40 protein-coding genes are annotated in these 42,424 nt (G+C 72.6%); 13 read left to right on the top strand and 27 right to left on the bottom strand.

Going from position 1 to position 42,424, the window contains the following annotated elements; translation table 11 throughout:
* Nucleotides 1-122: 122 nt before the first annotated feature.
* A complete protein-coding gene (locus ACFY3L_RS53375; RefSeq protein WP_389343287.1) occupies nucleotides 123-359 on the bottom strand; it encodes a hypothetical protein in 237 nt (78 codons plus the stop codon).
* 23 nt (nucleotides 360-382) lie between these two features.
* Nucleotides 383-580, bottom strand: a complete 198-nt coding sequence (locus ACFY3L_RS53370; RefSeq protein WP_389343293.1) for a hypothetical protein — start codon at nucleotides 578-580, stop codon at nucleotides 383-385.
* Nucleotides 581-718: 138 nt separating this feature from the next.
* Between ACFY3L_RS53370 and ACFY3L_RS53365 the strand changes: the two genes are divergently transcribed.
* Nucleotides 719-859, top strand: a complete 141-nt coding sequence (locus tag ACFY3L_RS53365) for a hypothetical protein (protein ID WP_389343290.1) — start codon at nucleotides 719-721, stop codon at nucleotides 857-859.
* Nucleotides 860-911: 52 nt separating this feature from the next.
* On the opposite strand, the gene ACFY3L_RS53360 is transcribed toward ACFY3L_RS53365, so the two are convergent.
* A complete protein-coding gene (locus ACFY3L_RS53360; protein WP_389343284.1) occupies nucleotides 912-2,306 on the bottom strand; it encodes a sugar porter family MFS transporter in 1,395 nt (464 codons plus the stop codon).
* 137 nt (nucleotides 2,307-2,443) lie between these two features.
* A complete protein-coding gene (locus ACFY3L_RS53355) occupies nucleotides 2,444-3,817 on the bottom strand; it encodes a discoidin domain-containing protein (protein ID WP_389343281.1) in 1,374 nt (457 codons plus the stop codon).
* 179 nt (nucleotides 3,818-3,996) lie between these two features.
* Between ACFY3L_RS53355 and ACFY3L_RS53350 the strand changes: the two genes are divergently transcribed.
* Complete coding sequence (locus tag ACFY3L_RS53350) at nucleotides 3,997-6,609, top strand: LuxR C-terminal-related transcriptional regulator (RefSeq protein ID WP_389343278.1); 2,613 nt, start codon at nucleotides 3,997-3,999, stop codon at nucleotides 6,607-6,609.
* Nucleotides 6,610-6,635: 26 nt separating this feature from the next.
* Here ACFY3L_RS53350 and ACFY3L_RS53345 read toward each other — a convergent pair whose 3' ends face one another.
* Nucleotides 6,636-7,979, bottom strand: a complete 1,344-nt coding sequence (locus ACFY3L_RS53345; RefSeq protein WP_389343275.1) for a discoidin domain-containing protein — start codon at nucleotides 7,977-7,979, stop codon at nucleotides 6,636-6,638.
* 134 nt (nucleotides 7,980-8,113) lie between these two features.
* Here ACFY3L_RS53345 and ACFY3L_RS53340 point away from each other — a divergent pair, with 134 nt between their 5' ends.
* Nucleotides 8,114-10,699 carry a LuxR C-terminal-related transcriptional regulator gene (locus ACFY3L_RS53340; protein WP_389343272.1) on the top strand — a complete coding sequence of 862 codons (2,586 nt, stop codon included), beginning with the start codon at nucleotides 8,114-8,116 and terminating at the stop codon, nucleotides 10,697-10,699.
* A 22-nt stretch (nucleotides 10,700-10,721) separates the two neighbouring features.
* Here the strand turns inward: ACFY3L_RS53340 and ACFY3L_RS53335 are convergent, their stop codons facing one another.
* The 3 genes from ACFY3L_RS53335 to ACFY3L_RS53325 form a co-directional block, all read right to left on the bottom strand.
* The gene (locus ACFY3L_RS53335; protein WP_389343269.1) at nucleotides 10,722-11,939 is read right to left on the bottom strand and encodes a heparin lyase I family protein; all 1,218 of its coding nucleotides are present in this window, start codon (nucleotides 11,937-11,939) and stop codon (nucleotides 10,722-10,724) included.
* 49 nt (nucleotides 11,940-11,988) lie between these two features.
* Nucleotides 11,989-13,308: a discoidin domain-containing protein gene (locus ACFY3L_RS53330; RefSeq protein WP_389343266.1), complete on the bottom strand. Its 1,320-nt coding sequence runs from the start codon at nucleotides 13,306-13,308 to the stop codon at nucleotides 11,989-11,991.
* A 206-nt stretch (nucleotides 13,309-13,514) separates the two neighbouring features.
* Nucleotides 13,515-14,855, bottom strand: a complete 1,341-nt coding sequence (locus ACFY3L_RS53325) for an amidohydrolase (RefSeq protein WP_389343263.1) — start codon at nucleotides 14,853-14,855, stop codon at nucleotides 13,515-13,517.
* A gap of 57 nt (nucleotides 14,856-14,912) precedes the next feature.
* Between ACFY3L_RS53325 and ACFY3L_RS53320 the strand changes: the two genes are divergently transcribed.
* A complete protein-coding gene (locus ACFY3L_RS53320) occupies nucleotides 14,913-16,118 on the top strand; it encodes a PucR family transcriptional regulator (RefSeq protein ID WP_389343260.1) in 1,206 nt (401 codons plus the stop codon).
* A gap of 14 nt (nucleotides 16,119-16,132) precedes the next feature.
* Here the strand turns inward: ACFY3L_RS53320 and ACFY3L_RS53315 are convergent, their stop codons facing one another.
* The 10 genes from ACFY3L_RS53315 to ACFY3L_RS53270 form a co-directional block, all read right to left on the bottom strand.
* Complete coding sequence (locus ACFY3L_RS53315) at nucleotides 16,133-17,143, bottom strand: LLM class flavin-dependent oxidoreductase (RefSeq protein ID WP_389343257.1); 1,011 nt, start codon at nucleotides 17,141-17,143, stop codon at nucleotides 16,133-16,135.
* Between the two features lie 82 nt (nucleotides 17,144-17,225).
* Nucleotides 17,226-18,467, bottom strand: coding sequence for a pyridoxal-phosphate dependent enzyme (locus ACFY3L_RS53310; RefSeq protein WP_389343254.1), 1,242 nt, complete (start codon nucleotides 18,465-18,467; stop codon nucleotides 17,226-17,228).
* A 64-nt stretch (nucleotides 18,468-18,531) separates the two neighbouring features.
* A complete protein-coding gene (locus ACFY3L_RS53305; protein ID WP_389343251.1) occupies nucleotides 18,532-19,707 on the bottom strand; it encodes a M24 family metallopeptidase in 1,176 nt (391 codons plus the stop codon).
* A 22-nt stretch (nucleotides 19,708-19,729) separates the two neighbouring features.
* Complete coding sequence (locus tag ACFY3L_RS53300) at nucleotides 19,730-20,737, bottom strand: LLM class flavin-dependent oxidoreductase (RefSeq protein WP_389343248.1); 1,008 nt, start codon at nucleotides 20,735-20,737, stop codon at nucleotides 19,730-19,732.
* A gap of 1 nt (nucleotide 20,738) precedes the next feature.
* Nucleotides 20,739-21,977: an amidohydrolase family protein gene (locus ACFY3L_RS53295; protein WP_389343245.1), complete on the bottom strand. Its 1,239-nt coding sequence runs from the start codon at nucleotides 21,975-21,977 to the stop codon at nucleotides 20,739-20,741.
* Nucleotides 21,974-22,924: an oligopeptide/dipeptide ABC transporter ATP-binding protein gene (locus ACFY3L_RS53290; RefSeq protein ID WP_389343242.1), complete on the bottom strand. Its 951-nt coding sequence runs from the start codon at nucleotides 22,922-22,924 to the stop codon at nucleotides 21,974-21,976. Before ACFY3L_RS53290 ends, ACFY3L_RS53295 begins: the two co-directional genes overlap by 4 nt.
* Nucleotides 22,911-23,849: an ABC transporter ATP-binding protein gene (locus tag ACFY3L_RS53285; RefSeq protein WP_389343239.1), complete on the bottom strand. Its 939-nt coding sequence runs from the start codon at nucleotides 23,847-23,849 to the stop codon at nucleotides 22,911-22,913. The genes ACFY3L_RS53290 and ACFY3L_RS53285 overlap by 14 nt, the downstream gene beginning before the upstream one ends.
* Nucleotides 23,846-24,691 (bottom strand): ABC transporter permease, encoded by an 846-nt coding sequence (locus tag ACFY3L_RS53280; RefSeq protein ID WP_389343236.1) that lies wholly within the window; start codon nucleotides 24,689-24,691, stop codon nucleotides 23,846-23,848. The genes ACFY3L_RS53285 and ACFY3L_RS53280 overlap by 4 nt, the downstream gene beginning before the upstream one ends.
* On the bottom strand, nucleotides 24,688-25,710 hold the full coding sequence (locus ACFY3L_RS53275; protein ID WP_389343233.1) for an ABC transporter permease: 1,023 nt from the start codon (nucleotides 25,708-25,710) through the stop codon (nucleotides 24,688-24,690). The genes ACFY3L_RS53280 and ACFY3L_RS53275 overlap by 4 nt, the downstream gene beginning before the upstream one ends.
* Nucleotides 25,711-25,734: 24 nt before the next feature.
* Nucleotides 25,735-27,354, bottom strand: coding sequence for an ABC transporter substrate-binding protein (locus ACFY3L_RS53270; protein ID WP_389343230.1), 1,620 nt, complete (start codon nucleotides 27,352-27,354; stop codon nucleotides 25,735-25,737).
* A gap of 360 nt (nucleotides 27,355-27,714) precedes the next feature.
* Here ACFY3L_RS53270 and ACFY3L_RS53265 point away from each other — a divergent pair, with 360 nt between their 5' ends.
* Nucleotides 27,715-27,999 carry a hypothetical protein gene (locus tag ACFY3L_RS53265; protein ID WP_389343227.1) on the top strand — a complete coding sequence of 95 codons (285 nt, stop codon included), beginning with the start codon at nucleotides 27,715-27,717 and terminating at the stop codon, nucleotides 27,997-27,999.
* On the opposite strand, the gene ACFY3L_RS53260 is transcribed toward ACFY3L_RS53265, so the two are convergent.
* Nucleotides 27,971-28,789: an alpha/beta fold hydrolase gene (locus tag ACFY3L_RS53260; protein WP_389343224.1), complete on the bottom strand. Its 819-nt coding sequence runs from the start codon at nucleotides 28,787-28,789 to the stop codon at nucleotides 27,971-27,973. The two genes, ACFY3L_RS53265 and ACFY3L_RS53260, sit on opposite strands and share 29 nt — an antisense overlap.
* A gap of 54 nt (nucleotides 28,790-28,843) precedes the next feature.
* Between ACFY3L_RS53260 and ACFY3L_RS53255 the strand changes: the two genes are divergently transcribed.
* Nucleotides 28,844-29,293 carry a winged helix-turn-helix transcriptional regulator gene (locus ACFY3L_RS53255; protein WP_389343221.1) on the top strand — a complete coding sequence of 150 codons (450 nt, stop codon included), beginning with the start codon at nucleotides 28,844-28,846 and terminating at the stop codon, nucleotides 29,291-29,293.
* A 109-nt stretch (nucleotides 29,294-29,402) separates the two neighbouring features.
* Here the strand turns inward: ACFY3L_RS53255 and ACFY3L_RS53250 are convergent, their stop codons facing one another.
* The 4 genes from ACFY3L_RS53250 to ACFY3L_RS53235 are packed head-to-tail and all read right to left on the bottom strand — an operon-like array spanning nucleotide 29,403 to nucleotide 33,495.
* Complete coding sequence (locus ACFY3L_RS53250) at nucleotides 29,403-30,761, bottom strand: NtaA/DmoA family FMN-dependent monooxygenase (protein ID WP_389343218.1); 1,359 nt, start codon at nucleotides 30,759-30,761, stop codon at nucleotides 29,403-29,405.
* A 13-nt stretch (nucleotides 30,762-30,774) separates the two neighbouring features.
* Nucleotides 30,775-31,956 (bottom strand): LLM class flavin-dependent oxidoreductase, encoded by a 1,182-nt coding sequence (locus tag ACFY3L_RS53245; RefSeq protein WP_389343215.1) that lies wholly within the window; start codon nucleotides 31,954-31,956, stop codon nucleotides 30,775-30,777.
* Between the two features lie 42 nt (nucleotides 31,957-31,998).
* Nucleotides 31,999-33,186: an LLM class flavin-dependent oxidoreductase gene (locus ACFY3L_RS53240; RefSeq protein ID WP_389343212.1), complete on the bottom strand. Its 1,188-nt coding sequence runs from the start codon at nucleotides 33,184-33,186 to the stop codon at nucleotides 31,999-32,001.
* Nucleotides 33,187-33,231: 45 nt separating this feature from the next.
* Nucleotides 33,232-33,495, bottom strand: coding sequence for a hypothetical protein (locus ACFY3L_RS53235; protein WP_389343210.1), 264 nt, complete (start codon nucleotides 33,493-33,495; stop codon nucleotides 33,232-33,234).
* Between the two features lie 209 nt (nucleotides 33,496-33,704).
* Here ACFY3L_RS53235 and ACFY3L_RS53230 point away from each other — a divergent pair, with 209 nt between their 5' ends.
* The 3 genes from ACFY3L_RS53230 to ACFY3L_RS53220 are packed head-to-tail and all read left to right on the top strand — an operon-like array spanning nucleotide 33,705 to nucleotide 36,404.
* Nucleotides 33,705-34,676, top strand: coding sequence for a MetQ/NlpA family ABC transporter substrate-binding protein (locus ACFY3L_RS53230; RefSeq protein ID WP_389343208.1), 972 nt, complete (start codon nucleotides 33,705-33,707; stop codon nucleotides 34,674-34,676).
* Nucleotides 34,677-34,687: 11 nt separating this feature from the next.
* Nucleotides 34,688-35,743: a methionine ABC transporter ATP-binding protein gene (locus ACFY3L_RS53225; protein ID WP_389343204.1), complete on the top strand. Its 1,056-nt coding sequence runs from the start codon at nucleotides 34,688-34,690 to the stop codon at nucleotides 35,741-35,743.
* A gap of 1 nt (nucleotide 35,744) precedes the next feature.
* The gene (locus ACFY3L_RS53220; RefSeq protein ID WP_389343201.1) at nucleotides 35,745-36,404 is read left to right on the top strand and encodes a methionine ABC transporter permease; all 660 of its coding nucleotides are present in this window, start codon (nucleotides 35,745-35,747) and stop codon (nucleotides 36,402-36,404) included.
* Between the two features lie 85 nt (nucleotides 36,405-36,489).
* On the opposite strand, the gene ACFY3L_RS53215 is transcribed toward ACFY3L_RS53220, so the two are convergent.
* Both ACFY3L_RS53215 and ACFY3L_RS53210 read right to left on the bottom strand, forming a co-directional pair.
* On the bottom strand, nucleotides 36,490-37,497 hold the full coding sequence (locus ACFY3L_RS53215) for an MsnO8 family LLM class oxidoreductase (RefSeq protein ID WP_389343198.1): 1,008 nt from the start codon (nucleotides 37,495-37,497) through the stop codon (nucleotides 36,490-36,492).
* On the bottom strand, nucleotides 37,494-38,762 hold the full coding sequence (locus tag ACFY3L_RS53210; protein WP_389343195.1) for an enoyl-CoA hydratase/isomerase family protein: 1,269 nt from the start codon (nucleotides 38,760-38,762) through the stop codon (nucleotides 37,494-37,496). The genes ACFY3L_RS53215 and ACFY3L_RS53210 overlap by 4 nt, the downstream gene beginning before the upstream one ends.
* Before the next feature lie 51 nt (nucleotides 38,763-38,813).
* Here ACFY3L_RS53210 and ACFY3L_RS53205 point away from each other — a divergent pair, with 51 nt between their 5' ends.
* Together ACFY3L_RS53205 and ACFY3L_RS53200 are read left to right on the top strand one after the other, a co-directional pair.
* Entirely contained in the window at nucleotides 38,814-39,176 is a 363-nt protein-coding gene (locus tag ACFY3L_RS53205) for an ArsR/SmtB family transcription factor (protein WP_389343192.1), read from the top strand.
* Nucleotides 39,177-39,227: 51 nt separating this feature from the next.
* Nucleotides 39,228-39,815: a tyrosine-protein phosphatase gene (locus ACFY3L_RS53200; RefSeq protein WP_389343189.1), complete on the top strand. Its 588-nt coding sequence runs from the start codon at nucleotides 39,228-39,230 to the stop codon at nucleotides 39,813-39,815.
* Here the strand turns inward: ACFY3L_RS53200 and ACFY3L_RS53195 are convergent.
* Entirely contained in the window at nucleotides 39,802-40,626 is an 825-nt protein-coding gene (locus ACFY3L_RS53195) for an alpha/beta fold hydrolase (protein ID WP_389343185.1), read from the bottom strand. The genes ACFY3L_RS53200 and ACFY3L_RS53195 overlap by 14 nt on opposite strands.
* A gap of 38 nt (nucleotides 40,627-40,664) precedes the next feature.
* Here ACFY3L_RS53195 and ACFY3L_RS53190 point away from each other — a divergent pair, with 38 nt between their 5' ends.
* Nucleotides 40,665-41,111: a carboxymuconolactone decarboxylase family protein gene (locus tag ACFY3L_RS53190; protein WP_389343182.1), complete on the top strand. Its 447-nt coding sequence runs from the start codon at nucleotides 40,665-40,667 to the stop codon at nucleotides 41,109-41,111.
* 92 nt (nucleotides 41,112-41,203) lie between these two features.
* Nucleotides 41,204-41,479, top strand: a complete 276-nt coding sequence (locus tag ACFY3L_RS53185; protein WP_389343179.1) for a DoxX family protein — start codon at nucleotides 41,204-41,206, stop codon at nucleotides 41,477-41,479.
* A 250-nt stretch (nucleotides 41,480-41,729) separates the two neighbouring features.
* Here ACFY3L_RS53185 and ACFY3L_RS53180 read toward each other — a convergent pair whose 3' ends face one another.
* Complete coding sequence (locus ACFY3L_RS53180; RefSeq protein ID WP_389343177.1) at nucleotides 41,730-41,993, bottom strand: hypothetical protein; 264 nt, start codon at nucleotides 41,991-41,993, stop codon at nucleotides 41,730-41,732.
* Between the last annotated feature and the right edge of the window lie 431 nt (nucleotides 41,994-42,424).

Raw genomic sequence — 42,424 nt, 5'->3', positions numbered from 1 at the left:
CGTGCCAACAGCCGAGCCCGGAAAACAGGACCGGCGGGCGCCGCAGTCCAAGCCCACAGCGTACCGAGAACCCCGCCCCCCGTTCGCGCTCGGCCGATGCGCCCAGCTCGGTGTTGCCTCCACTACTTCGAGTTCGCGCGGTCCACCGGTCCAGACGGCGTCTTCCGAGGCTTCTGAACACCTTGCCGACCGACGCCGGTGGCCTGTCTGGCGTCTGCGAAGGCGACCTTGATGGTCCAGCGGCCGGCGTAGCGTTCCACGATCCCGACGATCGGGGTGGTCAGGTCGGAAGTGACCAGGGCAAGATCGGGCTGCACCGCCAGCCAGGGCACCGTCGCGCCCTGCGCAGTGGAGACCACCGCCTGAGGGGGCAAGGGGCCGGTCAATCCCGCCGCAGCCGCGGCGCGTTGTCGACCTCGCCGTACTCCAGGCCGGTGTCTGGGTTCACCATAGGCCGACTCTCCTCGTCCGGGTCGAAGTCGTCCGGACTGCGGTCCGCGGCCCGCTGCCACTCCAGCTGCGTCGGCCAAGGGCCCGCGTTGGCCCCGGTCGCGGTCCGCTCGTACACCCGTTCAGCCATGGCCGCGCTCCGTCCGTCGGCTACTGCTCCGCAAGATCGCATTCCCGGGATGCTGCGGCCCAAACCACCCCACGGACCTCGCTTCACGAAGACCGTCGCCAGGCCAGCTGCGCGAGCCGGCAGGATGTCGTTGTCGAGGTGATCACCGACGTATGCGGCGCCGCGTACGCCGAGTGGGAGCAGTACGTCGCCGGGTTGACGGGCGAGATCGTCGGCGATGAGGCGCTGGTTCATGGTGCCGCCGCCGGGTCGATCACGCCACAGGACTGGTTCAGATAGGTGTCAGTGGCGGCCGCCCTGTGTCCCTTGCGGGGCGGCCGCCGCCCAAGCGTCAGCAGACCGCCCCGGCGCGGCGGCGCAGGGTCCGTTCGATGTCCTCCAGGCTGCGGCCCTTGGTCTCCGGCAGGTTGCGGAACAGGTACAGGAAGCCCAGCACGCCGAAGAAGGCGTAGAGCCAGAACAGCCCGGTGGCGCTCAGCGCACCGATCGCCGTGAGTACGGTCAGCGAGATGAGGAAGTCGAGGGTCCAGTGGGTGACGGTGCCGGCGCCGGCCGCCTTGCCGCGCACCGCGGTCGGGAAGATCTCGCTGTTGATGAGCCAGATGCCGAGGCCGAGGCTCGCAGCGAACGCGGCGATGTACACGCACAGCACGGCCACCAGGACAGCCCCGGTGAGGCCGGTCTGGCTCGGGAGCAGGTACAGGGCGCCGAGCACGACCAGGCTGACCACGACGATCGCGGTGCCGCCGAGCAGCAGCGGGCGCCGGCCGACCCGGTCGATGGCGAGCAGCGCCACGATCGTGACGAGCATGTTGACCAGCCCGATACCGACGGTGGACAGCAGCGCCGCGGCGTCACCGAACCCGGCCCGGGTGAGCAGGGTCGGCGTGTAGTAGATGATCGCGTTGACGCCGACGAGCTGGTTCGTCGCGGCGACGGCGACGCCGAGCAACACGGCCGGACGCAGCTGGCGGCCGAACACGTCGCGGATCGACATGTCGCGCTCCGCCGCGCTGATCTCGTGGATCTCGGCCAGTTCCTCGTCGGCCTCGCGCGGTCCGCGGGAGCGCAGCATGACGGCCCGTGCCTCGTCGTCGCGGCCCCGCGACACCAGCCAGCGCGGGCTCTCGGCCAGGCCGAGCAGGCCGATCAGCATGACCGCGGCCGGCACGACGGCAAGCCCGAGCATCCAGCGCCAGCCGTGGTCCATCCCGGAGAACGCGAAGCCGACGAGGTACGACACGAAGATGCCGACGGTGATCATCAGCTGCTGCAGCGACACCAGGCGCCCACGCACCTGCCGGGGTGCCATCTCGGCGATGTACGTGGGCACCACCAGCGACGACGTGCCGATCGCCAGGCCGAGCACGAACCGGGCGGCGATGAGTACCCCCGGGTTCGGGGTGAACGCCGACGCGAGCGCGCCGATGCAGAACACGGAGGCGGAGACGATGAGCAGTCGCCTCCGGCCGAAGCGGTCGACGAGCGGCCCGCCGCCGAGCACGCCGCAGATCGCGCCGAGCAGCAGCGCGGCGACGACCACCTCCTGCAGCGTGTTCGACAGGCCGAACGCCGCCGTGAGGTACAGCAGGGCGGCGGAGATGACGCCGGTGTCGTACCCGAACAGAAAGCCACCCAGCGCGGCGACGAGTGCCGGACCGAGGACCGACCAACGCACGGTGATGGTGGCGCTACGGGGGCTCTCCGCTGCGGGGTAGCTGGCCATGTCCGCACACCTCCTGCGTGGTCCGGGAGGACAGCCCTACCCCGTTGCGACACGCTCACTCCCTGGTGATGCGATCCGCGCGTCGGTCGATGGCGTGAGCTTCGGCGGTGGCCGTTCCAGCTGAGGACCGTCTGCGGTCACTCGCGCAGGCTGCCGGGGAACAGCACGCCCGCCACCGCGTCGACGGCCGCGCCGCGGAGCGCCGGGTCGTCGCGGATCGCCCGGACGTGTTCCATGTGGTAGAACCTGCCGCCGATCGCGCGGGTGTGCCGGCCCTGCGGGTTCTGCGTGGCGCCCAGGTCCGGGTAGTTGGAGCCGTCGAACACGCCGGCCGTCATGCCGCGGGCCCGCAGGGCGTCGGCCACCCGCGCCAGCTCCGGTTGCGGCGCGGCGCTGCCGTTGCTCAGCACGACCTGCGGGTAGCCGGTCCGGGCGGCGAACCCGTGGTACTGCAGCACATGCGTGCTCGCCGTGGTCAGGTCCTGGTGCAGGCGCTGGAACAGGCTGTGGTCGTTGCGCGCCATGTCCGAGACGAGGCTGCCGTCACCGTTGGCGTACCGATGGGCGCCCGCCATCAGGAACGCGGTCGCGTCGAGGCGGCGCAGCGCGTCCAGGCCGAACTCGGGGGTGCGCAGGTCGTGCAGCGGGTGCGGCACCTCCACGACGGCGTCGCGATACGCGTCACGGCGCATCACCAGCAGGCCCCAGCAGCGCTGGCACGGCACCTGCTCACGCAGCACCAGGTACGGCCGGCCGGTGGGCTGGTCGAGGTACTCGATCAGCTGATAGCCCAGCGGCGTGAGGGTCGCGCGGGCCTCGCCGAGCCGGCCGGCGCGCGCCTGCCGCACCGCCCCGACGACGGCGTCGACCTGCTGGGCCGGCCCGTCGACGAAGGCGTGGCTGTTCTCGCCGGGCAGCCCGTCGCGGTACGCGAGGACCATGGCCCGCAGGTCGCCCTGCTCGACCGGGCCGGCGGGCACCCGGACCCGCACCTCGCTGACCGACGCCCACGGCGCCTGGGTGTTCCCGGTGACCGACAGGCGCACGTAGCGCGCGTCGACCGGCGTCGGCAGGTCGTAGCGCTCGAAGGTCGCGGTGGTGCCGCTGCTGGTACCGGCCCGCCGTTCGCTGAAGCTGACGCCGTCGACCGAGGTGGCGACCGAGAACGTGAGGGCCCGCTCGTCACCCCGGAACCAGGCGACGTCGACGCCGTGGATGTGACGCCGGGTGCCGAGGTCCAGCTCGAGCCAGGCCGGCAGCGGGCCGGACCAGCGGGTGCTGAGATCGCCGTCGACGGCCTGCGCGGCCGGGTTGATGTCCTCGGCGGCGCTCGCCCGGACCCCGGCGATCTGCGCGACGTCCTCGGCTACGGCGCTGACCTGGGCCGCGACCGGGGTGAACGCCGGCGGCGCGGCGAGGCCGGCGGTGCCGAGGGTCAGCAGGAGGCCGGTGGCGGCCAGCAGCAGTGCGGGGAAGCGGCGCGCCGGGCGCCGCCGCGTGGTGGGCCTCATGAGCGGACCGTAGGCCCGGCCTCGAGCACCGCGCATGAGTATCCATTGCTCAGCGCGAATCCGTCCCTGAGGTTGCGCGGGCCGGTCCCGGCGGCGAGCATGATGGCGCGGCGACATTCTGGCACCGCACCGATGGTGTCGCACACCGCGCGTCGCCGCCGACACGCGTGGGAGCCACCGTGACTGCGACGACGCTTGCCACCACGGCGGTGCACTGGCCGCTCGTGGGCCGATCGACCGAGGTACAGCACCTGTCCGCGCTGCTCGGCGCCACCGACGAGGCGGGCGTCCTGCTCCTCGGCGAGGCCGGCGTCGGCAAGTCCCGGCTGGCGCAGGAGGTTGCGCAGCGGTGTTCGGACGGTGGCATGCTGGTGTCGACCCTGTCCGGCTGGGAGGCGGCCGACGGGTTGCCGCTCGCCGCGGCCGCCCCGCTGCTGCCCGCCGTGGGCGGCGACGGGCTGGCCCGCGCGTACGCCGCGGCCACCCGGGCGCTGCGGCAGCGGGCCGCGGACCGGCCGGTGCTGCTGCACATCGACGACGCCCAGCACCTCGACGCCGCGTCGACCGCCCTCGTGCAGCACCTGGCCGGCGCCGTGCCCGCCAAGCTGCTCGTGACGGCCCGGCCCGAGGCGATGGACGCCCCGGCGCTGCGTGCGCTACGGGCTCGGCCGACGCTGCAGCGGGTCTCGATCGGCCCGCTGCGACCGGCGGCCGTCGACGCGCTGATCCGCGCCGCGCTCGGCGGCCCGGTCGACCGGCTCACCCTCGGCCGCCTCGTCGGCATCACCGGCGGAAACCCGCTGTTCCTGCGCCATCTCGTCGACGCCGGGCTCGCCGCGGGGCAGCTGCGCCCGGTCGACGGGCTGTGGCGCTGGCACGGCACGATCTGCTCCCACCAGGGCCTGCGCGACCTCGTCGCCGACGTCCTGCGCCGCCTCGACACGCAGGAGCGCGCCGCGCTGCGGTACGTGGCGCACGGCGAGCCGATGTGTGCCGACGCGCTGGAGACGCTGGCACCGCTGCCGGTCCTGGAAGCGCTGGAGCGGCGGCAGCTGATCCGGGTCGACCGCTCCGCCCACGGGCTGCTGGTGCGCTGCGGCCACCCGCTGTACGGCGAGCTGATGCGGGCCACCGCCACGGCCCGGGAGCGCCGGGAGGTCTACCGGCGGCTGGCCGAGGCGGTCGACGCGGCCGGCATGCCCGGCCCCGGCGCGCACCTGCGGTCCGTGCTGTGGCGCCTGGCGGCCAAGGAGCGGGTGCCCGTGCCGCACATCCTGCGTGCCGCCCGTGACGCCCTGGACCGCGGCGACGCGGTCCGGGCCGAGTCCCTCGCGCGCAGCGCCGGCGCGGCCGGGGTGGAGGTGCTGGCCGGTGCGCTCGTCGCCCAGGACAAGGCGGTCGCGGCCGAGGCCCTGCTCGCCGCGGAGCACGAGCATCTGCCGGCGGCCGATCGCGCCGGCGTGGCGGCGCTGCGCGCCCTCAACCTGTTCTGGGGCCTGCGCCGGCCGGAGCTGGCCGCGGCGGTCGTCGACCGGGCCCGCCGGACCCTGCCCGCGGAGCAGCGCGACGACCCGCGGCTCGGCGTGGCCGCCCTGGCGCTGTCCGTGTTCGGTGCCGGCCACGGCGACGGGACCCTGCTCGACGGTGTCACCGGCAGCGTCGTCGGCGGCGCTGCGTCGGCGATCCGCGCGTACGCCGCGGTCTTCGCCGGCGCCCCGGCCCGGGTCGTCGCCGGGTTCCGGGACGGCGACCTGGCGGCGCCCCGAGCGTGGGCGTCGATGCGCGGCGCGGCCGCCGCCTGTCACGTCCACGCGCTCGCCATGGCCGGCGAGCTGTCCGCCGCACTGTCCACCGGGCGCGCGTACCACCGGGCGGCGCTGACCCGCGGCGCCGCGTCGGAGGTGGCGATGCTGTCGCTGGAGCTGGGGGTCTGCGAGGTGTGGGCCGGACGGCCGGCGCGTGCGCTGCCGTACCTGCGGGAGGCCCGGGCCCTCGTCGACGAGCACACCCCGTTCCCCATCCAGACGTACGTGTTCAGCGAGTACGCCGCCTGCCAGGCCGCGCTCGGCCGCGGCGCGGCGGCCGACTCGGCGGTGCGGTACATGCGCGCGCGATTACCGTCCGGTTCGGTGCTCACCGGGCACCTCGACATGGCGGAGGCGCGGTGCCGGGCCCACGCCGGTGACGTCACCGGCGGCGCCCGGCTCGCCGCGGCGCTCGGCGAGCGGTACCTCGCCCTGAACCGGCTCACCAGCGCCGCCGACAGCCTGTACCTGGCCGGTCGGTTACGGCCGTGTGCCTCGGTGGCCGCGGCGTTGCGGCTGGCCGCGGACCGCGCCGACAGCCCGCTGTTCGTGCTCTTCGCCGACCACGTCGAGGCGCTGGTGCAAGGCGACGCGGACCGGCTCGCCGCCGCCTGCGAAGGCCTGGCCGGGCTGGGCTACGCGGCGGTCGCGCTGGAGGCCGCGGCATCCGGCGTCCGGCTGGAGGGGACGGTGCGCGACAGCAGGTTCCGGCCGTTGCTCGCGACACTGGGGGAGCGGTGCGAGGGGTTCGTGCCGCAGTGGGCGGAGGGTGTCGCCCGGCCGGCCGCGCTGACGGGCCGGGAACGCCAGATCGCCGACCTGGCCGCCACCGGCCTGCCCAACGAGGCCATCGCCCAGCAGCTGCGGCTGTCGGTGCGGACCGTCGGCAACCACCTCTACCGCGTGTACCGCAAGCTCGGCGTGACCGGCCGTGACGGCCTCGCCCGGGTGCTGGCCGCGCCCGCGTCCCGGACGGCCGTCGGATGACCACCGGCCGGGACGGGGCACGGTCCTCACGCGCTGAGTGCGGTGACTTCGGTGATGCTTGCCCAGCCGTTGCCTTCGGCGTTGTTCCACCAGGCGTACTTCACGTAGCGGGCTTGGCGGGCGGGGAACCCGGTGACTTCGGGTTGGAGTGTGGTGCCGCTGCTGCGGCCTTCCCAGGCCTTCACGTAGGTCACGTTGTCGACCGATGTGTAGATGGTGTAGTCGTTCCAGCGCAGGTTCCCGCGGTGCCACGCGACGCCGGCGCCGCAGATGGTGCGTCGGGTGCCGAGGTCGACGGTGAGATAGGCGCCGGAGCCGTAGCCGGACCAGCGGGTGGTCAGGTTGCCGTCGACGGCGTTCTGCGGTGGGTTGACGGCCTCGTAGGTGTTGGCCGACACTCCGGCCACCGGCTGCGCACGGTTGCACGTGGCCCGAGGGTCGATCTCCCGGACGCTGAGGCGGGTCACGTCGACGTCGGAGGCGAGATCCCACCGGAGCGTCGCGATCGGCCCGCCCCAGCGCACCACCTCGTCGCGGGTGCCACCGCAGCGGTTGTCCTCGTCGATCGCCCAGCCGCCCTGGTCGTCGTAGGACGCGACCGCGGTCCAGGTGTTGGTGTTGGAACGGTCCAGGTACGTCTCCATCCGCACCCCGGTGGGGGTGTTGAACATGACGGCCTTGAAGCCGACGAGCTTGCCCTGCACCGATGCTCCGGAATGCTGCCAGGAGCCGCTCGCGTAGCCGTCACCGCCGTCGTGGAACAGCTCCTTCTGCCACCGCGTGGCGCCGTCGCGGTAACGCAGGTTCGCCTTGTACGCCGTACCCCAGCAGGTCTCCGGGGTGTCGCCGTTTCCGGTGTGCCGGGCGCCGCGGGCGTACCAGGTGAACTCCTCGTCGGTGTTGGAGGTCTTGTTGAGCCGGACGTAGCCGGTGAGCTCCACGTCGCGCCAGTCGGACGCGTCGTGCTGGTACCCCACCCTGCGCAGCGTCGGCTGCGACCACACCAGGTCGTCCTCGTCGTCGTGGTCATAGGTGGCGCTCAACACGCCCAGTCTGGTGTCCGCCTCGGTCACCTTGAAGGTGCCGTCCGGGTTGCGCTTGAGCGCCGGCCCGTCGAGCTGATCGTCGGCGGCCGGGTTGTCGTCGAGTCGCCACTCCTGCCCGCCGGCCTTCGTCGGGTACATCATGGCGACGCCGTCGACGTCGTTGCCGATCGGGGTCGCGGCCGCGGCTGCCGCGGGCCCGGCCGCCGCCGCGGTGAGCACGGTCGTGGCGGCCAGCGCCAGGACGGTCATCCCGAGCAGCGCCCGGCGCCCGGGTGCGGGTGCGCGGTCGGGTCCGGGTCTGGACGGGGGTGCGGTTGTGGGCATGGGTACGGCCTCCGTTCCGGTGGACTGCACGACGCGACACCTGCGCACCGTGCCTTCACCGTCGTCCCGGCGGCGGGCGCCGGTCATGAGCGATCCGTACTCAATCGCCGTGCCGCACTGCCGGGGAGACTCCGATGACCACGGGACCCGGGGTGTCCGCGGCCGTGGAGCGCTGGCCGCTCGTGGGCCGCGCGGACATCGCCCGGCGCGCCGTCGAACTGCTGCGGCGGTCCTCCGCCGTGATGGTCACCGGCGAGGCCGGGCTGGGCAAGTCGCGACTGGCCCGGGTGGTCCTCGACCGTTGCGGTACGGGCGGCGCGCTTGTCGCCCGTACCGCCGCCACCGCCTCCCCGGTCGCCCCGCCGGCCGTTGCGGCACTGCTCACGGACGCGGGCGCTGGCTCCTCCCTGGCTGAGGCACCGTCGGGCGCCGCCGCGGCGCGGGCGCTGCGTGCGCTCGCCGGGGGCCGCCCGACGGTGCTCGGCGTCGACGACGCGGACCGCCTGACCCCGGCGGACGCCGCGCTCGTGCACGAACTGGCGGAGCGGACCGGCGCGGGCCTGTTGCTCACGGCGCGCCCCGACGCCGGTGCCGGCCCGCCCTGGTGGCAGCGGCGACCGGTCGTGGACCTGCCGCTGCGGCCGCTGCCGTTGCGGGCCACGGCGGCCCTGCTCACCGGCGCGCTGGGCGGCCCGGTCGACGGGATGACGGTCCGCGGCCTGTGGCGGGCGGCGCGGGGCAACCCGCTCGTGCTGCGCCGGCTGGTCGGTGTCGGGCTCACCTGCGGCCGGCTCGTCGCCGTCCGGGACGTATGGTCCTGGCGCGGTGCGGTCGGCGATCCCCGTCGCTGGCGCGACCTGACGGCGGTGGACGCGGAGCCGTTGCCGGACGGCGGCGCTGAGGTGCTGGAGTATCTGGCGGTGGCGGGGCCGCTGCCCGAGGCGGTCCTGCGCGCGGTGGTCGCCGGTCCCGCGCTCGACGCGCTCGTCAGCGCCGGGCGGGTCGTGCGGACGACCGGCGCCGCGGGCACGGTACTGCGCCCGGCGCACCCGCTGCAGGTGGAGGGCGTCCTCCCGTCCGTCGGGTCGCTGCGCCGCCGCCGGCTCTTCCGCGACCTCGTGCGGGCCGCCGACCCGGCGGACGGCGACCGGTCGAGAGGACCGCTGCAGGCGTGGTGGCGGCTGGAGGCGGCCGAGCCCGTCCCGCCGGCCACCCTGCTGGCCGCGGCCGGGGCCGCGCTCGGCACCGGGCGTCCGGCGCTCGCTGCCCGGCTGGCCCGGCACGTGCCCGGCCGCGACGGCGCCCTGCTGCACGCCGAGGCGCTGGTGGCGCTGGGCCGGGCCGGTGAGGCCGAGCGGATCCTGTGCCGGCTGTGCCTCGACCGGCCCGACGATCCGCGCGCCGCGGCCACCCGCGTGCTGAACCTCTTCTGGGGACTGTCGCGCACCGACGAGGCGGCGGCCGAGGTCGAGCGGGCCCGGCAGCTTCTGCCACGTCCCGACGGCTCGGTGGAGCTCACGATCGCCGCACAGGCCGTCGCGCTCTTCACCGGCGGGGCCGGGGCGCCGGTCGACGCGCGGGGCGGCGGGCCGCTGATCCGGGACGTCGCCGAGGCGCTGGAGACCTACCTGTTGACTTTCCGCGGGCGACCGGGGCAGGTGTGTGCCGAGCGCGACCCGGAACCGGCGCCGGCGGTCTGGACGGCGGTACGCATGTCGACCCAGGCCTGCCAGGCGTATGCGCTGGTCCTGACCGGCCGGCTCCGCGAAGGGCTCGCGCTGGCGCGGCGGCACTACGTGGGGGCGCTGCGGCGGTCCAGCGTCGAGGAGGCCACGGTAGCCGCGCACACCGTCGGCGTCGCCGAGTGGTGGTCTGGCCGGCCGGCGAGGGCACTGCCGGCGCTGCGCGAGGCGTACGCGCTGGCGGACGAGCGGACGCCGTTCCCGGTGCGGGTGTTCATCGCCGGGCAGTACGCGGTGTGCCTGGCCGCGCTCGGCGAGGTGGACCGGGCCGGGCGGATCCTCGCCGCGATCGACGACCGGGTGGCCCCGGGCAGCACGCTGTGCGATCGGGTTGAGCTGGACCGGGTGCTCGTCCTTGCCTACGGCGGCCGGCATGCCCACGCCGCCGACCGCGCCGACCGGCTGGCCGACCGGTACCTCGCCGCGGGCCGGCTCACGACCGGCGTCGAGTGCGCGTACCTGCACGTCCGGCTGGCACCGGCCCGGTCCGCGGCGGCCGTCCGGCGGCTGCGGGACGCCGCCGCCCGCTGTGACAGTCCGCTGTTCGACCTGTTCGCCGAGCACGCCGAGGCGTTGCTGCGCGGCCGGGCGGCGCCGCTGCTGCGGGTGGCGGACCGGTTCGACGCGCTCGGGTATCACGGCTTCGCCCTCGAGGCCGCCGCCGCGGCCGCCCACGGCCCGGCCGCGCCGGCGGCGGCGAACCGGGCGCGGCAGCGGGCGGCCGAGCGCTGCGCCGGCCACGCGCCGCCGTGGTTGCCGTCCCCAACCGCCTCCGCCCGGCTGACCGCCCGGGAGCGGGAGGTGTGCGAGCTCGCCGCCGCGGGGCTGCGCAACGGCGAGATCGCGCAGCGGCTCGGCATCTCGGTGCGTACCGTGGGCAACCTGCTGCAGCTGTCCTACACGAAACTGGCGATCGGCAGTCGCCGGCACCTCGCCGAACGGCTCGCGCTCGCCCCGCTGGCCGCCGGCGGCGGGTGAGGCCCGCCGCCGGCCCGCCGCGTCACTGGCTGAGCGCGGTCGCCTCGGTGATGCTGGCCCAGCCGTTGCCCTCGGCGTTGTTCCACCACGCGTACTTCACGTAGCGGGCCTGCCGGGCCGGGAACGTGGTGACCTCGGGCTGCAACGTCTTGCCGCTGCTGCGGCCCTCCCACGCCTTCACGTAGGTCACGTTGTCGACCGACGTGTAGATCGTGTAGTCGTTCCACCGCACGTCACCACGATGCCACGCCACCCCGGCACCACAGATGCTCCGCTGAGCACCCAGATCGACCGTCAGGAACGCCCCGAAACCGGAGCCCGACCAGCGCGTCGTCAGGTTGCCGTCGACCGCGTTCTGCGGCGGGTTGACGGCCTCATAGGTGCTGGCCGACACCGCCGCCACCGGCTGCGCGCGGTTGCAGGGGCCGCCGCCGGAGCGGGCCGGGTCGACGTCGGCGAACGTGGCGCGCTGGTCGCCGATGCGCAGCGCGTCGTAGTACATGGTCCGCTGCGTGGTGTCCGACGGGTTCTGGCTGCCGGGTTTCCAGTCCCACTTGTAGATGCCGAACTTGAAGTACGGCGAGCCCTGCGAGTCGGCGTGCGTGCGGCCCTGGAAGCCGAACTTGTACACGCCGTTGCGCCACACCTCCAGCAGCCCGCCTCCGTCGGTGCGCCAGACGACGTGGAACACCCAGTCGGTCCAGGTGCCCGTGCTGTAGGCGTCGAGGTCCACTTTCTGCGAGCGCAGCGGCATGTCGAGCATCCACCGGCCCTTCTCGGTCATCAGCGCCAGCGGCGGGGAGCCGCCGCCGCACCGGGTCGCGTCGCACTGGTGCCACTGACTGACGATCTCCGCCGATCGGTCGTACACCCACGAGGTGGGCAGGTAGATGCTGAACCCGTACCACCGCTCGACGTTGGCCGGCTGGCTGTCGGGCTGGGTCAGCTCGGAGCGCTTGCCGTTGGAGACGATCGCGTCGTCCTTCTTGAGGTCGAACTTGGCGGCGTACCCGCCGTCGCGCTTCACGTCGCTGACGATCTGGACCGAATCGGTGCGGGCGGCCTGCTTGATCCAGCCGGGCGGGGGCACAGTACGGTCGGCCGGATCCTCGAAGTTGAGCGTCTCGAACACGCCGGCCGGGTCGGCCTGGGCCGGGGCCGCGGGCGACACCAGCGCCAGTCCGGCCGCGGCCAGACCGCACGCCAGCAGCGCCCGCAGCGGCCGCCATCGTGATGTCATCGGGGGTACCTCCTCTGTTGGGTGTTCGCTGTCGAAGGTGTCGGGCGGCTCAGTGGCAGGTGACCGGGCCGCCCTGATCGCGCGTGGCGCCGTCGATGTCGACGAACCGCCACGCGTAGTCGTTCGTGCCGAGGTCGAGGCGCAGGACGCCGTGGGTGCCGGCGATGCGCCGCTCGCTGTTGGCGACGGTGGTGCCGAACGGGCGCAGGCCCGCGCCGCCGGTGCCGACGACGAACTCGCGGATGCCGGCCGGGGACGCGACGCCGTCGGGGCGCTGCGGCGCGAACCGCTCGTAGTCGTGGTCGTGGCCGTTGAGGACCAGGTCGGCGCCGGCGGCGTACAACGCGTCCCAGAACGGCTTCACGTTGGGGAAGTTGCCGTGGCCGCTGCCGGAGCTGAACTTCGGCCGGTGCCAGTAGGCGGCGATGCAGGGCTTGGTGGTCGCGGCCAGGTCGGCACGCAGCCAGGTGAGCTGGGCGCCGCCCTCGTTGCGGTCGTACTCCGAGTTGAGCGACACGATGTGCCAGTTGCCGAGGTCGAAGCTGTACCAGCTGGCCCCCTGGGGCTTCGCCGCCGGCCCGAAGTAGCGGAAGTAGCCGTCGGCGCCGGTCACCTCGTACTCGTGGTTGCCGGGCGTGGGATGGAACCGCCCCTTCAACGGCCCCCACGTCTTGTCGAAGTACCGCAGGAAGTCCTCGTAGGTGTCGTTGCCGTTCTGCTGGTCGCCCAGCCCGAGGATGCGCGCCGGGTTGATCTGCCCGGTCAGCGCCGCCGTACGGGCGGTCGGGCAGTCGGCGGCCACGCACGTCTGCGAGATGTCACCGACCGCCACGACGGTCTGCGTGCCGCCCGTGGCGTCGGCACCGAGGACCGCGGCCTCACTGATGCTGGCCCACAGGCTCTGCTCGGCGTTCTGCCAGAAGGCGATCCGGACGAAGCGCGCCTCGTGCGGGGTGAACGCGTAGGTCTCCATCGCCCGCGTGGTGCCGGTGCTGCGGCCCGCGTTGACGTTGCGGTACGTCGTGCCGTCCGCGGACGTGTAGACGGTGTAGTCGTTCCAGCGCTCGTCACCGCGGAACCACGCCACCTGTACCGCGCACAGGGTGGCCCGGGCGGGCAGTTCGAGCTGGAGGTAGGCGCCGAAGCCGTAGCCGGACCAGCGGGTGTCCAGATTCCCGTCGACGGCGTGGGCGGGTGGGTTGATGTCCTCGTACGTGCTGGCGCTGACCACCGACGGCGTCTGCCGCGTGCCGCAGCCGGCCAGGGCTGATCCGGCGAGCGGATCGGCCGGCGGCCGGGCCCGTGCGGGAGCCGCGGCCGCGAGCACCACGACGATCGTGAACAGGACGAACAGGGGTCGACGGAGCATGGTGCCTCCTGCACGGCGGAGTCGACCGCCCCGCGACACCGCGCGGGCGAACGGTCACCGACAGGATCAGGATCGTGGCGCTCCGATTCGGGCACATGAGTAAAGGACACTCAAATGACCGACTTGGCACGACTCGCCGTGGACGATCGGGGCCGGCGCGCCGGCCGCGCGGCTGGGCGGTGCACAGGCCCAGCCGGCGCGGCCGATCAGGACGCCTTCAGGCCACCGTCGAAGTGCTCGTGCGTGTCCTGGGCGCGGCGCAGCGCCAGGTACTCGTCCTTCGTGATCTTGCTCGGCCGAGCCTCCTCGATGACGCGGCGGGCCTCGGCCGCGTCGCCGTACAGCAGGTCCACGACGGTCAGCGCCATGAACTTCGCCGGGTTGACGGCGGCGGTGACGTGGTCGGTGACGTGGTAGAACTCGGTATGCGGGGCGCTGGTCACGCCGGTGGCCAGGGGCTGGCAGACCGGCATGATGTGGCCCAGGTCGCCGACGTCGGTGCCGGCGGTGCTGTGCCCGGGCGGTCCGACCCGGTCGGCGCCGAACAGCGTCTCCTGGTTGGCGCGGACGAGCTCGCGGAGGTTCGGGTCGATCTGCATCGGCAGGACCCCGGACATGGTGGTGATCTCCACCGCGGCGCCGAGGGCGAGCGCACCGGCGCGCAGCGCCCGGTCCACCTTGGCGGAGGCGTCGAGCATCGCCTCGACCCGGTTGGCCCGCACCATGATGTCGAGCCGGACGTCGTCGGGAACCGCGCTGACGGCCTCCCCGCCCTTGGTGACGTTCCAGTGGATCCGCACGTTGTCGCTGTCGCGGAACGTCTCGCGCTGCAGGTCCATGCCGGTCATGGCCAGCGTCGCGGCCTTGAGCGCGTTGACGCCCTCCCAGGGCCAGCCGCCGGCGTGCGCGGACCGGCCGCGGAACGCCACCAGCTTCTTCAGCGCGCCGATGGTGCTGCTGCCCGGGTTGGCGAGCCAGGGCTCGGTGTCGTCGGTCGTGTGGGTGATCATCGCCAGGTCGACGTCGTCGAACTCGCCGAGCCGGATCAGCTCCGGCTTGCCCTGGATGAACTCGATCTCGCCGCGTTCGCGCAGGCCCAGGCGGTACTCCAGCTCGATGCCCTCCTCGGCCGGTACGGCGAAGAGGACCACGTCGCCGGCGAGGTGCTCCATCACGGGCCGCAGTCCGAACGCGGCGCCGAGCATCGAACCGATCATGGCGTTGTGCCCGCAGGCGTGCGCGGCCCCGGTGACCGGGTCGGCGAACGGGTGCGCGGCGCTGACGAGGGAGTCGAGCTCGCCCATGAGCGCGACGGTCGGCCCGGCCGCCCCGCCGGACATGCGCGCCTTCACGCCGGTGAGCGCGAGTTTCTCCTGGTAGGGCAGGCCGAGCCGGGCGAAGTGGCCGGCCACGAACGCGGCGGTCCGCACCTCCCGGTAGCCGGTCTCCGGGTGGCGCATGACGTGGTCGCTGATGGCCACGATCTCATCTGCCCGGCGATCGATCTCGGCGCTGACGAGAGCCTTCAATGCTTCCTTGTCGATCATGTCGAACAATCCCTACCCTGCACAAATTCGTGTGGATAACTAGCCGATGATGCGTGAATGTCAGCTGCAGATGCGACGGTGCGTGCCGCGGAGGCGATGCTCAACGACCTCGGTCCGCTGATCGAGCATGTCACCGCCCGGGTCTGGAACGGCGTGCCCGGCTATCGCAGCGTGCTGATGGACGCCAGCGACCTGCGCAGCTACATCAGCTCCAACCTGCTGACCGTGCTGTCCTGCGTCACGCAGAGTCGCGAGGTCACCGAGGCGGAGCTGGACCGCGCTCGCCACCTCGGCGACAGCCGGGCCCTGCAGGGTGTCCCGCTGGACGCGCTGATCCAGTCGTTCCGCACCGCCGAGCGGGCCACGCTCGACCGGTTCTGCGAGTTCTACGCGGCCGCCGGCGGGGACGTCAGCGGCCAGCGCGAGGGCATGCACCGCATCAGCGCCGTGCTCGACCAGATCGAGGGCCGGCTCGTCGAGGCGTACCGGGACACGTCGCGGCGCCTCGCCCTGCACTACGACTCGGCGGTCGGTGACCTCGTCACGCAGATCGCGCTCGGTCAGGGGGTGGCGTCGGAGGACCTCGACCGGCTCGCGGCGCTGCTCAACGTCGACACCACCGCCCCGTACCGGGCGGCCGCCGCCCGGGTCGCGCACGACCCCGACCCGGGCGTGCTCGGCCAGGTCCGGCATCACGTGACGTCCCGGCTGCGCGAGGTCGTGCACAGCCCGGTGCTGACCGGCACCTGGGGCGACGCGCTGCTGTTCCTGATTCCCGGCGACGCCCCGGTCACCGGGGTGCTGAACCGGGCACTCGCCCCCGCGCACTGCCGGTACGAGGTGGTCGTCGGCATCGGTGAGACCACGCCCCGGCTCATCGACGCCGGCCCCTCGTGCCGGCAGGCGCTGGACGCGCTCGACATCGCCCTGCGAACCGGCCGGAGCCGGCAGGTCGTCGCCTACGACGACGTGCTGCTGGAACTGCTGCTGACCCGGGACCGGACGTTGACCGCCCGGCTCACGCAGCGCATCGTCGCGCCGCTGCTGGAGCAGCCGATCCTCATGCAGACACTGCGCACGTACCTGGACAGCGACCTGTCCGGCCCGGAGACCGCGCGGCTGCTGTCGGTGCACCAGAACACGATCGCGTACCGGGTGCGCCGCATCCGCGACCTGACCGGGCACGACCTGCGCCGGCTCGACGACCTGCTGCTGCTGAGGCTGGCGCTGCGGGCGCACGACCTGCTCGCACTGCGGCCCTGAGCCGGCGCGGTCCATCACGAGTCCTGCGCGGGCAGGATCCCGGCCTGGCGGGCGCAGCGGGCCGCGACGGCAAGCGCCCGTTCGGCCGGCACGCTCGGCTCGTCGATGAGCACGAGGGAGTCCAGGCCCGCCTCGGCGTACCGGCGCAGCCCCGCCACGCACTGCGCCTCGTCACCGGCGATCGCGAACGTGTCGAGCACGTCGTCGGTGACGAGGTCCGCGGCCGGCTCGCCGGCCAGCATGCGCCGCCGGAACTCCTGCCCGAGCTGCGGATCGAGCCCGGCCACCCGGGTGATGTCCTGGTCGCCGTGGATACCGAGGTACTTCGCGACCTGCGGCCGCAGCGCGTCCCGGGCCGCGGCGCCGTCCTCGCCGCAGGAGAACATCACGTACGCCGAGACCTGCGCCTGCGGGCCGCCGCAGCGCTCGCGCGCCCACCGGATGTACTCCGGCGCGGACAGTACCGACAGGAACACCCCGTCGGCCACGTCCGCGGCCATCCGCAGGGCCTTCGGCCCCTTCACGCCGAGAATGACGGGCAGGTCCGGGTAGGCGGGCGGGAACGCGAGCGCGACGTCCATGTCGTACCCGCAGGCCGTACCCGTGACCCGCTCCCCGGCCAGGAGCTGCCGGACCACCGAAACGCACTCCCGCAGCCGCGTGATCGGCCGGGTGAACTCGATGCCCAGCCACTCCTGCATCCAGCGGGCGTTGCTGGCGCCCAGCCCCAGCAGCACCCGGCCCTCGGCGATCTCGGCGAGCCCGGCCGTCTCCATCGCCAGCAGCGCCGGGTGGCGGGTCCACGGGTTGACCACGCCGATCCCGATGTGCAGCCGGCTGGTCGTCGCGGCGACCGCGCCGGCGACCGCGAACGCGCCGCGCTCGCAGTAGTCCTCGCTGAGCCACAGCTCCGCGAACCCGGTCTCCTCCACGGCGCGGCCGATCGCGACGGCCTCCGCCCCGGTGCGCCGGCCGCTCGGGGCGTAGCCGAGCCGCATCCCGGGGCGGGCCGGCTGCGAGCTCATGCCGCCACCTCCGCTGCGCTCCGGCGTCGGCCTGAGCCGAACCTGCCACATGATTCGCGGGCCGAGCCGCTCCGCTGCCCGCTCATGCCGCCCCGCCGACCGCGACGTCGAGGGCGGCCAGCGTCGGCTCGACGACCGGCACCGGCGGCAGCTGCGCCGCGGTCGCCCCGATGTCCTTCAGCCCCGTGGAGGTGCCGAGCAGGACGACCGACTCGTCGGCGGTGACCACGCCCGCGGCGCGGAGCTTCGCCAGCACCGCCACGGGCACGACCGAGGACGCCTCCAGGTACACGCCCTCCTCCCGGGCCAGCCGGAGCTGCTCGGTCAGGATCTCCTCCTCGCTCGCCGCGCCGGCCGAGCCGCCGGAGCGGGTCACCGCCGAGTACCCCTGGAAGGTGGCGACGGGCGTGGCGATCGAGAACGCCGCCGACGGGCGGGCCGGCACGGTGGCGCCGGGCCGGAAGCCGTTGGCGAGAGCGTCGGTGTACGGCCCGAGCGGCTCGGCCGCCACCATCCGGGGCAGCCGGTCGATCACGCCGAGCGCGAGCAGGTCGTCGAAGCCGCGCAGGATGCCGGTCAGCCCGTCGCCGTACGCGGCCGGCGCCACCAGCACGTCCGGCGCCCGGCCCGACTCGGCCACGATCTCGTAGGCGATGGTCTTGTACCCGTCGATGCCGAACGGGTTCGAGCCGGCCGGCGGGTTCACGAACCCAGACAGCGGTACCCAGCCCCGCTGCAGGACGCCCTCGCGCAGCAGCGTCCACCGGTCCGGGGCTTGCCGCAGCGCCACCACGTCGGCGCCGTAGCTCTGCATGAGCACCTTCATCGTCAGCGGCACCGACTCGAGGGTGAGCACCACGCAGCGCAGGCCGGCCGCCGCGGCGTAGGCGGCGGCCGAGGCGCCGTGGTTGCCGGTACTGGCGACGACGACGGTCTCCGCGCCCTCCTGGACGGCCCGGGTCACCGCGACCGCGATCAGCCGGTCCTTGTAGGACCAGGTCGGGTTGCGTGACTCGTCCTTCAGGTACAGCCCGTTGACGCCGAGCCGGTCCGCGGTCCGCGGCAGGGGCAGCAGCGGGGTGCCGCCCTCGCGCAGCGACACCACGGAAGCGTCGGCACGCACCGGCAGCAGGTGCTGCCAGGCGAACACGCCCGGCCGGGTGCGGTCCGGCTCCGCCGAGCGCCCGGTGAGGTCGTACACCGGGAATGGGTTGACGTGGTACCCGTCGGCGTCGCACGGCGCGCAGACCGCGAACGGATCGACGGAGTCGGGCCGCTCGGCGGCGCAGCGCGGGCACCGCAGGACCCCCGTGTAGGCGGTCATGCCGGCCTACCTTGAAGATGCGAAAGAACTCCGCAACATGCCCGCCTCCGCTGCGCTCCGGCGGTCATGCCGCGATCACCCGCAGCGACCGGTCGCTGATCGACAGCCGGCGGTGGCCGTCCTCGGTGACCACGATGGTGTCCTCGACCATCATGCCGCCCCAGCCGATCTCGTAGTACGGGGTCTCGAGGCAGAACACCATGTCCTGCTCGATCTCCTGCGCCACGCCGGGCGAGACGATCGGCGGCTCGTACACGTCCAGGCCGATCCCGTGACCGCAGTGGTGCCGCCGGTACGGGAAGAGCCCGCGCCGCTCCACCTCCGCGATCGCGATGTCGAACACCTCGCCGGCCGGCATCCCCGGCCGGATGCGCTCCAGCTGCTCCTCCTCGCCGGCCGCGATCGCGTCGTAGAAGCGCCGCTGCAGCGCGTTCGGCTCGCCGACCACGGCGGTGCGGCCGATGTCCGACCAGTACCCGTCGAGCACGGCGCCGACGTCGAAGCGCACCAGGTCGCCGGGGCGGATCGGGCGGTCGGTGGCGAACGCGTCGGCCAGCGCCGACCGCTCGCCCGCGGTGACCACCACGAACCGCGGCATCGCGCCGCCCTCGACCATCGTGCGGGCGACGACGGTCGCCAGTTCCCGCTCGGTCATGCCGACCTCGGCCATCTTGACCGCGGCCGTGATCCCGTCCTCGGCCAGCCGCGCGCTGCGCTCCAGCAGCTCCACCTCGCCGGGCAGCTTGCGGGCGCGGACCCGCAGCGCCCAGGCCGACGCGTCGACGAACGTGGCGTTGGGCAGGGCCGCGGCCAGCCGCGCGCGGTGGTCCGGGTGCATGGCGGCCTCGTCGACGCCGATGGTGGCGGTGCCCAGCCCGGCGAGCAGCGCCGCACCGCGCGCCGCGTCGACCAGGTCGGCGTGCGCGTCCACCATCCGGGTCGGCGCGGCGGCACCGTCACGGGACTCGAAGAAGAACCGGCCGTAGGCGACGTAGTCCTCCTCGGCGATGCCGCCGGCGAGGGCCGGGGCGGAGTCGGCGACGGGCCCGGCCGAGACGGTCCGCCCCGGCGTGACGAAGCTGGCGATGCCGGAGCGGCCGTGGACCGCACCGGACACGCTCTGGTAGCCGGTCGCGTAGTCCACGTTCGCCGGCGAGACGGCGAGGAACGCGTCGAACGGCGCGTCCTGCACCGCCGCGGCCAGGCGCTCCCGCCGGGCCGCGATCAGATCTGCGTGCACGAAACTCTCCTTCTCGGCCCGTTCAGGACTTGCGGGGATTGATGACGGTCTCGGAGAACTCGGCCATCATGTCAAGCGTCTCCGGGACGTCGTTGGCCGCGAACAGCAACGCGGACAGGGTGGTGACCCCGGCCTGGTCGTACTTGGCGATCTGCTCCGCGATGTCGTCCGGGGTGCCGATCAGGTTCCGCTCGAACCACGAGTCCTGGCGGCCCTTGAGCGTCGACTCCGACAGCGAGCGCATGTGCGCGTACAGCTGCGACTTCTCGAACCGCGACCACGCCTCCTCGCGGGTGCGGCCCACCGACACCGACAGCTGCGGCGCGACGTCGAACGTGTCGGGCAGCGTCCGCCCGACCTTCTCGGCGGTATCCCGGATCTCCGCCACGCCGGCGGCGACCTCGTCCGGGGTCAGGCAGGCCGGGATCCAGCCCGTGCCGTACTTCGCGGCGCGCTCCTTCGAGCCCGGCGCGTTGCCGCCGGACAGCACCGGCAACGGCGTCTGCACCGGCTTGGGGTAGCTCTCCACGTCGGTGAAGGAGATGTACTCGCCGGAGTAGCTGGCCCGCCGCTCGGTCAGCAGCACGTCGAGCGACTCCAGGAACTCCTTGGCGTACCGGCCGCGGTGCATGCTGCGCCCCGGGTACATCGCCTCGGTCTCCTCGCGGTACGCGCCGATGCCGACGCCGAGGATCAGCCGGCCGTGCGAGAGCTGGTCGAGCGTCGCGGCCATCTTCGCCACGACCACCGGGTGCCGGAACGTCATCACCGTGATCGCGGTGGCGACCTTCAACGTCGTGGTCTGCGCCGCCACGTACGACAGGTAGAGGTACGGGTCGTAGAACCGCGGCGGGTCCGGGAACTCGGCCCGCACGTACGCCTGCGTGGTGACGTGGTCGTTGCCCCACACCGAGTCGAAACCGAGCCGCTCCGCCTCGATCGCGATGCGCACGGCGTCGTCGGGATCGGCGTACGGGACGGGATACATCATCCCTTCCGTGCCGGTGGGCACCCCCAGGCCGAAACGCATGTCAGTCCTCCTGTCGCGATTGGCGGTCGACGGCGGTCCGGCCGCCGAGCACCACCAGATGAATGTGGTCGCGCCGTTCCAGGACGGCGATGTCGGCCAGCGGGTCGCCGTCGACGAGCAGCAGATCAGCGGTCGCGCCCCGGCGCAGCACTCCCAGGTCCGGTCGGCGCAGGATCTCGGCGTTGGTCTTGGTGCTCGCCACGATGGCGCCCATCGGTCCGAGAATCCGTGCTTTGAGGGTGAGCTCGCGCGCCTTGTGCCGCTGGTGGCCGCCGAGCACGTCGGCGCCCGAACCGATGCGGACACCGGCGGCGTGCGCGATGCGCAGCGCCTCCAGCGAGGTGCGGCGTGCCTCCTCGATCTTGTCGATCATCGGGCCGGGGTACCCGAGCCGGCGACCGTCCTCGGCGAGCAGCTCGTACGTCACCAGGGTCGGTACCAGGTAGGTCCCGGTCGCGGCCATCCGCGCGGCGACGCCCTCGTCGAGCATGTTGCCGTGTTCGAGGGTGCGGACCCCGGCGTCCATGCATCGGTGCATCGACTCGGGGATGTACGTGTGCGCCATGACGTACGTGCCCCGCGCCTCGGCCTCGGTGACCGCCGCGCGGAGCTCGTCGACGGTGAACTGGGTCGAGTCCAGGGGGTCGGTGGGGGAGATGCAGCCGCCGCCGGCCATGACCTTCACCTGGTCGGCGCCGCGCCGCAGCACCTCGCGGGTCGCCCAGCGGACCCGGTCGGGGCCGTCGACGACGAGTGAGTCGGACCAGCCGCCGGGGTGGTACGGGGCCGGGCCGAGGGCGTCGGCGTCGCGGATGTCCCCGTGGCCGCCGGTCTGGCTGAGCGAGCCGTTGGCCACGAACAGCCGCGGCCCGCGGACGAGTTCACCAGCCACGTCACCGGCCCGCTTGAACCCCGCGTCGAGCCCGGCCGCGTCGCGGACCGACGTGAACCCGTCGGCGAGCGTGTCGGCCAGTTCCTGCGCGGTACGCAGCACCTGCTCGACCGGTGGCAGCGTCCACGGCAGGGCCGCCGTGGTGGCCGCGAGGTGGGCGTGCGCGTCGATCAGGCCGGGCATGAGCGTCCGCCCGGCGCAGTCCACGACGGTCTCGTCCGCCGCCGGGGCGGGCGGTGTGCCGGCGCCGATCCCGGTGATCGTCTCGCCCTCGACGCGCAGCCACGCCCGGTCGACCGGGTCGGCACCGGTGCCGTCGATGAGGCGCGCGTCCACGAACAGTGTCATGGCTGCGGCACCGGGTTGAAGCACTCCACCAGCCGGTCGGCCGAGATGGGGTCCGGGGCCAGCTCCGGCTGCTCCGCCCGGCACCGGTCGAGCGCCCGGACGCAGCGACTCGCGAACGCGCAACCGACGGGCAGTTCCGACGGGCTCGGGGTCTCCCCGGCCAGCGGCACCCGGGTGCCGCGCCGGCGCGGGTCCATCGACGGCACGGCCGACAGCAGCGCCCGCGTGTACGGGTGGCGGGGCGCGGCGAACAGCTCCGCGGTCGTGGCCCGTTCGACGATCCGGCCCAGGTACATCACGGCCACCTCGTCGGCGAGGCGCCGGACGGTGTCGAGATCGTGGCTGATGAAGAGGTACGCGACCCCCTCCTCCGCCTGGATGTGCCGCAGCAGCGCGACGATCCGGCCGCGCACCGACTGGTCCAGGCCGGACGTCGGCTCGTCGAGCACCACCAGGTCGGGGCGGCTGACCAGGGCGCGGGCGATGGCGACCCGCTGCTGCTGACCACCGGAGAGCTCGCGGGGCAGCCGCCGCCGGTAGGTGGCGTCCAGCCCGACGAGCTGCAGCACCTCGTCGACCCGCCGGTCGGCCTCCCGGCCGGTGGTGCCGGCCAGCAGCCGCAGGGGCTCGGCGATGATCGCCTCGACCCGCATGCGCGGGTTCAGCGACTGGTACGGGTGCTGGAACACCATCTGGACGCGCCGGCGCACCGCGCGGTCGCGGTACGCGTGGGGCAGCGCCAGGCCGTCGAACGTGACCACGCCGGCCGACTGCGGATGCAGCCCGGCGATGATCCGGCCCAGGGTGGACTTGCCACAGCCCGACTCGCCGACCAGGCCGACGGTCCGGCCCCGCTCCAGCGCCAGGTCGACACCGCGCACGGCCGGCACCGTCCGGCCCGCGGACCGGTAGGTCTTGGCGACGTCGGTGAGCTCAAGCAGCGCCACGTTCCGCTCCCTCCGGGTGGTGGCAGGCGATCTCGCGCCGGTCCCCGATGGGGGCGAGCGGCGGCACGACCGCACAGGCGGGGCTCGCGAATTCGCAGCGTGCCGCCAGGCGGCAGCCGGGCGCGGTGAGGTCCACGGCGCCGTGGTCGGCGCTGAGGTCGATCTCGCGGTCGGCGGCGTCGAACAGGTACCGGGTGTACGGGTGGACCGGCTGCTCGAACAGCTCGACCGTCGGGGCCTGCTCCATGACCTGGCCGCCGTAGAGCACGACGGTGCGGTCGCACATCTCGGCCACCGCGCCGAGATCGTGGGTGATGAACAGCACGCCGCAGCCGGTCTCGTCGACCAGCTCGCGGATCAGCGTGAAGATCTGCGCCTGGACGGTCACGTCCAGCGCGGTGGTCGGCTCGTCGGCGATGAGCAGCCGCGGCCGGCAGGCGAGGGCCATCGAGATCATGATCCGCTGGCACATGCCGCCGGAGAGCTGGTGCGAGTACGCCCGGGCGACCCGGTCGGCGCCGGGGATGCCGACCCGGCGCAGCAGCGCGAGCGCCTCGGCGGTCGCGGCCCTGCGGTCCATGCCCTGGTGGACCCGGACCATCCGGGCGACCTGGTCACCGACGCGCATCAGCGGGTTCAGGGCACCCTTCGGGTTCTGGAAGATCATCGCGATGCGGCCGTCGACCGAGCGGCGCCGCGAGGCGGTCAGATCCTTGCCGGCCATGGTCACGGTGCCGCCGGTCTGCTCGACGCCGGCCGGCAGGATGCCCATGATCGCGTACGAGGCCATCGACTTGCCCGAGCCGGACTCGCCGACCAGGCCCACGATCTCGCCCGCGTCGACCTCGAGCGACACGTCGCGCAGGATCGGGGCGCTCGCCCGGCGGACGCCGACGGACAGGTGCTCGACGTTCAGGAGGGTCACTGCTGGCTCCGATCGAACTCGTCGCCGATGAAGTGCAGCGCCATGACGATGCCGACGATCATCGCGCCGGGGAACAAAGCGGTCCACCACTGGCCGGTCAGCGTGTTCGCCGCGCCCTCGGAGACCATGACACCCCACTCCGCCGTCGGCGGCCGGATGCCGACGCCCAGGTAGGCCAGGCCGGCGATGTTCAGGATCGAGTAGCCCGACACGAGCGTCAGCTGCACCAGCGAGGGGCGCATCGCGTTCGGCCACACGTGCCGGAACGCGGTCCGCCACGAGCCGTTGCCGGCCAGCCGCGCGCCGTCGACGTACTCCAGCTCGCGCTCGGACAGCACGCTGGCGCGGGTGATCCGGACGAACTGCGGGACGAACGAGATCGCCACCGCCGCCGCGACCTTGGGGACCGACTCGCCCATCGCCGCCACCAGGACCATCGCGAGGATGAAGCCCGGGAACGACAGCACGATGTCGACCACCCGCATCACGATCTCGTCCACCACGCCGCCGAAGAACCCGGCGATCACGCCGATCGCGGAGCCGACGAGCATCGCGCTCACCGAGATCGTCAGGCCCAGCCCTACGTCGAGGCGGACCGCGTGCACGGCACGCGCGAACACGTCACGGCCGTAGGAGTCGGTGCCGAACCAGTGCTCCCCGGAGGGCGCCAGCATGGTGGACGTCTGGTCGGTGGCCAGCGGATCGCTGACGAAGAAGGGACCGATCAGGCCGAGCAGCAGATACGCGGCGAGCACGGTGAACCCGACGGTGGCGAACGACCGGCCCTTCAGCAGCCTGCCGAAGCGGCGCGACGGTCGCGCGGGGCGCCCGACTGTCGTCATACGTTCTTCCCTCCCACCCGGATGCGCGGGTCGATGACGCTGTAGAGCAGGTCGATCGCGAGATTGAGCAGGATGTAGATGACGCCGACGACCACCACGAATCCCTGGAGGACCTCGAGGTCGTTGCTCTGCAGCCCGTCGTAGGCGTAACGGCCCATGCCGGGCCAGGAGAACAGGAACTCGACGATGACGTTGCCGCCGATGAGGAAGCCCACGACGATCCCGACGACCGTCAGCACCGGCAGCATCGCGTTGCGCAGACCGTCGACGAGGACCACCCGCCAGCGCGGCACACCCAGTGCGGTGGCGGCCCGCACGTAGTCCGACGCCAGGGACTGGATCATCGACGAGCGCACCATCTTCAGGATCGGCGCCGCCACCCCGATCGCGAGGGTCAGCGCGGGCAGCGCCAGTTGCTGCAGCGCCTGGCCGGCCGTGTCGAACTGGCCGGCGAGCAGCCCGTCGACGACGTACAGGCCGGTGCGGTGCGGTGGCGGCTCGACCCCGATCGGCAGCCGGCCGACCGGCGGCGGGAACACCTGCAGCTTGAAGAACAGGAAGTACACCAGCAGCAGACCCAGCCAGAACAGCGCCACACTGTTGCCCAGCACCGCGAACACCCGCACCATCGCGTCGGCCCACCGCCCCCGGCGCAGGGCGCCGAGGAAGCCGAGCGGGAACCCGATGAGCGACCCCAGCAGCAGCGCCGCCACGGTCAGCTCCAGTGTGGCCGGCAGCCGCTCCAGCAGCTCGGTCGTCACGCTCTGCCCGGTCGCCACCGAACGGCCGAGGTCACCCTGCGCCACGTTGCGCAGGTAGTCCACGAACTGGTCCAGCAGCGGCTTGTCCAGGCCGTACTCGTGGCGTAGCGCGGCGATGTCCGCCTGGGTGGCCTCCGGCCCGAGCCGGGCCGCGGCCGCGTCGCCGGGCAGGATCCTGGTGATGGCAAAGACCACCACCAGGATCCCGGCAAGGGTCAGCGCGGACATACCCAGCCGCTTGACGACGTATCGGAACATCTGCTCGGACCCTCGACCCCGTCGCTACTTCTTCGCCAGGTACTGCAGCCGCAGCTGCTCGGTGTTGTCCTTCGCCAGGCCGGTGACACCCTTGCGGACCGCGAAGGTCCAGTCGGGGTTGTACAGCGGCACGATCGGCATGTCGGCCGCGAGCAGCTCCTGCGCCTGCTTGGACACGGCCGCCCGGCCGGCGTCGGTGGCCGCGAGGCCGTCCTGGATCAGCTTGTCCAGCGCGGGGTTGCCGTAGCTGGCGAAGTTGGTGCCCGACCCGGTGCCCGCCAGATAGAACATCTGGTAGAACGGGTCCGCGCCCCAGCCCAGGTACTGCAGCACGTACATCGGCAGCTGCCGGGCGTTGCTGCGCTGCGTGAACTCGGCGTCCGGCAGCGGCTTGACCTCGACCTCGACGCCGATCTTCTTCAGGTTCGCCTGGATGAACACGGCCGACTGCTGGTCGGTGGCGTTGGACTGCCGCACGTAGATGGTCGACGTGATCGGCGTCGTGACGCCGGCCTCAGCGAGCAGCTGCTTGGCCTTGTCCAGGTTCTCGGTGTAGTCCGCCGCCTTGACGTACGTGTCCATGTTCGACGGCACGATGCCGCTGGCCGGCCGCGCGTACCCCTTCATCACCTGGTCGACGAGCGCCTGGTAGGGCACGGCCGCCGCGATGGCCTGCCGGACCTTGGGGTTGTCGAACGGCGCCACCTTGGTGTTGATGCCCAGGTAGGCGAGCCGGTTGGACTGGTCGTGCACGACCTGCAGGTTCGCGTCGCTCTCCAGCTGCTTGAGCTGGTCCGGCGGCAGGCCCTGGGCCAGGTCGAGCTGGCCGCTGCGCAGCAGGAGCGCGCGCTGGCTGGGGTCGGTGATGAACTGCATCGTGACCCCGCTGTTGCGGACCTTCGCCGGGTCGTAGTAGTTCGGGTTCGGCTTCAGCTGCAGCACGGAGTTCCGGTCGTACTTCTCCACCACGTACGCGCCGGAGGAGTTCGCGTTCTCCCGCAGCCAGCTCGCCGCCCACGGGTCGGCGTCGGTCTTGTGCGCCTCGGCCGCCGTCTGCGACATCACGCCGAGGACCTGCATGCCGACGAACTTCTCGAACAGCGGCGACTTGACCGAGGCGTTGGAGACGACAAACGTCCGGTCATCCTTCGCGGTGATCTGGTCGGCCTTGGTGACCCCGACGAACGGCAGGAACGCCTTGACGTACCCCGGCCCCAGCAGGCTGCGCTGGAACGACCAGGCCACGTCCTTGGCCGTCAGCGGCGTGCCGTCGGCGAACTTCAGCCCGGCGCGCAGCGTGTACGTCGCGGTCTTGCCGTCGGGGCTGTACTCCACCTTCTCGGCGAGCGCCGGCGAGAACTTCTCCGTGCCGGCGAGCACCAGGCCGTTCGATGACGGCTGGTACTCCTGCTCGATGAGCTGGTCGACCAGGCCCGTCGTGGCGGCCATGGCCGCCGGAGTGCGCCAGGCCTGCGGGTCGAGCAGGTCGACGGCGCTGTCGAGGCTGATCACCAGCGGCTTCTTGGCACCGTCCGAGGCGGACGACGAGGGATCGTTCCCCCCGGACGCGGAGCATCCGGCACCGGCGAGGCAGGCGACCACGGCGATGGCGATGCCGAGCCGTCGTGTGATTGGACGTGGCATGCAGTGACCTCTCAAACGAATGGCGGCCGGGAGCTATGTCGCGCCACAACCCGGCATAGCGCTTCGGAACCGAGACCATCACCTTTGCAAGGGGCGCAGGGGCCGGTCTTTGTACCGGCACACAAATTTCCGGGCGGTCGCCCTGTGAGCGAAGCCACGGACGAGCGTTGTCGAGTGGATGAACGGCCGATGACGACTGGGCCATGCGGACGATCCAACCGGCGGCTTCGCTCCTCAGGGCGGCGCGATGAGGCGTCGTGGACCTCCGCCTAGGTCCCCCGGCTGAGCCGGGCCGCGCAGCGCCGGGCTGAAGGACAGCAGGCACGCGGCGAGGACGAAGCCGAAGCTGATCAGCAGGCCGTGCCGCAGTCCGGCAGGGGTGACGGCCTGCAGGAAGGTCCTCCAGAACTGAGAACGGAGCGGGTCGCGGGCGAGTACGACGCGGCCACCGCCGCCACCGTCGACGGGCTGCGGACCTCGGGCAAGCCGGTCACCGAGGCCGTCGCGCAGATCCTGCCGTTCCTCGACGCGCCGCCCGCCGGTCTCACCGCGGTGCTGGAGGGCAGGCGCATCGCCTTCGCGGCCGACCCCGGCAGCGCCGCGCGCCTCGACGACATCACCAGGAAGCTCCTCGAGAGTCGTTGAGGATCAGCTCCGCGACCGCGTCCGGGCGGTCAAGGGGGATGAGGTGGCCGCTGCGGGCGACGAGTTCGCCGGTCAGGTCGTCCGTGACCGGCCGCAGTTGCCGGTGCAGCAGGTCGCCCACGGTGTCGCCGCCCACGGCGACGGTCGGCACGGTCAACCGGCCCGCCGCCAGGACCGCCTCCGCGTTCTGCTGCGCCGCACGGTAGTAGCCGAAGCCGCACCGCAGGGCATCGCGGCCGGTGTACGCGCGGACGAACGCGTCCCGGATCGCGGGAGGCACGCCACGGCGCTCGTAGGTCCCGGCGGTGAGGAACCAGTCCAGGTACGCGCCTTCATGGCCCTCGAGGACCGTTTCCGCGAGCCCCGGGGCCGAGTGGAAGCCGAACCACCACGGCGGCGTCGCGAACCCGCCCGGCAGCCCGGGCAGCGTCGCCTCGAGGAGTACCAGCCGTCGTATCCGCGTGGGATGCAGGGCACTGAGCACGAACGCGGCCGGGACCCCGGCGTCGATCGCCACGACGTCGGTGCGGTCCACGTCGAGGGCGTCCAGCAGGCCGAGCATGTCGGCTGCGCCGGTGCCGGCGTCGAAGCCGTCCGCCGCGCGGGCGCTGTCGCCGATCCCGCGCAGGTCCGGGGCGACGACCCGCCGCGCCCCGGTCAGCAGCGGCAGGACCGGCCGCCACACCTGCCACGTGTGCGGCCACCCGTGCAGGAACAGCACCGGCGGCCCGGCACCGTCCAGCGCCACGTGCAGCTCGGTGCCGTTTGTCTCGATCCTGCGGAACTCCATGCCACTCCTGTCTCGGTTACCATCGGTTACCTACTCAATGTTGGAGACCGTGGCATGATCGGACAAGACGGCACTTCCGCCTCACCTGGCGAGCTCGGGGTAACCGGCGCGGCCGGGGATCTGTTCAGCCCTGCCTGCCCGACCCGGCAGCTGCTCGACCGCATCGGCGATAAGTGGACGTCGATGCTCATCAAGGTCCTCGCCGAGGCACACCCGCAGGAGGTCGGCTTCGCGGAACTGCGCCGCCGCGCGCCGGGCGTGTCGCACAAGATGCTGTCGCAGACGCTGCAGAGCCTGCGCCGCGACGGCCTGGTCACCCGCCGCGTCGAGCCGACCGTCCCACCGCGGGTCCACTACGCGCTCACCGACCTGGGCCTGTCCCTGGACGCGCCGCTCGCCGTCGTCCGCACCTGGGCCGAGCAGCACATCGCCGCCATCGAAGCGGCCCGCGCACGTTCGAGCGCCGAGGCCACCGTCGACGAAACGACGGCAACGTTGCCCTGACCGGGCGCCGGTCGGTCAGCCGTTGACCCACGCCCGTACAGGGGTGCGCATGTTCCGCCACTGAACGGACCGGTGAGGCGGCGCCCGCCCGCCGCCTCACCGGGGTCTGCTACGCGGCGACCGGATGGGCTGGAGCGGGGATGCGCAGGTTGTCCCGCAGGGTGGTCCCGTCGTAGTCGGTGCGCAGCGAGCCGCGTTCCTGCAGGAGCGGGACGACCTTGTCGACGAACTCGTCCAGCCCCGTGGGGGTCAGGTGCGAGCCGATGATGAACCCGTCGGAGCCATCGTTCTGCACGAACGCGTCGAGGCGCTCGGCGACCTGCGCGGGGGTGCCGACGAACTCGGTGCGCCCGAACACGTGGATGGCCAGCTGCCGCAGCGTGTAGTTGTGGGCGGCGGCGATCGCCCGCCACTCGGCGACGGTGGCGGCGGGGTTCTGGTGGATGCGCGCCCGGCCCTGGATGACGGGTGGGCCGTCCGGCGCCGGGTCCACGTCGGGGAGGGGGCCGTCGGGGTCGTAGCCGGACAGGTCACGGTTCCAGACGGTCTCGAGCAGGATCTGCGCGCCGCGGCCGCTGATCTGTGCCAGGGTGATCTCGCGGTGCCGCTCGACCGCGTCGGCCTCGGTGTCGCCGAGCACGAAGGACGCGCCGGGCAGGACCTTGGTCGAGCCGGGCGGCCGGCCGTGGCGCGCCGAGCGTTCCTGGATGTCGCGGTAGAACGGCTGGGCCTCGGCGAGCGTGTGGAACGGGGAGAAGATGGCGTCGGGTCCGCCGCCGGCGGCGAACTCGCGGCCTTCGGCGGAGACCCCGGCCTGCAGGATGACCGGCTGGCCCTGCGGGCTGCGGGGCACGGTGAACCGTCCGCCGATGTCGAACTGGCGGCCCCGGAACGTGAAGGCGCCGGCGTCGCCACGGGCCAGGTACCGCCCTGAGGCCTGGTCCGCGACGATGTCCTCGGCGTCCCAGGAGGTCCACAGCTGCCGGGCGGCGGCGAGGAACTCCTCGGCCCTGACGTAGCGCTCCTCCCGGGCGAGGAAGCCGCCGCGGCGGAAGTTCTGGCCGGTGAACGCGTCCGACGACGTGACGATGTTCCAGCCGGCGCGGCCGCCGGACAGGTGGTCGAGGGTCGCCAGCTGCCGGGCGAGTTCGTAGGGTTCGTTGAAGGTGGCGTTCACCGTGGCGATGAGCCCGAGGTGCTCGGTGACCCCTGCGAGGGCGGTGAGGACCGTGATCGCGTCCGGGCGTCCGATGACGTCCTGGTCGAAGATCTGCCCGAGGCGTTCCCGGAGCGCCAGCCCTTCGGCGAGGAAGAAGAAGTCGAACTTGCCGCGCTCGGCGGTCTGCGCGGCGTGCTGGAACGACGCGAAGTCGATCTGGCTGCCGGCGGCCGGGTCCGACCACACGGTCTGGTGGTTGACGCCACCGAGGTAGGCGCCGAGGATGATTTGCTTCTTGGCGGTGGTCATGTCGGCGATCCGTTCAGACGGCGGACTGGTAGCGGCTGACGGGACGACCCAGGCCCAAGTGGCCGCGCAGGGTCGTGGACTCGTATCGGGAGCGGAACAGGCCACGGCGCTGCAGCTCCGGCACGAGCAGGTCGGTGATCGCGGTCAGGTCCTGCGGCAGTACACCCGGGCGCAGCCGGACACCGTCGTAGCCGATTTGCCGCAGCTGCTCGATCTCGTCGGCCAGCGCGACGGCCGTGCCGGCGAAGACGCGCGCATCGGAGAACAACGGCGCCCCGTCGAGCCCGTCGAGGTGCTCCTTGCGGGCGGTGCCGGCGGTGGCCGAGGTGTCCAGGAACACCAGCAGGTCGGCCAGGACCCGCAGCTTGTCGCCGCCGGTCTCCTGCCGGACCTCGGCGAGGATGCCGGCCGCGCCGGCCGGGTCGTGCGGGGTGACGAAGACGACGTCGGCCTGGCGGGCGGCGAGCCGGTACGGCACCGTCGAGTGGGCCAGGACGGTGACGAGCGGCTGGCCCTGCGGCGGCCGGGGCGTGATCGACGGTCCGCGGACGGAGAACCAGCGACCCTCGAAGTCGATGTGGTGCAGCTTGTCCCGGTCGATGAACCGGTCCGTGGCCCGGTCGCGGATCTCGGCGTCGTCCTCCCAGCTGTCCCACAGCCGGCGGACCACCTCGATGTAGTCCGCGGCCTCGTCGAACCGCTCGGCGATGAGCTGCTGGACCTCGGGCGTTTCCAGGTTCTGCAGGTTCACGGCCGGCAGTTCCCGGCGCCCGAACAGCGCCGCCTCGCCGCCGAGGCCGCCGACGCGGATCTGCACCCCGGCCCGGCCGGTGCTGACGTAGTCGAGCGTCGCGACGTTCTTCGACGTGTGGAACGGCTCGGTGTGCGTGGTCGTCACCGTCGGCACCACACCGATGTGCGCCGACCCGGGTGCGATACGGGCGGCGACGAGGAGGGCGTCGAGACGGCCCCGGACCTGGTCGGTGCGGCTGTCCGGGGCGAACTGATCGGCGGACTGGATGGTGAGCGCGTCGTCGATCGTCACGAAGTCCAGCAACCCGCGCTGCGCCTCCGCGAGCAGCCCGGCCCAGTAGCCGGCGGTGAGAAGCTCGTGCGGCCGCGCGGCCGGACTGCGCCAGGCGGCGGGATGCCAGCCGGCGCCGTCCAGGGCGACGGCGAGGTGAATCTGTGTCACAACTACTCCTTGCTGCTGCGTCGTCCGGTGTACGTCGTGGGCTCAGTTGCCGCGGCGGGTCCACTCCTCGGCGAGCAGCTCATAGGAGCGAACCCGGTCGGCGTGGGCGTGGGTGATGGTGGTGACGGCGAGCTCGTGGGCGCCGGTCGCGTCGCGGAGCTGTTCGAGCTTGTCGGCGACGGTCCGCGGCGAGCCGACCAGCTGCGTGTCGACGCGGTCCCGGACGAGGTCGCGGTCCTGGTCCGTCCACTCGTGCGCGGCGGCCTCCGCAGGCGTCGGGAACGGGATCGCGCCGGCGCCCGCGCGGATGCTGCGCACCCAGAGGCCGTAGCCGGACGCGAGCTCGGCGGCGTGCTCGTCGGTGTCGCCGACGACGACGTCGGCGGACACCGAGATGTGGGGCCGGTCGAGCTCGGCGGACGGGCGGAACGCGGCGCGGTAGGCGTCGACCGCGTCGATGACGGTGCTGGGGCTGTGGTGGTAGCTGGCGGCGAACCGGAGGCCCTTCGACCCGGCGACGGTGGCGCTGGAACCGCCCGACGCGCCGAGGATCCAGATCTGCACGGGCGCGCCCTCGCCCGGGTAGGCATGGACCGCGACGCCCTCGGGTGAGACGTACGTGCCGGCGAGGAACGCGAGGATGTCGCTGATCTGCGAGTCGTAGTCGGGGGTGTAGGCGCCGGGCTGCTGCAGCAGGGCGAGCAGCGTGGCGACCTTCGTCGCCGAGGTGGCGAGGAGCTGGCTGAAGTCGTACTGCTTCGGCAGCAGCAGCCCGTTGCCGGCCCGCTGCTCGGTCGTGTGCGCCTGCCCGCCGCGCTCCGCCGTGTACGCGGAGAACGCCGCGGCGGTCGGCTGGTCGGCGCCGCCGTTGCTGGGTGCCGGCTTCTGCCGGCCGATCGAGCGGCCCAGGCCGAGGTCCAGTCGCCCCGGGTACATGGCGTCGAGGAGCCCGAACTCCTCGACGGTCGCGAGGGGCTGGCGGTGCCCGAGCTGGACGCCCGCCGACCCGACCCGGATGCTGCTGGTGGCGCCGGCGACGAGGGCGATGGACACGGCGGGGGAGACGCCGAGCACGCCCGGGTTGAGGTGGTGCTCGGCGAACCAGTACCGGTGATAGCCGAAGCGTTCGGTCTGCTGGGCGAGGTCGACGGCGTTGCGCACCGCGACGCTGGTGCTGCTGCCGCTGGTGAGCGGGATGAGGTCCAGGACGGCGAGTGGGGTGGTGCTCATGCGGGTCCTCCAGGTGCGGTGGTTCCGGACTGCTGCTGCGTCACCTCAACCGAGAATCCGTGCGGCGGCGTAGCCGAGCGCGGTCCGGTAGGGGTCGGCGAAGCCGTTGTGCTCCTCCCGCACCCCGACCGCGGTGTCCTCAAGGTCCAGCGCGGGGAAGCGCGCGGCCAGGTCGGCGGGGGTGAGGGCCGCTGACCCGGGCGCCGCGCTCGAACACGACGGTCGACACGCCACGCCGGGCCAGGTGGTACGCGGCGCTGGGACCGTGCACCCGGCACCGATGATGCCGATGTCGGCTGAGATCGGCATGCGGGCGCTCCTCCCGTGTCCGCCGGTAAGGACCGGCATCAGCGACGATAGAACTCTGGGCTGCCAAAGTCTATTAATCCCATAGGATTAGCGGCGTAATGCGAGGTCGTGGCCATCGTGGCAGTAAACACACATTGTCGGTCGGAATAGCGGATTAGGCTGGCGGCCCTCGCATCGCCGCGAGCCCATCCCCCTACCGGAGTGTCGTCATGTCGCAGCCCGTTTCGCCCGAACCGACCGAGCCGGACGGAGCCGGTCGGTCCGCCCCGCCGCAGTTGCCGGCCCGCAGGCGCAGCCGCTGGCCCTGGATCGCGGCGGCGGTCGCGGCCGTCGTCGTCGTGGCCGCGGTGGTCGTCGTGGCCACCCGCGACGGCGGCTCGTCCGGCGGCAGGACCGTGCGCATCGGCGTCACCGATGCGTCGCAGCCGTACTGGAAGACCTACACGGACCTGGCCAAGCAGCGGCTGGACGTGACCGTGACGCTGGTCAACTTCGGCGACTACAGCCAGCCGAACCCGGCGTTGAAGGAGAAGCAGCTGGAGCTCAACCAGTTCCAGCACATCCAGTACCTCGCGAACTACAACGTCACCGCGCACGACGACCTGCAGCCGATCGGCGCCACCGCGGTCTACCCGCTGCCGCTGTACTCGCTGACCTACACGTCGGTGTCCGCGATCCCGGCCGATGCGAAGGTCGCGATCCCGAACGACGCGATCAACCAGGCGCGTGGGCTGCTGGTGCTGCAGGCCGCCGGGCTGCTGACCCTCAAGAACGGTGGCGGCGCGTTCTCCAGTACCGCTGACATCGGCACGAAGAAGGTCGACGTGGTGACCCTGGACGCGTCACAGACGGCAGGCGCGCTCAAGAGTGGCTCGGTTGCCGCGGCGATCGTCAACAACAACTACGCGACCAGCGCCGGCCTGGCCCGCACGGCCGCGGTCTTCCAGGACGACCCGGCGAGCGCCAGCGCGGCGCCCTACGTCAACGTGTTCGCTGTGCGCGCCGCGGACAAGGACAACGCGACCTACCGGAAGCTGGCCGAGCTGTACCACGACCCCGCCGTCGAGGAAGGGGTGCAGAAGTCCAACGGCGGCACCGCGATCTTCCGCCAGGTGGGTGCGGCCGAGCTGCAGGCGCTGCTGCAGACCGTCCAGGGCCAGGCCGTCGCGGCGGGCAAGTAGGCCGGTCGACCGTGCCCGGAACCGAGCAGCAGGCGGCGGCGCACGTCCGCCTGAGCCAGGTCAGCAAGACGTTCACCCGGGGGCGCAACGGCCCCCGGATGGTGGCGCTCGACGACGTCAGCCTCGAGGTCGCCAAGGGCGAGGTGTTCGGCGTCATCGGCCACTCCGGTGCCGGCAAGAGCACCCTGATCCGGCTCATCAACGGACTGGAGTCGCCGACCAGCGGCCAGGTCCACGTCGGCGGGCGGGAGCTGACGAGGCTGTCCGAAGCGGACCTCCGCGGCGTCCGCCGGGACATCGGCATGATCTTCCAGCAGTTCAACCTCTTCCGGTCCCGCACCGTGGCCGGCAACGTCGCCTACCCGCTGAAGGTCGCCGGCGTCGGCCGGCAGGAGCGGGACCGGCGGGTGGCGCAGCTGCTGGACTTCGTCGGGCTGCTGGACCGCGCGCACGACCACCCGGAGCAGCTGTCCGGCGGGCAGAAGCAGCGGGTGGGCATCGCCCGTGCCCTGGCCACCGAGCCGTCGCTGCTGCTGGCCGACGAGGCCACCAGCGCGCTGGATCCCAGGACCACCGGCGAGGTCCTGGCACTGCTTGGCCGGGTCAACCGCGAGCTCGGCGTCACGATCGTGCTCATCACTCACGAGCTGGACGTGATCCGGGCCGTCGCCGACCGGGTCGCGGTCATGGACAACGGCCGGATCGCCGAGACCGGGACGCTGTACGACGTGTTCGCCCATCCGCGAACCACCGCCGCCGCCGACTTCGTCCGCGGCGCGTTGCGGGACCGGCCGTCGGTGGAGACCCTGGCCCGGCTGCGCCGCCGGCACAGCGGGCGGATCGTCACCGTCGCCATCCGCGACCGGGCCGGCTTCCAGACCGCACTGGCCAAGAGGTTCCTCGCCCACGGGGTCGCCGCGGACATCATCTTCGGCGGCATCAGCGAGCTGCAGGAGCGCCCCGTCGGCAGCCTCACCTTCGAACTGACCGGCCCGGCCGACGCGGTCGACGCCGCCCTCGCCGCGCTGCGGGGCGACGGCGTCGACGTGCTCGAGGAGGACAGCTGACGTGGACGAGTTCATCACCAACCTCCCGGTCTTCCGCCAGGCGATCTGGCAGACGTTCTACATCGTCGCCATCTCGGTCGTCGCAGGCGGCCTGCTCGGGCTCGGCCTCGGCCTGGTGCTGTACGCAACCCGGCCCGGCAGCCTTCTGGCGAACCGGGCCGTGTTCATCGGGGTCAACATCCTCGTCAACCTGGTGCGGCCGATCCCGTTCGTCATCTTCCTCACCGCCATCCAGCCGCTCATGCTCGTCACGATCGGCACGACCATCGGCACCGACGCGGTCACCTTCGCCCTGTCCCTCGCCGCAGCGTTCGCCGTCAGCCGCATCATCGAGCAGAACCTGCTCGCGGTCGAGCCCGGCGTCATCGAGGCCGCCCGGGCCGCCGGCGCCCGCCCGCTGAGCATCCTGCTCACCGTGGTCGTCCCCGAGGCGCTCGGCCCGGTCATCCTCGGCTACACGTTCATCTTCGTCGGCGTCGTGGACATGTCCGCCCAGGCGGGCCTCTTCGGCGGCGGCGGACTCGGCGACTTCGCCGTCACGTACGGTTCCCAACGCTACAACTGGCCCGTCGTCTACATCACGGTCGCCACCATCATCGTCATCGTCCAAGCGGGACAGTTCGTCGGCAACGCCCTCGCCCGCAAGGCTCTGCGCCGCTGAGCCGCGCACCTTCGACGCCTTCCTCGCGGCATCAACATGACTTCCTCATCGGGCGTCGCTGCTCGCCGGGCGGGATTCCGCACGGTCAGACGGTGATGGCCTGGAGGGTCTCGGCGATGATCTGGCGGGACCGGGTTCGCGCCCCGGGATCGGTCAGCATGTCCTGGATCATGACTTCGGTCGCACCCGATTCCCGGATCACCGGTTCGAGCTGAGCCCGCAGGGTTGCCGCAGTTCCGGAGATCTGCGGCGGGATGACGCCGCCGATGATCGTGCTCGGCTGTGCCTTCGCCGAGGCGGTCAGCTCCGCCTGGGCCTGTTGCAGGGTGGGGACGGGCCGGTCCCGTCCACCGGCCCGTAGGGCTCGCGCGGGCCAGGTCAGCCGGTGTGCGGAGTCCTCGTCGTCGGCGGCGACGATGTTGAGCGCGAGCATCGCCTGCGCAGTACCGGTTCCGAACGGTGTTTTCGTGAAGCCGTCCTGGTAGTGGTGGAGCGCGCGGGACGCCAGGTCCGGGTTGATGTGGCCGCCGAAGGTGTAGCCGATGCCGAGCCGGGCGGCGAGGCCTGCGCTCGTGCCGGAGGAGCCGAGCACCCAGACCTCGGGAACGCCGTCGATGCCGGCTGTGAGGTCGATCGCCGCGAAGGGGTGGGCCCGGTCGAATGCCCTGTGCAGGTACCCGATGATCTCCTGCACCTGGTCGGGGAAGTCGTCGGCCGGTCGGCTGGTTCGGTCACGGCGCAGCGCGTGGTCGATGAGCGGTGTCGCCGTGGCGCGACCGAGCCCCAGGTCGATGCGGCCGGGCGCGAGCGATTCGAGCATGAGGTAGCGTTCGGCGACGCTGAAGGCGCTGTAGTGGTTGAGCAGGACGGCACCGGAGCCGAGGCGGATGCGGGAGGTCCGCTGGGCGGCCGCCGCGATCAGCGGGGCCGGGTCCTGGGCCGCGTATCCCGTCACGTGATGGTGCTCGGCGAACCAGAAGCGGTGATAGCCGAGGTGTTCGGCCTCTTCGGCGGCGGCGAGGGCCCGGTCGAGGGCTTCCCGCTTGGTGCCGCCGGGCGCGACCGGGGCCAGTTCGACGAGCGAATATCTCACCGGGTGCCTCCGGCGTGCAGGACGCCGCCGGTCCAGGAGGGGAAGCCGGCCGCGAGCACCGAGGCGACGTCGGCGCCGGCCGGGTCGACCCGCAGTCCGCCGTCCAGCGCGCGGCGGGCGGCGGCGGCCATGGCGGCGGGGTCGGGGCCGGCGTCCAGGAGCGTCTGCACGAAGGACCCGTGGCCGCCGTGGATCAGCACGGGGATGCCGCCCTTCGCGCGGACCCCGGCGATGAGGTCGGCGTCGTTGATCTCGACGATCGGGACGTCCGGGGCGAAGAACACCGCTGCCAGGGGGTTGGCGACGAGCTGCGGAAACTCACGCGTGCCGCCCTGGGAGCCGGGCGCCGGCAGGTCGGCGGGTGCCGTGGCGAGCGTCCGCATCGCGAAGAAGAGATGTGCCAGACCCGGGAACTCGGGCGCGCTCAGCAGCTTCCGGCAGGCCGCCGTCTCGATCTCGAACGCCTCGTCCAGCGTCGTCACCGCGGCATGTACCGCCACCTCCAGCACCGCGGCGAGTGCACGCACCGGCGACCCCTCCGAGCGGCGGCTGACCTCCTCGGCAAGGCCGGGCGGCTCCGTGGTCCCGCCGGGAATCTCATAGCCGGGCCGCTCCCACCGCTGCACGAAATGCCCGGCCGGTTGGGCCAGCACCCAGGCCCGGGCCGCGGCGAGCACGTCGTCGGCCAGTTCGTCCACCAGGCCGGCGGCCAGCGCCTGCGCCGGGTGATACGCCGTGCCGGGCCCGACGATGTTCAGCACCGTTTCGGCGATCCCGAACATCCGCGTCGCCCGGACCGTTCCGCCACCGGCCGGAATGATGCCCATTCCGGTCTCGGCGAGCGCCCACACCACCGACGGGTCGTTCGGGCCGACCCGGTAGTGGCAGGCCAGCGCCAGCTCGAAGCCGCCGCCGAGCGCGGAGCCGTTGAGTGCGGCGGCGACCGGCCGGCCCAGGGTCTCGAGCCGGCGGGCCTGGTCTCGCAGCGGCGTCAGCAGGTCGTAGGTGCCGGCCGCCTCGTCGGGGGTGATCTCGTCCGGCTCGAAGTCGGGGCCGGCGACGAAGGAGCGTTTCGCGGAGGTGAGCACCACGCCGCGCAGCCGGTCGAGCTTCCGGGTGAGGTCGTCGAGGCAGGCGCCGAGCCCGTCGTAGTGGCGCCGGTTGAGCATGTTCGCGGTGCGGCCGGGGTCGTCGAGGGTCACGGTGACGACGCCGTCGGCGTCCCAGGACCAGCGTGCCGAACCAGATTGTTGGACATCCGTCATACCATCAACGTAGGCGACGGTATGACGGATGTCCAACTGTATGGTGGGGGCATGGCCCGGGACGACGACGCGATGCCGGACATCGCCGACGTGACGATGGTCGACGTGCTGCGGGCGGTCGCCGACCCGATCCGCCTGCGCATCGTGCAGACGCTCGCCGACGGTCAGCCGCACGGCAAATGCGGCGTGCACTGGGACTTCGGCGTGCACAAGTCGACCATGACGCACCACTTCCGGATCCTGCGCCAGGCGGGCCTGACCCGCACCGTCGTGACCGGCCGCACGCACACCGTCGAGCTGCGCCGCGACGAGCTCGACGCCCGCTTCCCCGGCCTGATCGACGCCCTGACGACGACCGCCCGTACTGCGTCGCGCGCGACCGCACCCGGCCTGGCGAACCGTGCAGGCCGATGAGGAGATCATCGACACCGCCACAACGTCGCGCCGGAGCACTGGTCGGCGCGGTTGCTGGCGCACTACACGGCTGACCTCAGCGGCACCGCGTTCGGGCCACGCTTCACCAGGCAGCGCGACCTGCGCGGCATCGGCGCCGAGATCGTGCACGTGCCGGTGCTGGGCACCCCGCCGGCGGTGTTCCTGGCCGCCGACACCAGCATCGACGCGTTCTACGACCACATCGTGCAGGAGCGCGGCCACGCCCTCGCCGCCGCGCTGCGGGTGATCGCCCGCTCCGGGCCGACCCCGGTGATCGTCCACTGCACCTCGGGCAAGGACCGCACCGGCCTCGTGGTCGCGCTGGCGCTGAGTCTGGTCGGCGTGGACCGCGCGACCGTCGTCGCCGACTACGCCGCGACCGAGCGACACCTGCCGGCAGCGATGCTCGACGAGGTCGTCGCGTGGTGGCGCAAGACCGGCGACCGTCCCGTGGTGCACCTGGACTCGCTGGTTCGGCTGAGCCCGCCCGCGCTGCTGGAGCGCATCCTTGGCCGGATCGACGAGGTGCATGGCTCGGTCGCCGGGTACGTCCGGGCCCACGGCCTCACCGACGCCGAGATCGACCAGCTCAGCGCGGCGCTTGTCACGCTTGCGTGAACTCGGCGATCAGCTTCGCCAGAATCTCCGGACGGTGCTCCTGCACGTTGTGCCTGGCGTCGACGTCGACGATCCGGGCGGCGGGTGAGTGCGCGGCGAACTCGGCGACCACGTCGTCCGGCAGGTAGCCGCCGGTCGCCCGTACCAGCAGCACCGGCACCGTGAGGCCCTCCAGCGCCGGCCACAGGTGCGCGTGGTCCACCGCGGGCGGTCGCGTGCCGGGCGGAGGGCTGCCGAAGTGGTGCTTGAGCACCACGGAACCGTCCTCGCGGACCCGGGTGTTGAACCACACCCCCCGGTCCAGCGCCGGCCCCGGCTCGGCGATGCCCACGGCCGCCGCGAGCCGCGCGATCTCCTCCCGCGATTCGAAGACCAGCGGCCCGGCGAGGAACGACCGCACCTGCTGTGCGTCCCGCTCGCGGATGCCCGGCGAGACGTCGACCAGCACCAGCGCGCGCAGGAGGTCGGGGCGCAGCGCGGCGACGGCGAGCGCGGTCAGGCCGCCGAGCGACTGCCCGACCAGCACCTGCGGCCGCCCGCCGGTGAGCGCGTCGACCGCCGCCGCGACGGCCGGCGCAATCGTGACCGGCGCGTAGTCGAAGTCGTCGCGCCAGGCCGAGTCGCCGTGCCCCGGCAGGTCCAGCACGAGCGCTGATTGCCCCAGGTGGCGCACGGTCGCGTCCCAGGTGTGCGCGTTGAGCGCCGCGCCGTGCAGAAACGTGAACCCGGGCGCCTCGCCCCAGAGCAGGGCGCTGACCGGGCCGGCCGTGACGCGGCGCACCCCGTCCATGGACGCGAATTCGTCGGACATCGTTGGACCTCCTCGCCGGCTGGCCCATAATACCTATCATGCCTATCGACTTGGTTGGTAATTCCCGTCCGGCGGCCGCGGCCGTCGCTCAGCTCAACACCGTCGCGCACGACCTCGCCACCGAGGCCGGCTTGACGCCGCTGCTCGTCGAGCTGGTCCAGATCCGCGCGTCGCAGCTCAACGGCTGCGCCCACTGCCTGCGCGCCCACATCCGCAAGGCCGGCACCCTCGGCGAGACCCCGGAGCGCCTCGGCCTGGTCGCCGCCTGGCGCGAGGCGGGCTACTTCGACGAGGCCGAGCGGGCCGCGCTGGAGCTCACCGAGGCGATCACCTTCGTCGCCGACGGACAGGTGCCCGAGGAGCTCATCACCCGCGTCCGGAAGGTCCTCACCGAGGAGCAGTACACCGCGGTCGCTTGGCTGGCCATCGCCATCAACACCTACAACCGCGTCTTCATCACCGGCCACCCCGCCGTCAAACCCTGACCGACGAGCCGCCGCACGACCGGCCGTCAGTTGGCGCCGGTGCCGGTCACCCTGCGCACCGGCGTGCATTTTCTCTACAAAACATGGTAATCATGCCGAGCGAGAGGGCGGCGGACGCGCCGCGGTGGGCTCCGTCCGTGATCGGTGTGCTGGAGATCCTGGGCGCCGTCGGCGTGATCTTGCCCGCCCTGATCCACGTCGCGCCCGGCCTCGTCCCAGTGGCCGCGACCGGGCTGGCCCTGGTGATGGCCGGTGCCGTGGCGCTACATCTGCGCCGCCGCGAGTACCCGGCCCTTGCGCCGAGCGGGATCCTGCTCGTCTTGGCCGTGGTGGTGGCGTGGGGACGGTTCGGCCCGTACGGGTTCTGAGGCCTTCGATGCCGTCCGCGACCGGCTTGGGTGAGAGATCATTGATCCGGCGCATTCACATCGGCTTCGAGCGAGCCCTTCGGCCGTAGCTCGGCGCGCTGAATCGCCGCCACGAAGCGTGACGATCTCCGTCTCGGTCGCGCGAGACCTGCGGCATGGCATGAGCGCGCACCGGATCCAGGCCGCCGGCGACGCTGCCCGGCGATTGGTCAGACCCCGACGGCAGCGCTTCTGCGGCTCGCCTTTGAGGTCAGCCGGGCGTGGCGGGCCGGGCCGCCGCGTCGGCGTCGTAGTAGTGCACGCCCGAGCGAGGATTGTGGGTGAGCCAGGCGAGCATCTCGTTGACCTGAAGCGAGTACCACTCGGTGTACCCGCACGCCGCGCAGATCCACACCTCGAAGCGCCCGGCCTCGATGCGCTTGTCCGTGCTCCCGCCGTCCGCCGATCCGGAAGCCCACCGGGTGACGGCCGGCAGGACATCGACGACGTTGCGGTTGTCGGGTTCGGGAAGCATGACCGGGTCGATGTGCCACACGCGCGCACACTGACACTTGACACATCGACGACTCGTACGCATGAGCGCACTGTAGAGGCCCGTCCCACCCGGCTCTGGCGCGTCCACGACAGGAGCACCGTCGGATGAGCGTCCGGCCGGTAGTGCCGGGCCATGGTGTCCAGGATCGCCTCGATACGTTCGTCGGCGAGCATCGGCTTGCAGGCGTCCAGGTCATCGATCGGGCCACCGGGAATGAGCGCAAGACCGCGGTAGCTGTCGCACTCGGCCGCCGCCGTCGAGCGCTGCCGCTCCAGCGCCCGGGCGTGCACCGCTGGGTCAGACAGCGCCGCGATCCCCTCCCTGTCACGCTGATGTGAGACAGCCTGTCTACCAGGGATACTCTTCCTGGACGGTCCTGAGGAGAGCACATCAGCATGACGTCGAAGCCC

It is taken from the genome of Dactylosporangium sp. NPDC000521, assembly GCF_042898305.1.
Lineage (GTDB): Bacteria > Actinomycetota > Actinomycetes > Mycobacteriales > Micromonosporaceae > Dactylosporangium.
The sequence above is the reverse complement of the archived record's forward strand: the minus strand, read 5'-3'. Positions and strand labels throughout refer to the sequence as shown.

What these genes read in the sequence shown, in the direction of transcription:
- ACFY3L_RS53370 (WP_389343293.1), bottom strand. Translation starts at nt 580, where the DNA reads ATGGCTGAACGGGTGTACGAGCGGACCGCGACCGGGGCCAACGCGGGC.
- ACFY3L_RS53180 (WP_389343177.1), bottom strand. Translation starts at nt 41,993, where the DNA reads ATGCTTCCCGAACCCGACAACCGCAACGTCGTCGATGTCCTGCCGGCC.
- ACFY3L_RS53235 (WP_389343210.1), bottom strand. Translation starts at nt 33,495, where the DNA reads ATGCCGATCTCAGCCGACATCGGCATCATCGGTGCCGGGTGCACGGTC.
- ACFY3L_RS53295 (WP_389343245.1), bottom strand. Translation starts at nt 21,977, where the DNA reads ATGACACTGTTCGTGGACGCGCGCCTCATCGACGGCACCGGTGCCGAC.
- ACFY3L_RS53195 (WP_389343185.1), bottom strand. Translation starts at nt 40,626, where the DNA reads ATGTCCGACGAATTCGCGTCCATGGACGGGGTGCGCCGCGTCACGGCC.
- ACFY3L_RS53185 (WP_389343179.1), top strand. Translation starts at nt 41,204, where the DNA reads ATGCCGAGCGAGAGGGCGGCGGACGCGCCGCGGTGGGCTCCGTCCGTG.
- ACFY3L_RS53325 (WP_389343263.1), bottom strand. Translation starts at nt 14,855, where the DNA reads ATGATCGACAAGGAAGCATTGAAGGCTCTCGTCAGCGCCGAGATCGAT.
- ACFY3L_RS53360 (WP_389343284.1), bottom strand. Translation starts at nt 2,306, where the DNA reads ATGGCCAGCTACCCCGCAGCGGAGAGCCCCCGTAGCGCCACCATCACC.
- ACFY3L_RS53230 (WP_389343208.1), top strand. Translation starts at nt 33,705, where the DNA reads ATGTCGCAGCCCGTTTCGCCCGAACCGACCGAGCCGGACGGAGCCGGT.
- ACFY3L_RS53340 (WP_389343272.1), top strand. Translation starts at nt 8,114, where the DNA reads ATGACCACGGGACCCGGGGTGTCCGCGGCCGTGGAGCGCTGGCCGCTC.
- ACFY3L_RS53335 (WP_389343269.1), bottom strand. Translation starts at nt 11,939, where the DNA reads ATGACATCACGATGGCGGCCGCTGCGGGCGCTGCTGGCGTGCGGTCTG.
- ACFY3L_RS53315 (WP_389343257.1), bottom strand. Translation starts at nt 17,143, where the DNA reads ATGAGCTCGCAGCCGGCCCGCCCCGGGATGCGGCTCGGCTACGCCCCG.
- ACFY3L_RS53255 (WP_389343221.1), top strand. Translation starts at nt 28,844, where the DNA reads ATGATCGGACAAGACGGCACTTCCGCCTCACCTGGCGAGCTCGGGGTA.
- ACFY3L_RS53275 (WP_389343233.1), bottom strand. Translation starts at nt 25,710, where the DNA reads ATGTTCCGATACGTCGTCAAGCGGCTGGGTATGTCCGCGCTGACCCTT.
- ACFY3L_RS53310 (WP_389343254.1), bottom strand. Translation starts at nt 18,467, where the DNA reads ATGACCGCCTACACGGGGGTCCTGCGGTGCCCGCGCTGCGCCGCCGAG.
- ACFY3L_RS53330 (WP_389343266.1), bottom strand. Translation starts at nt 13,308, where the DNA reads ATGCTCCGTCGACCCCTGTTCGTCCTGTTCACGATCGTCGTGGTGCTC.
- ACFY3L_RS53280 (WP_389343236.1), bottom strand. Translation starts at nt 24,691, where the DNA reads ATGACGACAGTCGGGCGCCCCGCGCGACCGTCGCGCCGCTTCGGCAGG.
- ACFY3L_RS53320 (WP_389343260.1), top strand. Translation starts at nt 14,913, where the DNA reads ATGTCAGCTGCAGATGCGACGGTGCGTGCCGCGGAGGCGATGCTCAAC.
- ACFY3L_RS53210 (WP_389343195.1), bottom strand. Translation starts at nt 38,762, where the DNA reads ATGACGGATGTCCAACAATCTGGTTCGGCACGCTGGTCCTGGGACGCC.
- ACFY3L_RS53260 (WP_389343224.1), bottom strand. Translation starts at nt 28,789, where the DNA reads ATGGAGTTCCGCAGGATCGAGACAAACGGCACCGAGCTGCACGTGGCG.
- ACFY3L_RS53345 (WP_389343275.1), bottom strand. Translation starts at nt 7,979, where the DNA reads ATGCCCACAACCGCACCCCCGTCCAGACCCGGACCCGACCGCGCACCC.
- ACFY3L_RS53300 (WP_389343248.1), bottom strand. Translation starts at nt 20,737, where the DNA reads ATGCGTTTCGGCCTGGGGGTGCCCACCGGCACGGAAGGGATGATGTAT.
- ACFY3L_RS53270 (WP_389343230.1), bottom strand. Translation starts at nt 27,354, where the DNA reads ATGCCACGTCCAATCACACGACGGCTCGGCATCGCCATCGCCGTGGTC.
- ACFY3L_RS53355 (WP_389343281.1), bottom strand. Translation starts at nt 3,817, where the DNA reads ATGAGGCCCACCACGCGGCGGCGCCCGGCGCGCCGCTTCCCCGCACTG.
- ACFY3L_RS53205 (WP_389343192.1), top strand. Translation starts at nt 38,814, where the DNA reads ATGGCCCGGGACGACGACGCGATGCCGGACATCGCCGACGTGACGATG.
- ACFY3L_RS53250 (WP_389343218.1), bottom strand. Translation starts at nt 30,761, where the DNA reads ATGACCACCGCCAAGAAGCAAATCATCCTCGGCGCCTACCTCGGTGGC.
- ACFY3L_RS53190 (WP_389343182.1), top strand. Translation starts at nt 40,665, where the DNA reads ATGCCTATCGACTTGGTTGGTAATTCCCGTCCGGCGGCCGCGGCCGTC.
- ACFY3L_RS53240 (WP_389343212.1), bottom strand. Translation starts at nt 33,186, where the DNA reads ATGAGCACCACCCCACTCGCCGTCCTGGACCTCATCCCGCTCACCAGC.